The sequence below is a fragment of the Achromobacter sp. SD115 genome, from assembly GCF_017355315.1.
Lineage (GTDB): Bacteria > Pseudomonadota > Gammaproteobacteria > Burkholderiales > Burkholderiaceae_B > Achromobacter > Achromobacter xylosoxidans_B.
The window spans coordinates 331,882-388,091 of sequence record NZ_JADIJM010000003.1; the positions used below are offsets into that span (position 1 = coordinate 331,882).

Consider the following 56,210-nt stretch of genomic DNA (forward strand, 5'->3'; position numbering starts at 1 on the left):
GCAATGCGCCGGTCCAGATCGGCTTCGGGGATAGCATTATTTTCCATATAAGAGAATTTCTCTCAAATACGGAAAATCGTCAAGCCCCAGGCGAGACAGCGGCCGGAACCAGGGCGTCCCGCGATTTCGGCACAATACGGGTCATGTACCTGGCCAAACCCCTGATGATGACCGCACTCTGCCTGAGCCTGTTGAGCGGCTGCGGCTTGCCGCCGCTGGATAACCGCAGCGAATCCCGCGCCCTGACACCCGAGGCGGCGCAGGATACCGCCCTGGGCCGGGCGATCGCGCCGCTGGCCGCCGCACATCCCGGCAAATCCGGCATCCACCCCCTGCCCGACGCCTACGACGCCTTCGCCGCCCGCATGCTGCTGGCGCGCGCCGCCGAGCGCAGCCTGGACGTGCAGTACTACATCTGGCACAAGGACATGACCGGCACCATGCTGTTGGAGGCCCTGCATGAAGCCGCCGACCGCGGCGTGCGCGTGCGGCTGCTGCTGGACGACAACGGCACCTCCGGACTGGACCAGGAGCTGTCGGCGCTGGATGCGCACCCGAATATCGAAGTGCGGCTGTACAACCCCTTCGTGCTGCGCTGGCCCAAGCCCCTGGGCTACCTGACGGACTTCAGCCGCCTGAACCGCCGCATGCACAACAAGTCCTTCACCGCCGACAACCAGGCCACCATCATCGGCGGCCGCAACATCGGCGACGAGTACTTCGGCGCGGCCAGCGGCGTGCTGTTCACCGACCTGGACGTGCTGTCCATCGGCGCCGCGGTCAATGACGTGTCGGTGGATTTCGACCGCTACTGGGCCAGCGACTCGGCCTATCCGGTAGACCGCATCCTGAAGAAAACAGCCCCCGGCGAGCTGGACGAGTTGGAGCAGGCCGCCGCCCGGGTCGAGCGCTCTCCCGAAGCCGCCGCCTACGCCGAGGCCATGCGCAAGCTGCCTTTCATCCAGCAGCTGCTACGCGGCGACCTGACGCTGGAATGGGCCGACACCCGCATGGTCAGCGACGATCCGCGCAAAACGCTGGGCACCGCCCCGCCGGAGGCGATGCTGCCGCATCAGCTGCATGAAATCCTGGGCACGCCCGGCACCGACCTGGAACTGGTATCACCCTACTTCGTGCCGACCGCGGTCGGCACCCAGTCCTTCGCGCAGATGGCGAAAAGCGGCGTCAAGGTCAAGGTGCTGACCAATGCGCTCGAAGCCACCGACGTGGCGGTGGTGCATTCCGGCTATGCCAAGCGCCGCAAGGACCTGCTGGCCGCCGGCGTCGAGCTCTTCGAGATGAAGCGCCAGGGCGGCGAGGTCGAGCGCAACAAGAGCATGGGTCCGTTCGGCAGCTCAGGCTCCAGCCTGCACGCCAAGACCTTCGCCGTCGACGGCAAGCGCATCTTCGTCGGCTCCTTCAACTTCGACCCGCGCTCGGCCAAGCTCAACACCGAATTGGGCTTCGTCATAGACAGCCCCACGCTGGCGCGGCACATTGCCGACGCCTTCGAGAAAGACATACCCAAGTCCGCCTACCGCGTCTGCCTGGATGACAAGGGCCAGCTCTACTGGCTGGAACAGCGCAACGGCGAAACCATACGGCATGACACCGAACCCGGCACCACGGTGTGGCAGCGCCTGTCGGTATGGTTCGTGTCGTTGCTGCCGCTGGAACCGCTGCTGTAGGCTGACATGGCGACCAACCTGGACCTGTTTGGCGACGATGGCGCGGCGCAAGGCGGACGCGTCGCGCTCGGCCCGCAAGCCGTGGTGCTGCGCGGTTTTGCCCTGCCGGTGATGGAGGCCCTGCTCGCCGGGGTCGACGCCGTGGCTGCGCAAGCGCCCTTCCGCCACATGGACACGCCCGGCGGCTACACCATGTCGGTGGCGCTGACCAATTGCGGACAGCTGGGCTGGACCAGCGACGCGCGCGGCTATCGCTATGCGCGCATCGACCCGCTCTCCGGCCAGCCCTGGCCCGCCATGCCCGAGGCCTTTTTGCGTTTGGCGCAGGCGGCTGCGGCCGAAGCCGGCTTTCCCGGTTTCGAGCCGGACGCCTGCCTGGTCAACCGCTACGAACCCGGCTCGCGCCTGTCGCTGCATCAGGACAAGAACGAGCGGGACTACGGCGCGCCCATCGTCTCGGTGTCCCTGGGCATGCCCGCCATGTTCCTCTTCGGCGGCGACCAGCGCACCGACAAGGCCAGCCGCACGCCGCTGTTCCATGGCGACGTCGTCGTGTGGGGCGGCGTCGACCGGCTGCGCTACCACGGCATCATGCCCATCAAGGAGCTGCCGCACCCGCGGCTGGGCAGCCAGCGCATCAACTTCACCATCCGCCGCGCCGGCTGAGCAGCCGCTCCGGCATGAGGGTTCCCCGCGTCTGGCCGGCCGGACGCGGCGGCTCTACTATTGCGCACCCTCATGCTCCGCCACCCGGAATCCCATGCGCACACGCACCGTCCTGGTTTTGCTCTGCACCCTGATATCGGCGCCTTCCTGGGCGGCTGAACCGCCCGCCGTGATCGAAAATTCGCTAGGCATGACCTTTGTCCGGGTGCCCGCCGGCACCTTCCAGATGGGCAGCGACGAAAGCCCCGAAGCGCTGGCGCGCGCCTATCCACTGTATCCACAGGACCGCTACGCCCAACTGTCGGACGAAGCGCCCGTCCATGCCGTGCGCATCACCCGCGCGTTCTACATGGAGCGCACCGAGGTCACCGTGGGCCAGTTCCGCCGCTTCATCGAAGCGTCCGGCTACGTGCCCGAATCGGAAGCCGACGGCACCGGCGGCTATGGCTACAACCCGCAGTACGACGCCGACAAGTCCGAACGCGGCGATGCCTTCGAAGGGCGCGACCGCCGCTATTCCTGGCGCAATCCCGGCTTCGCGCAGGGCGACGACCACCCCGTGGTCAACATCAGCTGGAACGACGCCACGGCGCTGGCGCGCTGGCTGACCCAGACCGAAGGCAAGGTCTACCGCCTGCCCACCGAAGCCGAATGGGAATACGCCTGCCGCGCCGGCACGCGCACCCGCTACCAGAACGGCGACGATCCCGCCGCCATGCCCGACATCGGCAACGGCTTCGACGCGGACGCCGCGCCGCTGTGGCCCAAATGGCAGGCGCACGCCTCCGCCCGCGCCGACGGCCATGCCTTCACCGCGCCCGTCGCCAGCTACGCGCCCAACGCTTTCGGCCTGTACGACATGCACGGCAACGCCTGGGAATGGGTCTCGGACTGGTATGGCGAGGACTACTACGCGCACTCGCCGGTGGACGACCCGCAAGGCCCCGCCAGCGGCAACGTGCGCGTGCGCCGCGGCGGCTCCTGGCATACCTGGGCGCTGTACACGCGCGCTTCCTACCGCAACTGGAACACGCAGGAAACGCGCTATCCGCTGGTGGGCCTGCGGCTGCTGCGGGAGGCGGATTGAGGCCGGGCCTGCGGCTAGAATAGACCGCAGCCCGTATTCAAAAAGAGTTGCCCATGCCGCCCGCCACGCCCAAACAGGACTGGATACTGCGCGCCGCGCCCTCGGGCCAGCTGGAGCGCATCGAGGCCTACTTCGGCGGCCATGGCTACGGCATGCACCGCCACGACACCTATGCCATCGGCCGCACCCTGTCCGGCGTGCAGAGTTTCCATTACCGCCGCGGGCTGCGGCACAGCCTGCCCGGCGGCACCATCGTGCTGCATCCGGACGAAGTCCACGACGGCCAGGCCGGCACCGAGGCCGGTTTCCATTACCGCATGATCTACGTGGAGCCGGCACTCATCCAGCAAATCCTGGGCGGACGGCCGCTGCCGTTCATTCCGGGCGGCATCTCGGCGGATCCGCGGCTGTACGCGGCCAGCGCCAGCCTGCTGCAGGACACGCATGAGCCCATCGACCCGCTGCAGGAAGACGATGCGCTGTACGAGTTGAGCCATGCCTTGTGCGCCGCGGCCGGCGCCAAGCCGGGACGCCGCAGCGCCGACTACGCCGCCGCCGAGCGCGCGCGCCAGTACATCCACGCCTCGCTCCAACAGTCCATCACCCTGGAACAGTTGGCCAGCGCCGCGGCCACGGACCGCTGGCGCCTGTCGCGCGACTTCCGCGCGCTGTTCGGCACCAGCCCGTACCGCTACGTGATGCTGCGCCGCCTAGCTCAGGCCCGGCGCCTGATCGCCGTGGGCATGCCGCTGGCGCAAGCCGCCGCCGCGTCAGGCTTCACCGACCAGAGCCATCTGACGCGCCGCCACGTCCAGACCTACGGCATGGCTCCCGACCGCTGGCGCCGCATGCTGAGCCGCTAGGCCTCCGGCTCCGCAAAGCTGCTCGATCGTACAAGACGCCGCCCGCGCGGCCTTCTATCCTGGGGTTTGTTCAACCCTCCATAAAGGCCGCGCCATGTCCGATATCCGCCCCGTCAACTTCGCCGACAAACTGGCGCGGTTCTCCGAACACTGGATGCCCAAGGTCGTCGCCGAGATGAACGACTACCAGTTCAAGCTGGTGAAGATCCAGGGCGAGTTCGTGTGGCACAGCCATGCCGACACCGACGAGACCTTCATCGTCATCGAAGGCCGCCTGCGCATCGAGCTGCGCGACGGCCATATCGACCTGGGCCCCGGCGAAATGGCCGTGGTCCCCAAGGGCGTGGAGCACAAGCCCTGTGCCCCCGAAGAAGTCAAAATGCTGCTGATCGAGCCGCGCGGCGTGCGCAATACCGGCGACCAGGGCGGCGAGCGCAGCGCCCCCAACGACGTCTGGATCTGAGCCGGCCGCCATCTGCTAAGGTGAAAGCCCACAAGGAGTAAGCCATGTCCAGAATCATGCTCGTCACCGGCGGTGGCCGCGGCATCGGCGCCGCTGTCGCCAAGCTGGCCGCCCGCCGCGGCTACGCGGTAGGCGTCAACTACCACGCCAACGCCGATGCCGCGCAAGCGGTGGTCGAGGAAATCGTGCAAGGCGGCGGCCGCGCCGTCACCCTGCAGGCCGATGTCTCGCAAGAGGACCAGGTGCTGCGCATGTACGACGAACTGGATCGGAAGCTGGGCCGCATCGACGCGCTGGTCAACAACGCCGGCATCCTGGAACAGCAGATGCGCGTCGACCAGATGAGCGCCGAGCGCCTGCTGCGCGTGCTGTCCACCAATGTGATCGGCGCCTTCCTGTGCGCCCGCGAGGCAGTGCGCCGCATGTCGACGCGCCACGGCGGCCCGGGCGGCGCCATCGTCAATGTCTCGTCCGCGGCTGCCCGCCTGGGTTCGCCCAATGAATACGTGGACTATGCCGCGTCCAAGGGCGCCATGGACACCATGACCATAGGCCTGTCCAAGGAAGTCGCGCCCGAAGGCATCCGCGTCAATAGCGTGCGTCCCGGCACCATCTACACCGACATGCACGCCAGCGGCGGCGAACCCGACCGCGTGGACCGCCTGAAGAGCGCGATCCCGCTGCGCCGCGGCGGCACCGTGGAAGAAGTGGCGGGCGCCGTCATGTGGTTGTTCTCGGACGAGGCCGGCTACACCAGCGGCTCCTTCATCGAGGTGTCCGGCGGCAGCTGAGGCGCCAGCTCCGACGCTACTTGGCGTCGGTGGAAATGACGCCGTGCTCCTGCCGGGCGGCAATGCGCGCCTCGACCCGGCGCAGCACTGCCAACACGAACAAGGCCATTAGCGTGCTGACCACGGCGGTGGCCTCGCGCCCCATGCCCGCCGCCGCGCCGATCGCGGCCGTCATCCAGATGCCGGCCGCGGTGGTCAGCCCGCGGATCTCGCGCTCGCCGCTGAGCTTGATGATGGCGCCGGCCCCCAGGAAGCCGATGCCGGCGATCACGCCTTGCAGCACCCGGCTCAGGTCGCCGACCTGCATGCCGCCCTGCAACGGCACCAGCACGAAGATCGCCGCCCCCAGCGCCACCAGCATATGGGTGCGCAGGCCCGCGTCCTTGCCGCTGCGCTCGCGCTCATAGCCCAGCAGGCCGCCCAGCAGCATCGCCACGCTCAGGCGCAGCACGATGCGGGTTGCCTCACCCACATCGGGGATGTCGGCGAACTCGCTGCGCACGGTGGACCAGATTTCCAGCCAGATTTCCGTCATCGCCGCCCCCTCGTGGGAAATGGTCGGACCAGCATAGCAGGCGCCACCCGACGGCCGCCATGCACCGCACGCACTGGCACATGTGGGCACAACTGGTTTACAACCGACCAGACGCCGCGCTGGGTCGCGGACGGAACTGACCGGAGGGTTACATGGATTTGCAGCTAGACGGTAAACGCGTGCTCATCACGGGCGCATCCAAGGGTATAGGCCTGGCTTGCGCGCTGGCCTTCGCCCGCGAAGGCGCCGAACCGGTACTGGTGGCGCGCGACGACGCAGCCCTGCGCACGGCGGTCGAGGCCATACGCGAGCAGACCGGCAAGCAGGCTCGCGCCGTCACGCTGGACCTGGCCCTACCCGGCGCGGCGCAACGCCTGAGCCAGGAAGCAGGCGATATCGACATCCTGGTGAACAATGCCGGCGCGGTGCCGGGCGGCGCTCTCGACCAGGTGCAGGACGAACGCTGGCGCGCCGGCTGGGAACTGAAAGTCCACGGCTATATCGATCTGGCCCGCCACTACTACCCACGCATGCGCGAAGCCGGCGCGGGCGTCATCGCCAACATCATCGGCATGGCGGGCTCGGCGCCGCGCGCCGACTACATCTGCGGTGCGGCGGGCAATGCCTCGCTCATCGCCTTCACCCGCGCCCTGGGCGGGGACGCGCCGCGCCACGGCGTGCGCGTGTTCGGCGTGAATCCCTCGCGCACCCGCACCGACCGGGTGCTGACGCTGGCCAAGCAACGCGCCCAGGCGCGCTGGAGCGATGAAAGCCGCTGGCAGGAAACCTTGTCGGACCTGCCCTTCGGACGTCTGATGGAACCCGGCGAAGTGGCCGACATGATCGTGTTCGGCGCCTCGCCGCGCGCGGGCTACCTGAGCGGCACGGTGATAGACCTGGACGGCGGCGAACAGTACGCGCGCTGAAGCCCGTCCGGCGCGCGCGCAGGCCCGACTAGGCGGCCTGGCGCCAAGCCGCCAGCAGCCCGGGCAGTGCGGCCATGTCGGTGAACACGTGGGCCACGCCCACATCGCGCAAGGCCTCGGCGCCGCTATGGCCGTTGGCGTCCGGGCTGTAGCCGAACACGGTGGCGCCGGCGGCCACTCCGGCGGTGGCGCCAGTCACCGTGTCTTCCACGATGGCGCAGCGCCTGGGGTCCACGCCCAGCGCCTGCGCCGCCGCCAGGTACACGTCCGGATAGGGCTTGCTGCGCGGCATTTCGTGGCCGCTGAAGACGCGTTCACGGAAGCAATCGGCAATGCCGACCTTGGCCAGCTGCAGCTCCACCTTGCGGCGGTCCGCGCCCGAAGCCACGGCGATGCGGCCGTCCAAGGCCGCGTGCAGCGCCCGCACCGCGTCCGGCGCGCCGGGGATCTCGAGCAGGTCCCGGTCCAGCGCGGCGTTGCGGCGCAGGCGGAACTGGTCGAACCAGTCGGGGGTGATGGTGGCGCCCGTGCGGGCCTCGATCAGCGGCAGCTCGTCCCTGACGGCTTTGCCCGTGAAGATCTGCATGGTTTCCGCATGCGTGATGCTCCAGCCCAATTCATTGAGCATCTCGGTCAGCACGCGGCTGGTGATGGGTTCGGAATCGACCAGAACGCCATCGCAGTCGAACAGCACGGCATCGAAGGGGAAATCAGTCATTGCGGCAAGGTCGGAAAGGTCCATGAAGCGGGTAAGCATACTGCAAGCCTCCCCGCGTCCAGGTCGAAGCGCCGCCGCGCTCACCCCGCCGGCGACAGGAACGGCAGCAAGTGCTCCAGGAAGGCTTCGTGGCATTCCTCGGTGACGAAGTGGCCGCAATCCGCAATGATCGCCCCCTGCAAGTTCCTGGCGTTCCCGCGCATGGTGACCAACGGCGCGTCGCGGGTCGCATGCTCGGCGCCGATGGCCAGCGTAGGCATTTCCAGCATGCGCTTGGCGCGCAGCGTGTTCTGCCGGATGGTCTCCGGGATGGCGCGGTAATAGGCGAATCCGCCGCGCAGCCCGCCGGGCGCCGCATAGGCATCGATGTAGACCTCGGCCGCGACCCGATCGCGGCGATGCGACCACTTGTCGAACATGAAGGTGAGGTAGGCCTTCTCCCTGCCTGCGATCAGCGTCTCGGGCAAATCTTGCAACTGATTGAACATGAAGTGCCACAGGAAGACGTTCTCCTGCGGCGGCGCGAAGATGGTGGGTGCCGGCGCCAGTCCCGGGATGACGGCCTCGGTCAAAGCCAAGCGGCTCACCGCCTGCGGAAAATCGCTGGCCAGCGCGTAAGCCACCCACATGCCGATATCGTGGCCCACCACCTGGTAGCGCGCATGCCCCAGCTGCGCCATCAACTGGTGCAGCGTGGCGGCGATCGCACCGGTGTCATAGCCGGATGCAGGGCGGTCGGAATCGCCAGTCCCGGGCGGATCCACCGCGATTGCCTGATAGCCGGCCTGCGCCAGCGCCGCCATGATGTGGCGCCACGTGTACCAGGTCTGGGGCCAGCCCGGAATCAGCAGCACCGGCGTACCCGCGCCCGCCGTGGCACAGTGGATGCGGTGCCCGTTGACCAGGACGTACTGGTGCGCGAAGGCGTCGAAAGAAGAATTCTGGTGTGTCATTGTTGCTGTCCGATGCGGCGCAAGGCCGCTCATGCGATGCCCAGCAGGGCGTTGATCTGTTGCTTGTCGATGGCGGCGCCAGCGAAATCGTCGAACACCTTGGACGTGACCGGGATGATGTGGCGGTTGATGAACTCCACCCCTTCGCGCGCGCCGGTCTCCTGGTCCTTCAGGCAGCACTCCCATTCCAGCGTGGCCCAGCCCTGGTAGTCGTATTGCGCCAGCTTCGAGAAGATCGCCTTGAAGTCCACCTGCCCGTCGCCCAGTGAGCGGAAGCGGCCGGCCCGATTTATCCAGGACTGGTATCCGCCATAAATGCCCTGCCGGCCGGTCGGATTGAATTCGGCATCCTTCACATGGAACATGCGGATGTGATCCTTGTAGATGTCCAGGTACTCCAGGTAGTTCAGCTGCTGCAGCACGAAGTGGCTGGGGTCGAACAGGATGGCGCAACGCGCATGGCCGCCCACGCGCTCACGGAACATCTCGAACGAAATGCCGTCGTGCAGGTCTTCGCTGGGATGGATCTCGAAGCACAGGTTCACGCCCTGCTCTTCGCACTCGTCCAGGACCGGGAGCCAGCGCTTGGCGAGTTCATCGAAGGCCGCTTCGATCAAGCCTTCGGGACGCTGCGGAAACGGGAACAGATAGGGCCAGGCCAGCGAGCCCGAGAACGTGCCCATCTCGGTCAGCCCCAACCTGCGCGATGCGCGCGCCGTGTCCAGCAGGCCTTGCCGCGCCCAAGCCGTCCGGGCTTGCGGATTGCCGCGAGCCTCGGGCGGCGCGAAGTTGTCAACCATGGCATCGTAGGCGGGATGCACCGCCAGCGACTGGCCGTAGATGTGGCTGGTCAGTTCGCTGATCACCAGGCCATGCTCGGCCAGCGTGCCCTTGATGTCATCGCAATAGTCCTGGCTGGCGGCCGCCGTCGCGGCGTCGAAGAAGCGCTGGTCCCAGGCTGGAATCTGCAGGGCCTTGAAACCCACGCCCGCCGCCCATTCGGCGATGGCGGGCAGGCTGTTGAAGGGAGCGACGGCGTCGCTGAACTGGGCCAGGTGCAGGCTGGGGCCTTTGATCGTTTGCATGATTTTTTAAACCTAATTGTTTGTCGAACGACAAAGAATAGACGATGAACGGGTGCGACTGCAAGCGCCGGCTCCGTGCACATAGCCGCGCAGGCGCGGCGTTACACTGCGCCTCAGTTCATTTCAACGAGACCGTCATGGCAGGCAGACCCAGAGAATTCGACCGCGACCTGGCGCTTCAGCAAGCAATGCTTGCGTTCTGGAAGCAAGGCTACGAGGGCACGTCGATGGCGGACCTGGTGGCGGCGACGGGACTGGCTTCGGCACGCCTCTACGCCGCCTTCGGCTCCAAGCAGGACTTGTTCCGCGAAGCCGTGGCGCGCTACGAGGCGGGCGACGGCGCCTTCGCCGAGAAGGCGCTGGAAGACACCGAAGGCGTGCGCGACGCCATCGCCAAACTGCTGGCCGACGCGGTAGCCACCTACACCCGACGCGGCCGTCCGCAAGGCTGCATGGTGGTGTCGGCCGCCACCAATTACGCCGCGGAAAACGAAGCCGTCATGGCATGGCTCACCAGCCATCGCAAGGCGCGCACGCAGTGCATCATCGACCGCCTCGAGGCCGCATTGCAGGCGGGTGAACTCAAACCCGGCACCGATGTGCAGGCCTTGGGCGACTACTACGCCGTGGTGCTGCACGGCCTCTCGGTGCAAGCGCGGGACGGCGTCGGCCGGGCCCGTCTCCTGGCCATGATCCCGCCTGCCCTGAGCGCGCTGGACGCCGTCATGCGCTAGCCCTGGCCCTGGGGCGCGAGCCTCTCCGGGGACATCGGGTCAAATCGTCCCCCATTCTCTTTAATTGCATTTTGACAATTCAATATGCAAAATGGCGGCTATGGACACCATCACCGCCACGCCCCGCCATGCCCGCTTCACCCTGAACGGCGCCCGCCATACCTGCCTGGACTTGCCCGGCATGTACGGCGCCGAGTACTTCCGCCTGCCCGTGGTGCTGCGGCTGCTGCTGGAGAATGCGCTGCGCAACATGCAAGGCACGGAACGTGACGCCGCTACCGCGGCGCTGTTCGAATGGCTGGAGCACGGCACCAGCGAAGCCGAGATCGCCTTCCAGCCCGGGCGCGTGCTGATGCACGACACCACCAGCACCCCGGCGCTGGTCGACATCGCCGCCATGCGGGATGCCCTGGCCGAAGCCGGCGTGGATCCTTCCACGCTGAATCCCGTGCTGCCCGTGGACGTGTCGGTCGATCATTCGCTGGCGGTGCAGTCCTATGCGCGCGCCGATGCGGCGTCGTTGAACCTGGACCTGGAACTGCGCCGCAACGCCGAGCGCTACCGCTTCCTGCGCTGGGCCTCCAAGGCCCTGTCCAACGTGCGCATCCATCCGCCAGGCACGGGCATCATGCACACCATCAACCTGGAGCAACTGGCCACCGTGGTCTGTGCACGGGAAGACGGCGACGCCATCGCTCTGCATCCGGACATGATGATAGGCACCGACAGCCACACGCCCATGGTCAACGGCATCGGCGTGCTAGGTTGGGGCGTGGGCGGCCTGGAAGCGCAGACCGTGATGTTCGGCCTGCCCACCCTGCTGCGCATTCCCGATGTCATCGGCGTGCGCCTGAGCGGCGCGCTGGCGCCGGGAGTCAGCGCCACCGACCTGGCGCTGACCGTAACCCAACGCCTGCGCGCGATCGGAGTGTCGGGAGAATTCGTGGAGTTCTACGGGCCGGGCGTGGCCACGCTGCCGGCCGGCAGCCGCTGCGTGGTCGCCAATATGGCGCCCGAGTACGGCGCCACCACGGGCTACTTCCCGATAGACGCGCAAACGCTGGCCTACCTGCGCCAGACAGGCCGGCCCGAAGCGCTGATCGCGCGGGTAGAAGCCTACGCCGAACACGCCGGCATCGGCTACGACCCCGCCGCCGAGCCGCGCTACACCCGCGTCGTCGACATCGCGCTGGACCGCGTGCAGATGCATGTGGCGGGCCCCAGGCGGCCGCAAGACCTGCATCCCTACGGCCACACCAGGGCGATCCTGGCGGAACTGGCCTTCACGCCCACGGCCGCCGCTGGCGGCCTGCCCCGCCACGCCATCGCGATCGCCGCCATCACCAGCTGCACCAACACCTCTGATCCACGCCTGTTGACCGCCGCCGGCCTGCTGGCCCGCAAGGCGCGCCAAGCCGGCCTGCGCGTGCCCGCCTGGGTGAAGACCTCGCTCGCGCCCGGTTCGCCCGCCGCGTCCGCATACCTGGCGCGCGCCGGACTGCTGGACGATCTGGCCGCCGTGGGCTTCGACATCGTGGGCTACGGCTGTACTACCTGCATCGGCAATTCCGGGCCCCTGCCTGAAACCGTGCGCGTTGCCATGGCGGCCGGCTCGGTCCATCCCGTGGCGGTGCTGTCCGGCAACCGCAACTTCGCCGGCCGCATCCATCCGGACCTGGACCTGGGCTTCCTGATGTCGCCGGCGCTGGTGATCGCCTACGCGCTGACGGGCGATGCCGAACGCGACCTGAGCCGCGAACCCGTGCAGACCGGTCCCGATGGCCGCCCCATCCACCTGCGCGAGCTCTGGCCTGCCGATGCCGACGTCGACGCCGCGCTGGCCGCCGGGCAGCAACCGGCCGATTACCGCCACGCCTTCCAGATCGCCAGCGCCAACCCGGCATGGCAGGCCCTGCAATCGCCGGACTCGGCGCGTTTTCCCTGGGACCCGGCCTCCACCGCCCTACGCCGCCCGCCCTTCGCCAGCGTCGACGAGGCCGGCCAGCTGGGCCGCTACACGGCGCATCCGCTGCTGGTGCTGGGCGACGATGTGACCACCGATCATCTGTCGCCCGCCAGCGCCATACCGCCAGACAGCCCGATCGCCGACTTCCTGGTCGAACGCGGCGACGACCGCAACGACCTGAACGTGTTCGCCTCGCGGCGCGGCAACTGGCAGGTGATGCTGCGCGCGGCCTTCTACAGCAGGAGCCTGGTCAATCTGCTTTGCCCCGGCGCGCCGGTAGGCCATACGCTGCACGCGCCCAGCGGCCGGGTGGAGCCGATCTGGGAGGCCGCCGGCCGCTACGCCCGGGCTGGCCAGCCCGTGGTCCTGGTGGCGGGCGAACGCTACGGCACGGGCTCCTCGCGCGACTGGGCCGCCAAGGGCCAGCGCCTGTTGGGCATTCGCGCGGTGCTGGCGGTCAGCTTCGAACGCATCCACCGCTCCAACCTGATCGGCATGGGCGTCCTGCCCCTGCGCCTGCCCGCGGGCGTCACGCCGGCCACGCTGCGGATCCGGCCCGGCGACCGGATCGAGATCGACGCCCAGGCCGTCGCGCTGGCGCCGCGCATGGCCGTGGCGGTGCGCATCCTGCGCGCAGGCGGCGCCGTCGAGACGCTACAGGCCACGGCAGCGGTCGAGACCCGGCTGGAAGTCAGGCTGCTGCGCATGGGCGGCGTCATTCCCGCTATCCTCTCGGACACCATTCATTCCGCCGCCCGCCACGCATGAGCGCCCAAACCAATACCGCCGCGAAAATCCTGGCCCTGATCCAGGAAGACCGCCTGCCCGCGGGTGCGCACCTGACCGCGCAGAAGCTCGCCGACCGGCTGCGACTGTCGCGCTCGCCCGTCAACGACGCGCTGGACGTCCTGGAGCAACGCGGCGTCGTTTCGCGCAAGCCCAACCGCGGCTATTTCCTGGCGCAGGATCACGCGACGCTGGCGCAAGCGCATGAGGATCTGGCGCCGCCCTCCGTCGACGACGTCGTCACGCACAGCTACTTCAAGCTGGCCGACGAACTGCTGCGTGGCGCGCTGCCCATGCAGTGCAGCGAGGCGCTGCTGCGCGCGCGCTATGGCCTGACGGCGGCGCAGACGCAGGCCCTGCTGGGCCGCATCGCGCAGGAAGGCTGGGCCGAGCGCAGACCGGGCTATGGCTGGGAGTTTTCATCCATGATGACCACGCCCGACAGCCTGCTGCAGTCCTATCGATTGCGGCTGGCGCTGGAGCCGGCGGCGCTGCTGGAACCGGGCTTCCGCATCGATAAACAAGTGCTGGCGCGCTGCCGCGCCGCCGAGCAACACCTGCTGGACGGCGGCATCGCCACCGACACCGCGGACCAGCTGCATGAACGCGGCGTGCGCTTTCACGAATCGCTGGTGGAAGCCTCGGGCAACCCCTTCTTCATCGACGCCATCAAGCGCGTCAACCGCGTGCGCCGGCTGCTGTCCTACCGCTCCATGCAGGACCGCGGCCGCTACCGGCAGCATTGCGACCAGCACCTGGCCATCCTGGATCTGCTGGAACGCGAACGCAATGAAGAGGCCGCAGCGGAACTGGCCAACCATCTGCGCAGCACGCTGGACAACCTGGCCCGCATCAGCGGCATCCTGGCATCCTAGGCCGGCAAGTTCCGCTCAAAAGTCCATCGACGCGGACAGCATCAGCGTGCGCGGCACGCCTTGGGAAATCGTGCCGTACGACGCCACGCCCGACCAATAGGCCCGGTTGAAGACGTTGACCACATTCGCCCGCAGCGTGATGTCCTTGCCGTAGACTTTGGCGGCGTAACGCGCGCCCAGATCGAACGTGGTCCACGAAGGCACCGACTGCGTATTGGCCTGATTGATGTACTCGCTGCCGGTGTGCATCATGCTGCCGGTCAAGGTCAGGCCCGCGACCCATGGCGTATCCCATTCCGCGCCCAGGTTGACCGACACCTTGGGTACGCCCACGGGCCGGTTGCCCACCACGGCGCTATTGCCGGCGCGCGTCAGTTCCGCGTCCAGCAAGGTCACCCCCCCCAGCAGGCGCAGGCCGCGCCATGGTTCGCCGGCCAGGTTCAGCTCCAGGCCGCGGTTGCGCTGCTCGCTGTCGGCGCCGTAGACGCCGTTGGTCAACTGGCCGCTGGGCTTCGTGATTTCGAAGGCGCTCAGGGTCAGCATGGCGCCGTCCAGGTCCACCTTCACTCCCACCTCCTTTTGCCTGGCCTTGTAGGGCTTGAACACCTGGCCGGCGTTGGACGCGGTGGCCGGCGCCACATCGCCCTTGCTCAGGCCTTCGATGTAGTTGGCGTACAGCGAGACATTGCTCCAGGGCTTGACCACGATGCCCGCCAGCGGCGTGGTCGCGCTCTCGTCATAGCTGACGGTGCGCGCGCCGGTCGTGGCGTTGAAGTTGCGCGATTCGATGCGCTGCTGGCGCACGCCCAAGGTCAGCTGCGCGCGCTCGTCCAGGATGCTGAGCGTATCGGCCAGCGCCAGGCCGGAAAGGTCCGATGACGAAATCTTTGGCACATAGGCCGGAGCGGGAATGTATTGCTCAGGGCGCGTGATCGGATGATAGATGTTGGACGTGAGCGGCGTGCCCATCACGCTGGCCTGCTTGTTCCGGTCGCTGTACAGGCTGCCCATGAAGCTGATGGCGTGGCGCACCGGCCCCGTGTCCAGCTTGGCGCGCAGCCCCGCGTTGTAGGTGCTGCGGTTGACCTCGAACCGGAAGTTGTTTGGCGTGACGACCGTATCGCCGGCCGCGTTGACGATGGTGGGCGTCTGGTCCGACAGGCGCGAGACATCGGTGTCCGAGCCGCCAGCGTCGGCAAAAACCGTCAAGCGGTCGCTGATGTCGTACTCGACCCGCAGCAGCGCCGATTGGCCATCGGACTTCCACCAGCCCCAGGGCTGGGTGGCATTGCGCCGTCCGTCCGCCGCATGCGGCACGTCTATGCCGGTGGCCACCAGGAAAGGCCGCGTGGGCGCGTCGATCTTCTCATTCTGCGTCAGCAGGTCCAGCGAGGCGCGCAGCCGCTCGCCCTGGTAATCCAGCGACAAGGCGCCGATGTCGGTGCGCGAATACAGATTGTCCAGCGGCGTATCGCCCTGGCGGTGCATGCCGTTGATGCGCACGCCCCATTCGCCATCCTTGCCGAAGCGGCGGCTCAGGTCCGCGCGCGCGCCGAATTGCGAATCGCCCACATAGTCTGCGGACACGCGGCTCAGGTCCTCCGGCAGCGCCCGCTTGGGCACCATGTTGATCACGCCGCCCACGCCGCTATTGGGCGACATGCCGTACAGCAGCGCCGCCGGCCCTTTCAGCACTTCGACCCGTTCGATGTAATCGGTAAAGACGTGATAGTTGGGCGCTACGCCATAAACCCCGTCAAACGCGATCTCGCCCAGATTGCCTTCGCCGATGGGAAAGCCGCGGATGTAGAACGAATCGGTCACGCCGCCGATCTGCCCCGTGAAGCGCACCGAAGGTTCAACGTTCAGCGCGTCGGCCAAGGTTACCGCCTGGCGGTTCGCCAGCAGCTCCGAGGTGTAGCTGGTGACGTTGAACGGCGTATCCATCACGTCGCGATTGCCCAGCAAGCCCAGGCGTCCGCCCCTGGCTACCTGGCCGCCCTCGTACTCGGCCGGCAAGGCGAACGGGGCCGCGCTCGCGCCGGCGACGGTGACCGTCGGCAGCACGGTTGCCGATTCATCCTGCCCCGAAGGCAGCTTGCGCAGGGAATAGGCGCCGCCGCCCTGCTCCGACAAGGCATAGCCCGACCCTGACAGCAAACGGGAGAAGCCTTCCTTCACCGTATAGGCGCCGTCCAGCCCGTTGCTGCGCAGCCCCGACACCAGCGCCGGATCGAACGACAGCGGCACCCCCGCGGCGGCGGCGAACTGGGCCAGCGCGTCGCCCAGGGGGCCCGCCGGAATCGCGTAGGATTTACGCGCCGCGACGCTGACGGCTTCGGCGGCCGTGGCCGGCGCCGCCGCCCCCGCCGCGGCCAACAGCGCCAGTCCCATGCCGACGGCCCGGGCCACCGCCGCCAGAGGCGGCAAAACGCTTGTTCCACGAGCCGGACGTGGCGAACGGGAGTTGCGGGAAACCATGAAGCTATCCTTCGTAAGGGTCGGGGTGGCGCGCGGTTCGCGGCGGTTCACCCGGTACACCGGACGAAGCAGAAAAAAGTATCAGCTCAATCGCGATTAATTTGTAACGGCGGCGCGGGGCACAACCGTCGTCCAGTACGGCGTGATCCGGCTCACCCTCACGGGCAGGGTTTTTTCCAGCAACCGCAAGCTGGCATCGATGTCGTTCAAGGGAAAAGCCCCCGACACCCGCAGCCCCGCCACCGCCCGGTCGCAGCGCAGCACGCCCCGGCGATACCGCCCCAGTTCATCCACCAGGTCCGCCAGCCGCCAGTTGCGCGCGGCCAGCATGCCTTGCTCCCAGGATGCCGCCGTCGCGTCCACCGCCGCCAGGGGCTGCACCTCGCGCCGATTGAAGACGGTCTGCTGTCCAGCCGGCAGCACCGTGGCGCTGCCTCCTGCCGACCTGGGCCGGATCTCCACTGCTCCCTCGAACACCGCCACGCGCACAACGCTCCCTTCATCGCGCACCATGAAGCGCGTGCCCAGCGCGCGGATTGCTCCCTGCGCGGTCTGGACCACAAAGGGCCGCTGCAGCTGCGGCGTATCGCGGCCCGTGGTCAGCAGGATTTCGCCTGCCCGCAGCCACAGCGTGCGCTGTTGCGCGGTGTAGTCGATGTCCACCGCGCTGGCGGTGTTGAGCACCAGCTGCGTGCCGTCGGCCAGTTCCATGCGGCGCTGCTCGCCGGTCGCGGTGCGCGCATCCGCGCTCCATTCCCGCCAGGGCAGCTCGCGTCCGCCCAGCCAGGCCGCAGGCCCCAGCACCAGCAGGCCGGCCAGCGCCCGCAGCGCCTGCCGGCGTCCCGGACGATCCAGCCGCCGCAAGGTATCTCCGGCGATCCTCGGCGGGACCAGCCCGAAGCCGCGCAACATGTCCTCGGCCCGCTGCCAGGCGGCGGCATGCGCAGCGCTGCGTGCGCGCCAGCGGTCGAACGCCTCGCGGTCCGACGGCGACAAGGTCTCGGATTGAAAGCGCACCAGCCAGCCGGCCGCTTCCTTCAGGATGGCGGGATCGATCACAGGTCGGTCTGACTGGCGATCAGGCAAGCGGTCAGCGCTGCCTGCATATGGCGCTTGACGGTGGATAGCGACACGCCCAGGCCCTGCGCGATCGCGTCATAGCCCATGCCCTCGAATTGCGACAGCAGGAAGATCTCGCGGGTTTTGGCGGACAGCTTGCGCAGCGCGGCGTCGATGGCGCCCAGGGTCTCCAGGATCAAGGCGCGGGCCTCCGGCGAAGGCGCTTCCTGCTCGGGCAGTTGCGCGACGGCGGCCAGATAAGCCTCTTCCAGCGCGCGGCGGCGCCAGTGGTCCACCACCAAGCCCTTCGCGATATGGGTCAGCAGCGCGCGCGGTTCGGCGCCGGCTTCCGTCCGGCGCCGCCCGGCCATCAAGCGCACGAAGGTATCGTGGGCCAGATCCGCCGCGTCGAAGGAATTGCCCAGCTTCTTGCGCAGCCAGATCGACAGCCAGCCGTGATGGTCACGATAGAGCTTCGCGACGGGATCGGCGGGCGGGGAATCGGACGTAGGCAAGGCGCACCTGGCAATAGAATGCAAATAGGAACCATTCATATTCTATCGTATGTACGCGCCCCGCCCCGGGCGCCATGGCCGCCTACAGCTTGGGCGCGTAGCGCAGCGTCAGCATCACGTTGCGGGGCTCGCCGTAATAATTGTTGCTGCTGAGCGTGTTGTACGAAGGCACGTAGTACTTCTTGTCGAACACATTGTTGAGGTTCAGCCCGATGCTCAGTTCCGGCGTGGCCTGGTAGCCCAGCCGCGCGTTCCAGATCGAGAATCCGGCCATGGTGAACTTGCGGTCCGAACTGATCGTATGCGTCTGCGTGTTGACGCCGGCGCCCACGCTCAGGCGGTTTAACGAGCCCGGCAGCCTGTAGTTGGCCCACAGGCGCAGCATGTGCTTGGGCGTCCAGGTATTGAAGACCTTGCCCTGGTTGTCGGGGTCGTCCAGATACTTGGTGGTGTTGTAGGTATAGCCGGCATACAGCTCCAGGCCCTTGACGACTTCGCCCGAGACCTCGGCCTCCAGGCCCTGACTGCGCACCTTGCCCGCCGCGCGCGAGCAATACCAGCCATCGCACGCAAAGCCGGCGTCGTAGTCGTTGACCGCGCGGTTCTTGTGGTCGTAGCGGAACAGCGCCAGCAGCGTATTGACGCGGCCGTCCGCGAGTTCGCCCTTGACGCCGATTTCGTAGTTGTTGCCCTCGATGGGCTTGAGCAGGCTGCCCGCTACGCTGCGCTCGGTCTGCGGTTCGAACACCGTCGTGTAGCTGGCGTAGGCCGACCAGTTGTCGCTCAGCGAGTACACCAGGCCGGCGTAAGGAATGAAACGTCCCGAGGTGCTGGACGTGGTGGCGCTGCCGCCGCCGCTATAGGTGTAGTCGTACCAGCCGACGCGTCCGCCGCCGATCAACGCCAGGGATTCGACGGGCTTGACGCGCCAGGTGCCGTAAATGCCCTTCTGGCGGATGTCGTAGGCGCTGCGCGAGTCATAACCGCTGGCCTGGGCGATGGTGTCGATGTCCTGCCAGGGACGATGATGGTCGATATCGAAGATATTGCCGCCGTCCTGCCAGACCCGCGTGAACCGGTCCTGCGTGGTCAGCTTGGAATAGTTGGCGCCGACCACGACCTCTTGCTTCATCCCCAGGGCGGTAAAGTCGCCGCTGACCGACATGTCGAGCCCGCGCTGCTTGCTATGGAAGTCCACGCCGAAATCGCCATAGGACAGCCCGCTGCCGTCCGCCTGCACAGAATCCGCGACGCGCTGATGCACGGTCGTGTTCTTTTCATTCATGGCTACGCCGGCCAGCTTGAAGCGCCATGCGTCGTTGAAGCGGTGCGCGAGGTCGGCGTAAAAAATGGTCTGGTCGTTCTTGGCGCGATTCCAGGTCGAACCCGTGAAGGTCGAACGCGGCAGGTCGATATCGCCCCCGTCCGCGTAGCGGGGATAGCCCACGAACATCGGTCGCGAGCGGCTGTACCGGTTGCTGATCCCGATGCCTACCGTGGTGTCATCGGTGATGTCATAGTCCAGCGCGGCGTACAGGTTGCGCGTCTTTTCCCACACATAGTCGATGTAGGAATGGCTCTGGTCTTCATCCAGCACCACGCGGCCGCGCAAGGTGCCCGATTCGTTCAAGGGACTGCCCGCGTCCAACTGCAGGCCGTAGTGATCCCAGGAGCCGGCCTTGGCCGTTACCACCACCGCAGGCTCCGCCCCGCCGCGCTTGCGCACCAGGTTGATCGCACCGCCCGGGCTGCCCGCCCCCTGCAACAGGCCGGCGGCGCCGCGCAGGATTTCCACGCGGTCATAGAACACCAGCGAGTCCTGCTCCCAGTTGCCCAGGCTGTAGCTGTTGCGCAGCAAGGACACGCCATCGTATTGCAGCAGGTCCACGGGGAATCCGCGGGCGTTGATCGCCACACCGGATCCCACGCCCTGCACGCCCACCATGCCGGTGGTGTTGTTCACCGCGTCCGGCAGGCTGACCATGTCCTGGTCATCCATGCGCTGGCGGGTCAGCACGGTGATGGATTGCGGAATGTCTTTCAAGGCCTGCGCCGTCTTGCCAATGGTGACGGCCGGCGAAGTGTAGGAACCCGTGCCATCCGTGGTGGTGGCATAGCTGCCCGTCACCGTGACCGGCGCCAAGGTCGCGGCCGCCCCCGCCGCCGCCGCTTGTCGCAGGCGGTAGCCGCCCTCGGGGCGGGCGACGGCTTCCAGCCCGGTGCCGGCCAGCAGGCGCTGCAGCGCCGTGTCGACGGCATAGGAACCCGTCACGCCCCCCGTCGCGGCGCCTGCCGTCAACGCAGGATCGGACGCCACCATGACGCCGGCCTGCATACCGAACGCGCCCAGCGCCGCGCCTAGCGGGCCTGCTTCGATGCTGAAGGCAACGACGCGCTGCCCGGACGCTGGCGCCTGGGCAAGCGCGGCGGCCGGCCACAAGGCCGCAACCATGACGCCAGGCAAGGCGCAGCGCAGCGCGGCGCTCAAGGCCGTGCGCGGCAAGGGAAGGCGGGCGAGGACCGCGGCGCGGACTAGACGAGAAGACATGAATGGGTTCCCTGGCTCATGAAGAATCGGCGCAGCCTGAAGACCGGCTGCATTCTCTACATGAAGCGCGAGATCGGGATATCCGCCGCCGCTGTTACAAAATAACCTGGCCACGCACGATTCACGCCAATCCCACGGTGACCCAGTAGCGGGTATAGCGGCGCACGCGCACCGGCAGGACTTCCTGCAACATGGCCAGCACCTGGTCGCTGTCCGCCAGCGGAAACGCTCCCACCACGCGCAGGCCGGCCGCCTCGCCCGAACAACTCAAGCGGCCCGGACGATAACGTCCCAGTTCGTGCAGAAAGTCAGATAGCGGCATCTCATCGGCGATCAGCATTCCATCCAGCCACGCCGAGCTAGCCGCTTCCAGAGGCCCGGCGGCAAAGCCGCCAGCGGCCGAGAACTCCGCCTGCCCGCCGGCCGGCACCCGCCGCGGCGCATCGTTCGGATCCAGGCCGCGCACGTCCACCGCGCCTTCCAGCACCGCTATCCGCATGCGGCCGTCTTCCAGGCCCCGCACCAGGAAGCGCGTGCCCACCGGCGTCAGCACGCCGGCGCGCGTGCGCACCGTGAAAGGCCGGCCCAGCGGATCGCGCCCGGTGGTCACCTGGATCTCGCCTTCCAGCAGGACAAGTTCGCGCCGGCTCGCCGTGTAGCGCAGGTCCACCGCGCTGGCAGTGTTCAGTTCCAGCAGCGTGCCGTCCGGCAGCGTCACGGCGCGCCGCTCGCCGGTGCCGGTCCGCATATCTGCCGACAGCGCACGCACGGCGCCGCTTTGGCTCACGCCCCAGCCGCCCAGGCCCAGGCCAGCCGCCGACACCATCCAACGGATGGCGTTGCGGCGCGACTGGATCAACGGCGCTTGCCGCAGCGTGCGCGCGGCCACCTCGCCGCCGGCTCCAGCAACGCCCGCCGCCACATCGCGCGTCAATGCGTTCAGCCGTTGCCAGGCCAGCTCGTGCGCGGGCTGCGCCCGGCGCCAGTTTTCAAAACGCCTGCGGTCTTCGTCGGTCGCGTCCTCGCGCAGCCGCGACCACCAATCGGCGGCCTGGCGGACGATCTTGGGATCGACGGTTCCCGCTTCCGGCGCATGCGGCCGCAGCAGCTTGGCGTTTTCCATCCGGCCCGGTCTCAACCGTAGACGGCCGTGTAGCAATGCACCAGCGCGCGGGCCAGGGACTTCTGCACGGCGTTGGGCGTCAGGCCCAGCCGCTCGCCGATTTCGGCATAGGACATGCCGTCCACCTGCGCCATCAGGAAGATCCGGCGGCTGTTCATGGGCAGGCTGTCGAGCAGTTCGCAAACCTGTTCCAGGGCTTCCAGGATCAGGGCGCGCGCCTCGACCGAGGGCTCCACCGCCACCGGCTGCAACGCCACCGATTCGGCATAGGCCGCTTCCAGCGCGGCCCGCCTGGCCCGGCCGATCAGCAAGCGCGTGGCGATGGTGCGCAGATAGGCGCGCGGTTCGTTCAGCGGTTCGCGAAGGTCGGCGCGGATCAGCCGTTCAAACGTGTCGTGCGCCACGTCGGCCGCGTCGGACACATTGCCCAGCTTGCGTTGCAGCACGCTGCGCAACCATTGATGGTGAGCCTGATAGACCGATTGCACCTCGGCGCGAGGAGCGAAGGTAGAGGATGGCATGACGGTGCGCCCGGGCGTCGCGGCCAGACGTTCCCACTTAATGAAAATGATTCGCAATTATAATTATCTTCGGCCTCTTTACAAGAACCATGACGGGAAGCCCGCGGCGGCATGCCGCAAGCCGCGCCGGGCCCGCCCCGGCGCGCGCTGCGCAATCAGAACTTGGCGGTCAGGTTGACGAACACACTTCTGGGCTCGCCGTAATAGACCTGGTTGCCCACGCCGCCCAGGTAGTACTTCTTGTCGAACAGGTTGTTCAGGTTCATCTGCGCGGACAGGCGTGAATTGAAGTCGTAGCGCGCCATCAGGTTGTAGATCGCGTAGGCCTTCTGCTTGACCGTGACCATGCTGTCGCCAGCGCTGACTTCGGAATAGCTCGACAGCTGCCAGTTGACGCCTCCGCCCACCGTCAGACGGCTCCATTCCCCCGGCAGTCGGTAAGTGGTGAACAACCTGGCCACGGCGCGCGGACGCTCGGGGTTGACCGACACGCCCTGCGCGTCGCGGCTGGTGTAGTAGGTGCCACCGGCATAGGCGTTCCAGCCCTGCGCCAGTTGTCCGCTCACTTCCAGCTCGATGCCCTTGGTGGTGACGCCATCGGCGGTCGTGTAGGCTTGATCCGGCGTGCCCGGCACCAGCTTGTCGCCGTCCAGCACCGCCACCTTGCTTTGCTTGACCTTGAACAGCGCAACGGACGCATTCAACCTGCCGTCCAGGTATTCGCCCTTCAGGCCCACCTCGTAGTTCTGGCCCTGCACCGGGTCCAGATAGTTGCCGCTGCTGTCGCGGTTGTCCTGCGGCTGGAAGATGTCGGTATAGCTGGCGTAGGCAGAGTAGGTGTCGTTCAGGTCGACCACCAGGCCAGCATATGGAATGAACTGGGAGTCCTTTTGATCGCGCGTGGGCGACCTCGATTCCCAGGTCGCGTAGCGGCCGCCGGTTATGGCGGTCAGGTTGTCGGTCAACGACCACCGCGCCGCGGCATAGACGCCGCGCTGGTGCGTGACCGTATCGCGCAGGCTGGCCTCGGTCCAGGTCGGCTGCGCGTACGATCCATCCCACTCGTAGAAGTTGCCGGTGTCCGCCAGCGAAGCGCGGTCGAAACCATAACGGTAGAAGTCCTCGCCGTAGCGGCTGCGCATGGCGCCCACCACCAGTTCATGCTTGCGGCCAAGCAGGCTGAACGGCCCCGTGGCCTGCAAGTCCAGCGAGGTTTGCTGCGCGTAGGAATTCCAGTACCCCGGCAGTGCCGCCAGGCCCGTTCCCGTTGCCTGATCCAGATCGCCGTACAGGTACAGGAGCTTGGCGTCGTACTTGCTTTTACGCTGCGACCAGTCGGCCTTGACTTCCCAATCGTTGGCGAAGCGATGCTCCAGCGTGGCGAATACCGTCTGGTTGGTCGTGTGCCAGTAGGTCCAATCCGCCGCCGTGGTCTTGGAACGCCGCCAGTCGGTCGGCGTGCCGTCGCTGAACACCACGGGCAGGCTGCCCCAGGTGGATCCGCGCGGACGCTTGTCCTGATAATCCGCCCCCACGCTCAGCCGGGTCGATGGCGTCAGATCGGCATCAATGACGCCGTAGAACACCTTCTTGTTCGCATGATAAAGGTCGATATAGGAATCGCGCCCCTGATACAGCGCCACCATGCGCGCACGCACGGTGCCTTCCTGGTTCAAGGGCGTGGACATGTCCACCGTGCCCCGGTATTGATTCCACGAACCCGCGCCAGCGCTGACCATTCCGGTGAATTCGCGGCTGTTGGCATGTTTGCGCACCAGGTTGATGGAAGCGCCCGGGTTGCCCGCTCCGGTCATCAGCCCGGTGGCGCCGCGCACGACTTCGATGCGGTCGTAGATGAACGAATCATTGTCGGATTCGCCATACATCGACAGGCCGATGGTGGTGGGCACGCCGTCGTACTGCAGGCTGTCGATGTAGAAGCCGCGCGACCAGAAATCGGTGCGATCGGTATCTTCGCTGACCACCTGCACGCCGACCACATTGCCCATCACCTCGTCCAGCGAGCGCAGGTTCTGGTCATCGATGCGCTGACGCGTCACGACGCTGACGGACTGCGGGGTTTCGCGCAGCGACAGCGTCAGCCCCGTGGCCGCGGCCGAGGCCGGCGTCGTATAGGAACCGGTGCCTTCGGTCACCGCCGGATTCATGCTGCCCAGCACCGTGACCGGCGCCAGGCTGGCCACGCCGCCATCGCGCGACAGGATGATGCTGTCGCCCTGCCAGCGGTAGGTCACGCCCGTACCCTGCAGCAGGCTGCGCAACGCCTCCTCCGGATCCAGCCTGCCGCGCAGGCCCTTGCTGCTGACTCCGGCCACCACCTCGGGCGCGTAGAAGACACGCACCTTGGTTTGCGCCGCCCATTGCATCAAGGCATCTCCCAGCGGCTGTGCCGCGATATCGATCGACACGGCAGGCGCCTGGGCCCATGCGCTCGCGGGCGCACCCGCCGTCGCCAGGCTCAAGGCCAACACCAAGGAAGAAAGCATGAAACGGGGAGACGCGCACGCGAAACGCGTGGCCACGGGGAAATGCCGGGCTGCTGGAATAGTCACAAGTACCTGCTGTTCTGTTCGACGATGCGGGGAACGTTGCCCCGAAATGGAAACGCGGCGGCTGCCGCCTTCCTTCGTAGAACGAATCAGCCCAAGATAAACCTGAATCCCATTCTCATTTATTTTGTAACTGTAGCGCAGGACCTACCTGGCGCTGATGTCGAGGGCGCCATCCGGGCCCGGCGTCAGCTTTACAGGCGCCACCGCCGGCAAGGCGTCGACCAGGGCTTCAGGGCGATCCAGGCTGAACGACGCCGACACCCGCAGGCGCCCCACCTTGTCGTCCGCCAGCCGCAATGGCGTGGACAAGTAGCGGTTCATGTCCCGCACCACCTCGGCCAGCGGCGCGTTCTTGTACACCACCCGCCCTTCGCGCCAGGCGATCGCGCTCTGGACGTCGGTGGGCGCAGGCACGCCGATCGCGCCGCTGCCCGGCACGCGGATGCCGTCCCCCCCGCGCAGCACGGCATGGCCCATATTCCACCAGCGGCCGCCCGACACCTCCACCGTGCCGGACGCCACCAGCACCGCCACCTGCTCTTCATCGCGCCGCACATCGAAGACCGTGCCGGTCACGCGGACCACGCCGCTGCCGGCCCGCACGATAAATGGACGGGCCGCATCGGCACTGACGGTGAACAGGATCTCGCCACGGTCCAGCGCCACTTCCCGGCGTCCGGCGTAAAGCCTTACGTCGGCGCGCGTGGCGCCATTGATCTCCAGCATGGAACCGTCGGGCAGTGTCACCTGGCGGCGTTCGCCGCGTTCCGCGCTGAGCGTTGCGGTGTACGCCGGCACCTCTGCCGGCAGGCTCCACCAAGCCACCAGCGCGGCTGCGCCCAAGGCCGCACAGCCCGCGGCAAAGCGCAGCGCAAGACGGCCCTGGCGCTGCGGCCTGGGTCGCGGCGGGACCTCCCCTCCGAGCAGCGTCCGGACTTGATCGCGGGACAGTCCGGCAGCCGCCCGCCCCAACTGCTGCATGCGGTCGAATTCGCGCGCGGCCTCGGGATGGTCGCGCCGCCACCGGGCAAAGTCGCGCCGCTGGCGGCGCGTCAGTTCGCCCGAATGCCAGCGCGCAAACCACTGCGCCGCAGTATCCGCCTCGCGCTGCTCGCCGGGGTCATGGGGGGAAGGCATCGTCATGGATTGTGTTCACGCATGCGGTCGCGCACGAATTCGATCGCCCGCATGACGTAGCGTTCGATCATGTTCTTGGACAGGCCCATATGCTGAGCCACCTCGGCCTGCGTCCAGCCTTCGATGCGATTCAGGACGAAGGCTTCACGGCACTTGGGCGGCAATTCTGCCAGGACTTGGGCCAGGTCATCGGCCAGGCGCGACGCGCGTACCGGGGATTCCGGGTCGGTCCAGGCAGGCTGGTCGGCTTCGTCCAGCTGGTCCAGCGGCACATGTTCGGTCCGTTCCTGCCGGCGCCAGCGGTCGATCAAGCGATGCCCGGCAGCCTGGAACAAGTAGCTGCGCGCCTTCAACGCGACGCTGGCGTCCGCCTTCAGCAGGCGTTCGATGGCATCGTGCGCCGCGTCCTCCGCGTCATGCCTGTTGCCGACCCGCCGGCTCCATACCCCAACCAGCTCGTCATAGTAGGCGAGCCAGCCGGTGCGGGGCGGAGGAGAGCGGGACATGAACCGATCGGACAGCGAAGATGGCGACGCCGCGAATTTTACAAATAATTCTCATTATCGCAACTACGTGCCAAGACTCTTGCGAGCTTCCCCCGCTCGCCCCGCTAGTAATCCATCGGGATGTGGCTCTGCGCCTCCCGCAGTTCCTGTATGTGGCGTTCGGCCTCTTGCTTCTCGACGGCGGGCGGCAAGGGCCGCCAGCTGACCATGTTGCCCGGCGTCTTCACTGGCATCCAGCCCAGCACGCTGTACAGCGTGATGGCGGTGCATCCGGTGTCGTACCGCGTTTCGTAGTATCCCTGCCGGTCCGGCTTGGTATCGCCGGACGTCCAATCCAACTGAGACATCCATGTCTCCTCAATCTGAAGCTTGTTGTCCCGCGCACCGGGCGAGCCCCTTGATCGTATAGCGGCCCTTCGCGCCCGTGCTGCCACCTTGCGCCCGCTTTGCAATTCTTGATAGAGGGGAATCCCTGACATTCTGATAGGTGCCGATTGCTAAACATGGAAAGCCGGGGCTAGGATGTAGCAAAATATTCTTACAAACACGGGAGCGGCGATCTTCGCTTGCACGGACTCTGGGGCGAACCGCCATGCCGAAACTGGCCCTGATGCGTTATCCAAAAGATCGGCTGGCCGCGCTGGCGGGCGCCAGCGGCTTGCGCGCCATACGCGAAGGCCTGCTCTGGACCCTGCCCTGCCTGCTGATCACGGCGCTGTTCCTGGTGCTGTCGGTCGTCGCCCGCCAACTGGGCCTGCCCGCCTCCGTGGTGGACCTGCTGACCGGCGTCCACGACAAGCTCTCGGGCATCATGCCGATCCTGGCCGGCACCTCCATCGGCTACATGCTGTCGTTCCGCCACCGCGTGCCGCATCTGCCAACCGCGTTCCTGTGCCTGTCCTACGTGATGATCGCCGAGGGCCTGATGGCGCCCTATCCCCAGGCGGCCGCTACCCTGGTGCTCTTCATCGCCATTGTTTCGCCCCTGCTGACCGTGCCATTGATGGCCTGGCTGCACCGCCGCCGCTGGACCCAACTGGCACCGGACGGACTGATCACTGAAAACGTCCGCGACACGCTGAACATGGTCGTGCCCGGCCTGCTGACGGCCAGCCTGGTCGTGCTGGCATTGTCCGCCGCGCTGCAGATCCCCGCCGTGGCGCAATTCAACATCCCCTTGAGCCTGGCATCGCTGGACAGCCCGTTCACCTCGGGCGCGTTGATGGCGGGATTGAACTCTCTGCTGTGGTTCTTCGGCATACACGGCTACCACGCCCTCGCCCCCCTGATGAGCGTGATGGACCAGGCGGCCATGCTGAACTCCGCCAGCCAGTCCGCCGGCTACGAAGGCATGTATGCCCTGAACAGCACGCTGCTGGGCGCTTTCGTCTTCATCGGCGGCGCGGGCGCGACGCTGTCGCTGGTGGTGGCCATGCTGCTGTTCGCGCGCAGCGAATCCCTGCGCGTGCTGGCGCTGGCCAGCCTGCCGGTGGCGCTCCTGAACGTGAACGAAATCCTGCTGTTCGGGCTACCCCTGATCCTGAATCCGCGCCTGCTGGTGCCGTTCATCCTGGCGCCGGTGACCAACGTCATCCTCGCGCTGGCCGTGGTGCAACTGGGCTGGCTGCCCTCCGCGACGACCACCCTGCCCCTGACCTCGCCGGTGCTGTTCAACGCCTATGTCGCCGCTGGCGGCCATCTGGGCGGGGTGGCGCTGCAGCTCGCGCTGGTAGCGATAGGCGTGTGCCTGTATGCGCCCTATGTGGTCGCGCTGGAACGTCAGCGCCAGGAAAGCGCCACCGTCTACTTCAAATCGCTGGATACCACCTTCACCCGGCTGCAAGAAGAATCGCTGCTGTACGCGCACGATCCTGTGGTGCAGACCTACGCCGACCGCGCGCGCCGCAACGCCGAGAACAGCCGTATTCGCACCATCAGCCAATACGATTTCCATCTGGAATTCCAGCCGCAGGTGTCATTGCGCAGCGGCCTGTGCACCGGCTGCGAAGCCCTGTTGCGCGCCACCGGCCCCGACGGCGCGCGGCAGACGCCGGTGGAGTTCCTGCGCTGGCTCGCGCAGGCGGACCTGATGCGGGAAGTGGATTTGTGGGTGGCCAGGCAGGCCGTGCAGCAATGCCTGCGATGGCGCAAGCGCGACTTCGCCTTGCCGATGACCATCAACGTCACGGCCGGCACGCTGACGTCCGGCGACTACCTGGAAAAACTGATCAGGGTGCTGGCGCAGGCCGGCGGACAGATCTCGGTGGAGCTGACCGAAGACGCGCTGGTGGAGGATACCCAGGCGCTGCACACCGCCTTCGACCGCCTGCACGCGATAGGCGCGCGGGTCTACATCGACGACTTCGGCACCGGCTATTCGGCCTTGGGCTATCTGCACCAGTTCGAGATCGACGCGGTCAAGATCGACCGCAGCTTCGTCGTGGCGCAAGACAGCGACAGGGGCGCGCTGGTCCTGAACGGCCTGCTGCGCTTTTGCGAAGCGCTGAACCTGCAGATCGTGGTGGAAGGCGTGGAAACGGACCAGCAGCTGAAGGCGCTGGCATCCCCCGCCGAAATCATCGTGCAGGGGTGGTACTACAGCAAGGCTTTGTCGGGCGACAGCCTCATGGACTACGCGCGCCGGCGGCAGGCTGCGCCGCCGGAGCCTGCGCAGCCCTCGCCCGCCGCGCCTACTTGATGCCGATGAACGGCAGCGCCGAGCCCGGAACCTGCGTGGCCGGCAGCACGCCGTCCCACTTTTCCACCGCGTTCAAGCTCACCAGATTGGTGTTGGCGGCCAGGGCCTCGGCCTTGGCGCGGATCGCGGCCGCCTCGGCGTCGCCGCGCATGCGGATGCCGTCGGCCTCAGCCGTGAACTGCTGGCGACGCGCGTCGGCTTCCGCCTTGGCCTTGACCACCTGGATCTCGGCCGTGATCATCGCCGTTTCCTTTTGTTGGCGGGTCGTCTCGATCTGCACTTGCGCCAGCATGCGCTGTTCGATCGAGTGTTCATAGGCCTGCGAAAAGCCGACTTCCTCGATCTGCACGCCCACCACCTGTACCGGCGCGCCTTCCATCGTCTTGAGCACGGCCGAGTTCACGTCCTGGCCCAGCTTCTGGCGTTCCTGGATGGCGCGCACCGCGGTGTACTGGCCGAACACGTTCTTCACCGAATCCGGCGTCTTGCGTTCCAGTACGCGCATCTGCAGATTGCTGATGGTGCCGTACTCCGAATACAGCTCGGCCACGTGCTCGGGCGGCACACGGTAGGTCACCGACACGCGCAGCGTGGCCGGCTGCTGGTCATAGCTGTAGGCTTCCAGCTTTTCAAACACGAACGTGTGGTCGCGCACCGATACCGTCATCACGTTGTCGATGAACGGGGTCTTGAAATCCAGGCCCGGCTCCGACACGCGCACCAGCTTGCCGTTGCGCAGCACCACGCCGCGCTCGCCCTGATCGACCTGGAACCAGGAATCGAACGCCAGGAACAGGATCAGCATAAACAACACCGCCGTAATCACCGCGATCTTGATACCGCGCGGCTTTACAGCACCAATCGTCTTGACCATCTGGATATCTGTCGGCTTCACTTCGAATCCCTTTCTGATTTTGAACGTTTACGGTCCGAGAGCACGGCGGCGATGCCGCGCGCCAGCAGATAGGCGACCACGGCCGCCCCAACCAAGATCAGGAAATACCTCATCGTGCGTTCCCCCCCGGAAAATAAGCAGGGGATTCTATCGCGAGTGGAAGATCAAATGAATTGTGGCGATTGTTGCGATTGAATCCGCCGGCGAAAGTAGCGCTTGCCCAATGACGGCGCTACGCTAGGCTCCTCTACATAGCAGGAGCCGAAACCATGCCCCGCAAACGTTCGATGATCGTGGCCATCTTTGCCTGTGCCGTCGCGCTCGGTGCGCCGGCGCATGCCGCGCCGCCCGAAGGCAAGGGCAAGCCGGACCATGCCGGCCAGGGCAACGGCAATGGCAAGAACAAGGGCCAACAGAGCCAGGACAACGGCGTCAGCGTCACGCTCAGCACCGCCGGCATCACCGTTTCCACCGCGCGCGGCTACGCAGTGCAGGCTGGCGCAACCGGCTACAGTTCGCTGCCGCCGGGCATACGCAAGAACCTGGCACGCGGCAAGCCCCTGCCTCCGGGCATCGCCAAGAAGATGGTGCCCGGCCCGATGCTGACGCGCCTGCCGGTCCATCCCGGATACGAATGGCGCGTCGCGGGCAGCGACTTGATCCTCGTCGCCATCGCCACCGCCGTCGTGGCGGACGTACTCACGGGCGTGTTCAACTAGGCGCGAATGCGCGCCGGACGCCGCGCCGCGGCGTCCATAGTTCCTAGCATCAGGCCGCACACTGTTACGTCCCTGCGCCAGACCTATCTGCTACCGTTGAATGGCCTCGCGCCGCGGCCCTGGCCCGGCGTCCACGACGGAGACCGCGCATGCCACGTCCTTCCGAATCCGCGCCCTTGATCGGTGTGATCCCCCCCTACATGCTCGATCGACTGGCGCAGCACGCCGACTCGCGGGTCAGCATGCCCGCGGTCAAGACGCTGATCATCGACCAGCAGCAGCGCAGCCTGCGCGAAATGGCGGTGCAGCCGCCACGCGCCAAGCCCGCCCGCCCGAAAAAGGCGGCGCCTGCCGGCACGCCGCAGCGCGCCGTGCACGATGCGGCCAACACCACCACTTTGCCCGGCAAGCTGGTGCGCGCTGAAGGCGCCCGCGCCAGCGGGGACGCGGCCGTGGACGAAGCCTATGAACACCTGGGATCGACCTACAAGCTGTTCTGGGACATCTACCAGCGCCACTCCATCGACGGCCAGGGACTGCCCCTGGTCGGCACCGTGCATTACGGCGAAGACTACGACAACGCCTTCTGGAATGGCGCGCAAATGGTGTTCGGCGATGGCGATGGCGAAGTGTTCAACCGCTTCACGGTCGCAGTGGACATCATCGGCCACGAGCTCACGCATGGCGTGATCGATGCCGAGGCCGCCCTGCTGTACCAGAGCCAGTCCGGCGCGCTGAACGAATCCCTGTGCGACGTGTTCGGCGCGCTGGTCAAGCAATACACCTTGGGACAGGATGCGCGCCAGGCCGATTGGCTGGTGGGCGCCGGTCTGTTCATGCCCAAGATCCGCGCCCGTGCACTGCGTTCCATGGCCGAGCCTGGCAGCGCCTATGACGATCCCCTGCTGGGCAAGGACCCGCAGCCCGCCCATATGCGCGATTACGTGGACACGCCCAACGACAACGGCGGCGTGCACATCAACTCCGGCATTCCCAACCGCGCCTTCTACCTGGCGGCCACCGCGCTGGAAGGCCCCGCCTGGGCCGGCGCGGGCCGCGTCTGGTACGACGCGCTGTGCGACAAGCGTCTGCGGCACGATGCCGACTTCACGCAATTCGCGAAACTGACGCTGGCGGTGGCAGCGGAACGCCATGGCGCGACAGTGCGCGATGCCGTCGCCCGGGCCTGGGCCGGCGTGGGAGTCCAGACATGATCGAACTGCCCTCCCTGGACCTTGCGATGCTGGTGCGCCTGACCCGCGAAGGCGGACTAGCTTATATGCCCGCGCTGGCACAACCACGCAGCATCGACCTCGTCACCTGCCCGCCGGACCTGCGGCAGGAAGTCTGCGACGCCCTGCAACGCTCTGCTCCAGTCGCCGTCCCGCGCTGTGCTGAAACCGGCGGCGACCAGCGCTATTTCCACGTGGAGGTCATCTACGAAGGCGACGACGTGGCGGACATCAGCTTCGACGTGCCGGAGACCGACGCGCCCGAGCCGCTGGTGCGCTTGTGGAAAAGCCGGGCCGGACAGGCTTGAGCGCAGCGTCGCGGTATTGGCCGATCTGGATGGCGCGGCCCGCATAGAGGCCGACAGCCGCCATCGCCAGGCATAAGGCCGCGCACAGGCCCAGCGCCACGCCCCAGTCACCTTGCGCGTCGTGCAGCGTGCCCACCAGCGCCGGTCCGCTGGCGGCGAACAGGTAGCCGACGCATTGCGCCATGCCCGACAGCGCCGCCGCCTGCTGCGCATGGCTGGCGCGCAAGCCCACGAATGCCAGGCCCAGGATAATGCCGCCGCCCGTGCCCAGGCCCATCAGGACGATCCACAGCGTCGCCCAGCCGGGCGCGGCGATCAGGCCAGCAAACGCGACGAACGAGGCTGCGGCAGAGAAGAAGGCGGCGCCGCGCTGATCCTTCAGGCGCCGCACCACGGGGGCCAGGAACAGCGCGGGGACGGCCGACATGAGCTGCAGCAGGCCATGCAGCGCACCAGCGCGTTCCGCCGTATAGCCAACGTCGCGCAGGATGGCCGGCAGCCAGCTCACACCCACATAGAACACGAATGAATTGATGCCCAGGAACAGCGTCACCTGCCACGCCAGCGCAGAGCGCCACAGGCGGGGTCCATGCGGCGCATGCGGCGTGGATGCCGCGGGCGCGGTGCGATTGGCCAGCTGCGGCAGCCACAGCAGGGCGCTGGCCAACGGCAACAGCAGCAGGCAGCCGGTGGAAAAGCGCCACGTCGCGTCGGACAAGTTGGCCAGCGGTATGGCGACGGCGGACGCCAGGCCCGCCGCCAGGCTCATGGTCAGCACGTAGGCCGAGGTCAGGCTTGCGAGCTGCTGCGGAAAATCGCGCTTCAGCAGGCTGGGCAGCAGCACATTGCCGATGGCGATGCCGGATCCGATGACAGCGGTGCCCAGGAACAGGCTCCAGACCGGTCCCAGCGTGCGTACCAGGATGCCCCCCGCGATCAGCAGCATGGCGGCAAACAAGCTGCGCTCCAGGCCGTGGCGGCGCGCCAGGCCCGCGGCGAACAGCGACACCACGGCAAAAGCCAGCAGGGGCAAGGTGATCAGCATGCCCGCGGCCGTGGAGCTCAGCCCCAACTGCTCACGCAGCATGCCTGTCAGCGGCGGCACGCCGGTAATGGGCGCGCGCAGCGCCATGGACATGCAGAGTATGCCCGCGATCAGCAACACGGGATTGCCGGCGGGGTGTTTGGAAGTAAGGGGATGCGAATTCATGCCTACAGCTTAAGCATCGCCGCCATCGCCGAATTTCGAGATAATGACAAATTATCCCTAAATTCGGTCAAAGCACATTCGATGCACCGCCTGGACGACCCTGCCCCCTTCTTCAATCCCGATACCGGCTCGCAATGGACCTATGCCATGCGCGTGCATGCGGACGAGAACGACCAGGAGTCTCCACCGCACCGGCACGCCATGGGCCAGCTGGTGCTGTCCCTGCAAGGCGGCGTGACCTGCTCGGTGCCGCAGGGCCTGTGGATGGTGCCGCCGCAATGCGGCGTCTGGATCCCTGGCGGCGTGCCGCACAGCAACCGGGTCACGCAGAACGGCCGCGTCTGCTTCCTGTTCGTGCCGCCCGACGCGCCGGGCCTGCCGGAGCAGTGCTGCACGCTGGCCATCTCGTCGCTGGTGCGCGAGCTGGTGGCCTATCTGGCCGACCTGCCCCCGGAGGAAACGGCAACGGCCCCCAACCGCAAGCTGGCCGAGGTGCTGGTCGATCAATTGGCGCGCATGCCGGCCGAGCAACTGCACCTGCCCATTTCCGAACACCCGCGCCTGCGCGAGATCGCCGACGCCTTGCACGCCGATCCCGCCGACCGCAGCACGGTGGCGCAATGGGGCAGCCGCGTCGCCATGAGCGAGCGCACGCTGGCGCGGCTGATCCGGCAGGAGCTCGGCATGAGCTTTGGCCGCTGGCGCCAGCAGATGCACATCATCCAGGCCTTGCAGCGCCTGTCCGCCGGCGTGTCGGTGCAGCGCACGGCGGAAGACCTGGGCTACGAGTCCGTCAGCGCCTTCATCACCATGTTCCGCAAGACCTTGGGCAAGACGCCTGCCCGCTACTTCGCGGACAAGGCGGAAGGAATCAATTGACGACGGGCGGGTAGTCCAGTTCGCCCGATTTCATCAGGCCGCGCGCGTGCGCCTCGCGCAGTTCCGCGACCGTCTGATCACGGGTCTGGTCGGATTGCGACGGCAGCGCGGGCGGATAGTCCTGTTCGCCATACGTGACCAAGCCCGCCGCGCGCGCGGCGTCGAGTTCTTCACGCACCTGCTGGCGGGTCTTGGTGCTGACACGGGGCAGATCCACCGGGTATTGCTGTTCGCCGTAAGTCACCAGGCCAGCGGCCTTGGCTTCCATCAATTCGGCGCGCACCTGTTCGCGGGTCTTGCCTTCGGCATGCGCGGCGGCGCCAACGAAAGCCATGATCAGCGCCAGTGCTGAAAGTCGGAATGTATGCATGAAATCCTCTGCGGTTAACGAGTGCTGCATTATTCGTTCGCCGGCCCGCCGGGATAAATCCCGCGCGGTGCAATCCAAGGTTGCGCCTCACGCAAGCCTTTCGGCATGCCGACGCCGCGCCACGCGCACCCTTGCGTCCCATGCAAGGGTGGGTTGATCCAGGAATGGTTTTTCCGCCCCCCACATCTACCTAGACTGAATAGCTCCTGTTATCCAAGGACGCTATTCCATGTTTTCTTCCTCATCCCCGGGCAGGAGCGGCCCACGATCATGACGGCCGCCGCTCCCCCCGCCCCGCCCGCCGCGGCGGCCTTCGGCTGGCGCATCCTGACCGGATTGCTAGGCGTGCTGCTGGCGGTGATCCTCGCCGGGCTCAACGAAAACGTGACCAAGATGGCGCTGCCGGACATCCGCGGCGCGCTGGGCATCGGCTACGACCAGGGAACCTGGCTCGTGGCCGTCTACGCCGCGGCCTCGGTATGCGCCATGGCGTTCGCGCCCTGGTGCTCGGTCACGTTTTCATTGCGCCGCTTCACGGTCGCGGCGCTGGCCGCCTTCGCCCTGTTCGGCGCGCTCTGCCCGTTTGCGCCCAACCTGCCCGTGCTGCTGCTCCTGCGCACCCTGCAAGGCCTCGCGGGCGGCGCGCTGCCGCCCATGCTCATGACGGTGGCGCTGCGTTTCCTGCCCCCGGGCATCAAGCTCTACGGACTGGGCGGCTATGCCCTCACCGCCACTTTCGCGCCCAGCCTGGGCATACCGCTGGCCGCCTTCTGCACCGAGGTGCTGGGCTGGCGCTGGGCCTTCTGGCTGATCGTCGGCCCCGCGGCGCTCGCCGCCTGGGCCGTCTGGCGCGGCCTGCCCCAGGATCCGCTCAAGCTCGAACGGCTACGCCTGTTCGACTGGCGCGGCCTGCTGCTGGGCGCACCGGCGCTCTCCATGCTGGTCATCGGCCTGTTGCAGGGCGACCGGCTGGACTGGCTGAACTCGCCGCTGATCTGCGTGCTGCTGGGCGGCGGCAGCGCGCTGATGGTGCTGTTCATGATCAACGAATGGTCCCACCCCTTGCCGTTCTTCAAGATCCAGCTACTGCGCCACCGCAATCTGAGCCATGCCTTGCTGACGCTGGGCGGCGTGCTGATCGTGCTGTTGGGCGTGATCCTGATTCCGTCGACGTTCCTGGCGCAACTGCGCGGCTATCGCCCGCTGGAAACGGCGCCGGTGTTGTTGACCATGGGCCTGCCGCAGCTGATTGCGCTGCCCCTGGTCGCCGCGCTGTGCAACCTGCGCCAGGTGGATTGCCGCTGGGTGCTGGCTGCAGGGCTCGGACTGCTCGCGCTGTCCTGCCTGCTCGGGTCGCAACTGACGCCGGTCTGGTCGCGCGAGCAGTTCTACCTGCTCGAAGCCGTGCAGATCTTCGCCCAGCCCATGGCCGTGATCCCGTTGCTGATGCTGGCCACCGGCGGCCTGACGCCGCAGGACGGCCCCTGGGCGTCGTCCTGGTTCAACACCATCAAGGGCTTTGCCGCAGTGGCCGCCACCGGCCTGCTGGACGCGCTGACCACATCGCGCCGCAATTACCACTCCAGCATGCTGGCCGACCAACTGGGCAACTTCCCGCTGAGCACGGCAGGCGAAAGCGCAGCGGCGCTGTCCCGCCGCATCCAGGAGCAGGCCACCGTGCTGACCTCCGCCGATCTCTACCTGTGTATGGCCGGCGTGGCCGTGCTCCTCATCCTGCTGATCCCCTTCGTCGCGACCCGGATCTACCCTCCGCGCGCCGCGGCCTGAAATCGAGCCCATATCATGTCTATCTCTCTCTTGACTTCTCCCCTTCCCCGCGCCGGCGCCCTCGGCGCCCTGGTCCTGCTGGCCTATGCAGGCTGGTCATGGTCCGCCACCGGCGCCGCCGAATCCACCGACGACGCCACCGTCGTCGCCGATCACACCATCGTTGCGCCGCAGGTATCCGGCTTCATCGACGCCGTGCTGGTCGAAGACAACCAGGCCGTCCAGCAGGGTCAACTGCTCGCGCGCATTGACGACCGCGACCATCGGGCCGCGCTGGCGGCCGCAAGCGCCGAACTCGCGGTCGCGAGCGCGCGCCTGTCGGATGCGGCCGCTACGCTGGAACGCCAGCAGGCCGTGATCGACCAGGCCATCGCCGTCACGCGTGCCGACCTGGCCGATATCCGCTATGCCGAAAGCGAAGCCCAACGCCACCGCAGGCTGGCCAGCGAGGGCGCCGGCACGCAGCAGGCCTATGAACAGGCGCGCAGCCGTCTGGACATGGCACAGGCGCGCCAGGCCGAACACACGGCCACCTTGCAGGCCGCCCGCAAGCAGCGCGACGTGCTGGAAGCCAACCGCGAAGCTGCGCAAGCCGGCCTGCTGCGCGCGCAGGCGCTGAAGGACCGCGCGCAACTGAATCTGTCGCATACCCAGGTCGTCTCCCCGATCGATGGCATTGTCGGCAGGCGCTCGCTGCGCGTGGGCGCCTACGTCAGCCCCGGCACGCCCATCCTCGCGGTGGTGCCGCTGCAGCAGGCCTATGTGGTGGCGAACTTCCGCGAAAAGCAGTTGACCCGCATGCGCCCGGGCCAACCCGCCCTCATCACGGTCGACGCCTATCCGGATACGCCGCTGCGCGGCCGCGTGCAGAGCATCGCGCCGGCCACGGGCCTGAGCTTTTCGCCGGTGGTCCCCAGCAATGCCACCGGCAACTTCACCAAGGTGGCGCAGCGCCTGCCCGTCAAGATCGTGCTGGATGCGCCGGCCGCCGGCGCGCCGCCGCTGCGCGCCGGCATGTCCGTCGAAGCCATGGTCGATACGGCGGCGGCAGAGGAGTCCACACAATGACGCCCCGCCTCTTGGTCCATGCCGCATTTACCTGCGCCCTTTCCGCGTTGGCGGGCTGCGCCGTGGGTCCCGACTATCAAGCTCCCCGACCACAGCTGCCCGCGCAATGGCGTATGTCCAACGAGTCCGCCGCAGGCAGCGTCCCAGTCCCGCAAGACGTGAACACATCCTGGTGGGACAGCTTCGGCGATCCCACCCTGAGCGCCCTGATCGCCGAAGCGACCGAGGCCAACCTGGACATACGCATCGCCCACGAACGCCTGCTGCAAAGCCGCGCCGCCTTGCGCGTGACGCAAGCCGACGGCCTGCCTGGAATCGGCGCGGGCGCAAGCTACAAGCGCGGCCAGAACAGCGAGGTCGGACTGGCGGACCCTTCGGGGCGCGGCGGCAAGTCCTCGTTCAATCTGTGGCAGGCCGGCGTGGACGCCAGCTGGGAACTGGACCTGTGGGGCCGCGTGCGGCGCGAAGTGGAGCAGGCCGGCGCTCAGTCGCAGGCGGCGCTGGAGGCGCAGCGCGGCGTGGTGCTGGTCATCCGCGCCGAAACGGCACGCAACTACATCCTGTTGCGCGGCGCGCAGAACCAGTTGGACGTGCTGCGCAAGACGCTCGCCAACGCCGAGCGCAACCTCGCGCTGACCCGCTTGCGCCAACGCGAAGGCGTGGCCACCGAACTGGACGTGTCGCAAGCCGATGCGCAGACCGCCGCCATCGAGGCCCGGGTGCCGCCGCTGGCGCTGCGCATCGACCAGTTGATGAATGCGCTGGCGCTGCTGTTGGAGCTGCCGCCCGGCGCGTTGCAGGAACGCCTCGCGAATATCGGGCCGATACCCGGCGGCCCGCTGCAGGTTCCCGTCGGACTGCCCAGCGAACTGGCCGAGCGCAGGCCAGACATCCGCCGCGCGCAAGCCGATCTGCATGCGGCTGTCGCAGCAATTGGCGTGGCGGAGGGCGATTTCTATCCGCGCATCACGCTGTCCGGCAACCTCGGCTTGCAGGCGTTGCAGCTGCGGGATCTCGACCCGGATCATGCCGGCATCTTCGGTGTGGGGCCCGCGCTGCAGATCCCCATCTTCCAGGGCGGCCGGCTGCGAGGCCGCCTGCGGCTGCGCGAGTCGCAGGCTCAGGAGGCAGCACTGCTGTATCAAAAAGCCGTGCTGAATGCCTGGCACGAGGTCGACAACGCCATGATCGCCTACCAGGCGCAGCAGCGCACCCGCGTCAGTCTGGAGCGCGCCTCCGGGAGCGCCCGCCAGGCGCTGCTCAACGCGCAACGCCAATATGCCGCAGGCGCGTCGGACTTCGTGAACGTGCTCAGCGCGCAGAACGCGGTGCTGGCCAGCGACCAGGACCGCGTGTCGACCCAGGCCGCCGTGTCGCTGGTGCTGGTGGACCTGTACCGGTCATTGGGCGGCGGCTGGGAACCGCCTGGCACGGCTATTAACCCTGCTTCGGTCCCGCCACAATGAACAGCCGCGGGAACGGCAGCAGCACCGTGCCGTCAGCCAGCGCCGGATAGGCCTCTTCGATCAGCGACTGGTAGCGGGCCAGGAAACTGGCCTGCCCGGCCGCGTCCAGCCGGTCCAGGTAGGGCCGCAACGCCGTGCCCTTGAACCACTCAACGACAGCTGCCGCGCCCGCCAGCGGATGATGATAAGTCGTGCGCCACACGTCCAGCAGGCCGCAATGCGGCTTGAGCAGTTCGTAGTACCAGGCGGCGCTGTGCCGCGGCGGATGCTTGAAACCGCCGATGGCAGCGGCCCACGGCGCTTCGCCGGCCACCTGGCGCGCCAGGCGGTGGGCCGGCTCTTCCAGATTGTCGGGCGTCTGCACTGCCAGGCTGCCGCCCGCGGCCAGCTTGCCGACCAGGCGCGGATACAGCGTCGCGTGGTCCGGCACCCATTGCAACGCGGCGTTCGCCAGGATCACGTCGTAGGTTCCGGGCGGATTCCACGTAGCGATGTCGGCCAGTTCGAATTGCATCCCAGGCAGGCGCTTTCTCGCCGACTGGAGCATGTCCTCCGAGCTGTCCATGCCGCTAACCTCGGCGTCCGGATAGCGGCTGGCCAGCACCTCGGTGGAATTGCCCGGGCCGCAGCCCAGGTCGACCGCGCGCCTCACGTCCTGGTTGGGCAAGGCGGCGACCAGGTCCCGCACCGGGCGGGTGCGTTCGTTTTCAAAGGCGGAATACTGTTTGGCGGACCAGCTGGTCATGACGGCTCCTTGCGGCATTTGGACTGTCCAGCACTCTACGCCCGCCGCACTGGCGCGACAAATCCCAAAAAATGCGCCCGCCATATCCATCGGATATGGCGGGCGTCTTGCGTCAAACCGCGAGGCTTATTCCGCCGCGAGTTCCTGCTTGGACGCGTCCGAGCGGGTTTTCCACAGCGAGAACAGCACGCCGCCAGCGATCAGGCCGAAGGTCACCGACAGCGACACAACCGCCGGCACCTTGCCGATGAAGCCCACCAGGAAGATCTTGGTGCCGATGAAAACCAGGACCAGGGCCAGCGCGTACTTCAGGTAGTGGAAGCGGTGGATCATCGCAGCCAGCGCAAAGTACAGCGCGCGCAGGCCCAGGATGGCGAAGATGTTGCTGGTGTAGACGATGAACGGATCGGTGGTGATGGCGAAGATCGCCGGCACCGAGTCCACCGCGAACAACAGGTCCACGAACTCGATCAGCACCAGCGCCAGCAGCAGCGGCGTGGCCCAGCGCACCTTCTTCGACGTGGCGGGATCCGTCTCCATCACCCAGAACGCATTGCCGCGCAGCCCTTCCGTGACGCGCATGCGGCGCTTCAGGAACTTCAGGATCGGGTTGGAGGCGATATCGGGCGTCTGGTCCGCGATCATCCACATCTTGATGCCGGTGAACACCAGGAAGGCGCCGAACAGATACAGCAGCCAGCCAAAGTTGCTGACCAGGGCCGCGCCCAGGCCTATCATGATGGCGCGCAGCACGATCACGCCGAGGATGCCCCAGAACAGCACCCGGTGCTGGTACTGGCGCGGAATCGCGAAGAAACTGAAGATCAGCGCGATCACGAAGACGTTGTCCATCGACAGCGACTTCTCGATCATGAAGCCCGTGTAGTAGGCCATGCCGCTGGCGGAACCCATCTGCCACCAGACCCAGGCGCCAAACAACAACGCCGCGCTGATGTAGCCGGCGGACAGCAGCAGGCTCTCGCGCACGCCGATCTCGCGGTCTTCCTTGTGCAGCACGCCCAGGTCAAAGGCCAGCAAGGCGACCACGATGCCGATGAATAGCAGCCAGCTCCAGGCCGGTGTGCCGAAGAAATCGGCGGAGAGAAAGGTGAGCAAGGTGTCCATGATGTTCCCGCTTGTGTTCGAAGGGGCTCATGATCCGGATCCCGGGCAAATGGAGAAATCAGCCTGAAAGTGAGTTAAGGTTCGAAAAAACCGAAGTGATTCCTGCCATGCTCAATTACCGACACCTGTATTACTTCTGGATGGTCGCCAAGGAAGGCGGGTTTTCCCGCGCCGCCGAAAGGCTGGACATGGCCATCCAGACCATCAGCGCGCAAGTGCGCGAACTGGAAAAGAACCTGGGCCACCAACTGCTCAAGCCGGCCGGACGCGGGGTGGCGCTGACCGACGCCGGCGAAGCCGCCTTCGCCCGCGCCGAAGAGATCTTCCAGATCGGCCAGGTACTGCCCCAGGAGGTCCGCGCGGCGGCCACCAAGCCCGTCATGCGCCTGTCCGTGGGCCTGTCGGACGGCATTTCCAAGTTGGCCGCGCAGGCTTTGCTGGGGCCGGTGCTGCACACCCCGGACCTGCGCCTGACCTGCCACGAGGGCGAGGTCGAGGAACTGCTGGGCGAACTGGCTCAGCACCACCTGGACCTGGTGCTGGCCGGCCAGGGCGCGCCCGCCAACCCCAACCTGCGCCTCACCAGCGACCGCTTGGTGTCCTCGCCAGTGGACTGGTACGGCCCCGCCAAGCTGGTGCGCAAGGCCGACACGCAGAATTTCCCGCGCTGCCTCGAGCGCCTGCCGGTGCTGCTGCCCACCGGCCATTCGGTGCTGCGCCAGACGCTGGACCGCTGGTTCGGCGAACAAGGCATTTATCCCAATGTGGTGGGAGAATTCGAAGACAGCGCCCTGATGTCAGTGTTCGCGGCCCGCGGCCTGGGCGTGTTTCCGCTCAGCCGCCTGGGCGGCGGCGACATCGGCGTGCTGCGGGGCTTGCGCCCGCTGGCCCGCTGCGACGACGTGCACGAGGAAATCCACGCCATCCGCAACCGGCGGGGACAGCACCATCCGCTGGTCCAGATCGTGCTCGCCAAGGCAAAAACTTCGGTTTTTTCTTAATGTTTGTCACAACCACGCTGGTTTTTCAGAAATAGAATCCGCCTTATCGTGGCCCCTCTTTAGAAACATCGGAGTACCACCTCAATGAAAAAGATCATCTGGCTCGCCTTCGCCGTGCTTGCCGCACTCTGGACCGGGCTGGTTGCGCTGACGCTGCAGCTGACCAACTGGGTCCTGTCGACCATCGCCACGACCCAGGTGCCCGGCACGGCGCTGGACACGTCGCAATGGGTCCCGCCCGCCTGGGCCGCGGCCTGGGTCGACCCCGCCTGGCTGCAGACGCTGCAAGGCGGGCTGGTGTGGGCCGCGCAGGGCCTGAACCAGATGCTGCCCTTCGCCGGCAGCCTCGGCACGCTGATCTCGGTGCTGGCCTGGATCTTCTGGGGCTTCATCATCGTGGGCTTGCTGGTGCTGGCGCTGATCCTGCACTGGCTCGCCGGCAAGCGCGAGCAAGCCGCGGCGCCCGGCCGTCAAGTGGTGTAATAAGGCAGGCAACGCGGCAACCCGGCGCGCTGCCTCCTTATAGGAGCGTGCCGTGTCCATCGTTCATTCCCCTGTCCCCAAGCTGTTCCTGGCGGCCCTGCTGGCCACGGCCGCCATGGCAGCGCAGGCGCATCCCGTGCGCGCCGCCTACGGCGTCGAGGTCTGCACGGTCACGGGGACTTCCGGGGAATACAGCGTGCGCGTGCGCAACATCGGCACCTCCCCCCTGGCCCGCGCCGAAATCAACGGCGTCAGCCTGGATTCCAAAGGGAACGCGGCCGGACCGCTCACGGTCAACCTGACCGACATCCCTCCCGGCAAATACAAGACCGCGGTGCTGGGCCGCCCCGGCAATGGCGCGGCGCTGGTCAGCATCGCCACCTATATCAGCGCCAACGGCGCCGAAACGCATCAGCAGGACCTGTTTGCCGGCAAGGTCGCGCACGTCTCGCCCGGTTCGGCCTTGCGGTACACGCTGGCCCCCCTGGCCGTGCGCGGCTGGACCGTGGCCTACGGCACCAAGCAGGATCCCAAGCTGGAAGCCGGCAGCGCGGTGCTGCTGATCTACCCGGTCACCCTGGGCAAGAAGCGGGATGCGACGCGCCCGGACGCCGGACGCGCGCCTGCCGACGTGGTGCCGCTGGCGCCCTGCGGCGCGGCCGCTGGGGCGAAGAAGTCCTGAATCCGTTCAGGTGTCGCTGAGCAGGTCGCGCTCGTTCAAGAGCGCATAGACGATCTCGGGACGGTTGTCGAAGCCGCGGCGGATGGCGGCGGGGATCGCCGTGCGCGTCTTGCGGCACAAGCCGAGCTGGTCCTCCAGCTGGATCGCAATGCCGCGCGAAGTGCGCACCTCGTTTTCGCTGGGCGTGATGAGGATCACGATGCCCAATTGCGCCTGGATGCGTCCCTGCATGGCGCGCAGGTCCTCCAGGCTGGAAATGTTCTCCAGCCGCGCCACCAGGCGCTTCTCCTCTTCCTTGGTCAGCCGCAGCACGCGGATGTCCGCGGCCGGATCGGCCAGCAGCCGCTCACGGTCGCACACGCATGCGCCCGGCGGACATTCTTGACGGATGGGAAACGGAAAATTCATGGCGGGCGGAGCGCGTCACGGCGATCTTGCGTATCTTGGAATTCTACCCAGGATCCACCGCCCGACGCGGGGCGAGGGATCCTGGTTTCCCCGCAAGCCGCTGCGGCATAATGCCTCACCGAGTCGACGGCGCGGAGGGCGCCCCATGAGAGCATTCTTGTCCGTGGCGGCGCTGGCTGCGCTGTCAGCGCTAAGCCAAAATGCCGCCGCGCGCGATTACCCCTATTCGATCCGCCCCGGCCTGTCCGCCGTGGTAACGGTTTCCGAACTGCCTGAGCAGCGCCTGAGCGTGCGCGTAGGCGACGGCACTGCGCAGGAAATCCCCCGCCTCGACGGCGACGAAGACATCGACCAGTTCCAGGACCTGGACGTGGACCATGATGGCTACCGGGACTTCGTCATCGGCCAGACCGGCGGGAGCACACAGGCCATTTCGCGCATATTCCTGTACCGCCCGCAGGAGGGACGCTTTCTCGAAATGCCGCATCCCGATGCCGCGGCCAGTCCCTGCCGCGGCTTCGTCAACCCCGTGTTCGACGCAAGCAAACCCGTCTTTTCCGTGGCGTGCCGCTACAGCGCCGACACCTATGGCTTCGAGGAATACCGGGTATGCCCGGACGGCACGGCGCAGGCCATTTCCTGGACACGGCGCGAGGGCGAGTCCGAGCGGCGCATTCCGCACCCGGGGTCCCAGGCCGGAAAATGCGTCGCGCGGCCTGGCCCTTAGGCGCGCACACGCCGGGAAGCACCCGCCGCAACCCGCGCCGTCGCACGCCAGCCGTGGCGCCGCAAGCATCGCGGCCGCTATAGTTGCGCTTCCGCCTTCCTGGCTCTACGTCCGAGGACATCCCCGCCGTGCTGATCTTCCACAACCCTGTCCATGACAAACATGCTGGCCGGCAGGAAATGTTCCGCGGCAAGCTGGTGCCCTGCCACGAAACCCCGGCGCGCCTGGAGTTCGTGCTGCAGGCGCTGCGCCAGCGCGGTATTGGAGAATTGCGCACGCCGTCTACTGCGGACCTGGATCTGGTCAAGCGCGTGCACACCCCGCGCTACGTGGATTTCCTGGCCAGCGCCTGGCACGACTGGGTCGCGCTGGATCCGGCCAACGCCGAACTGGACGTCCTGCCCTCGATCTGGCCCGTGCGCGGCTTCCGCCACGATATAGAACCCACCAACTTCGCCGCGCGCGTCGGCCTGTTCTCGTTCGACAGCGGCTGCCCGCTGACCGCCGGCACCTGGGATGCCGCCACTGCGGGCGCCGCCTGCGCCATCGACGCCGCGCGCGCCGTAGCCGCGGCGGGCGGCCCGCGCGCCGCCATGGCGCTCACGCGCCCGCCCGGCCACCATGCCGGTCCCGATTTCTTCGGCGGCTATTGCTTCCTGAACAATGCGGCGCTGGCCGCGCAGGCGCTACGCGAAGCCGGCGCCGAACGCGTCGCCATCGTGGACGTGGACTACCACCACGGCAACGGCACGCAAAGCATCTTCTACGAACGCGGCGACGTGCTGACCGTGTCGGTTCACGGCGACCCGACCACCGAGTACCCCTTCTACCTGGGCTACGCCGATGAGCGCGGCGCGGGCGCCGGCCTGGACTCCAACCTGAACCTGCCGCTGCCCGCCGGCACGGGCTTTGCCGCCTGGACCCAGGCGCTAGAACAGGGACTGGCGGCCGTGCGCGCCTTCAAGGCGGACGCGGTCGTGATCGCCTTGGGCGTGGACACCTACGAAGGCGACCCCATCTCCAAGTTCCAGCTCAAGAGCGCCGACTATCTGCACGTGGGCCGCCTGCTGGCCGGCCTGGGCCTGCCGGCTGTGTTCACGATGGAAGGCGGCTATGCCGTGGCGGACGTGGGCATCAACGTCGCCAACGTGCTGGAAGGCTACGCCGGCTGAGTGGTCGCGCGCATCCGCTGCCACATCGCCTCCACTGCGGGGCGCGAGTCGGCGCGGTCCTTGAACGCCAGGATGGACACCTCGATGTCCCATAGCCGGCTGGCCAGCGGCGCCAGGTCCGCGGACGCCAGCCGTTGCAGCGCGCTATCCGCGAGCCAGGCGACGCCCAGTTCCTGGGCGGCCATGTCGCCCAGCACGTCAGACATCTCGGCCTCGAATACGCGCATGCCGTGCAGCGGCTCGGCCGCGCCTTCGATCGCGGCGTCGATCAGGCGCCCGAAATAGACGTTGGACGAGTACATCAACAAAGGCACCGGCAGGGCCGCCGTGCCCGGCAGGTCCAGCCCGGTGCGCTCGATCAACGTGCGCGCCGCGTACGGCTTGATCAGTTCGCGGCCTAGCGTCAGGCAATCGTAGCGCGCGGGATCCAGCGGCAAAGGCTGGGCGACCTGATGGAAACAGATCAGGAAATCCGCCGCGCCCGAGGTGAAGGCCGACACCGTATCGTGCACATTGCCCGTCTGCAGGCTGCAACTCAGCAGCTTTCCCTCGCTCCAGGTTCGCCACCATTTCGGCAGGTGCGCTGTCGCCAGCGCGTAGGAAGTGGCCAGGCGCAACTGATTCTGCGCCGGCACGCCCGCGATACCGGCGCGCGCTTCGGCCAACTGGTTGATCAGTTCCATCGCGGCACCGCGGAAGCGCTCGCCCGCCTCGGTGAGCTGGGTGGGAAATGCCGTGCGGTCGATCAAGCGCGCGCCTGCCCAGTTCTCCAGGCTCTGGATGCGGCGGCTGAACGCGGCCTGCGACAGATTGCGCGCCTCGGCGGCGCGCGTGAAATTGCGCACTTCCGACAGCGTGATGAAGTCCTGCAACCACCGGGTATCCATAGTGCTCCTTGCATCATGCGTAATCCGCATCGGCCATGCGCGCGATGCATCGCCGCGCATGCTCAGTTCGCATTGGACGGCGTCGGCGCCCTGCCGGACACTGCCGCCATCGGTTCCGCATTGGAGCCCACACGCCACGGAGTGTAAACATGGATGAAACCCTGCGCGCCGCCGCCCGCGAATATCTCGTACGCTACGGCGGCGATACCTTTCCCAACCTGTTCACGTCCGCCAAGGGCGCCATCGTGCGCGACGACACCGGGCGCGAGATCCTGGATTTCACCTCGGGCCAGATGTGCGCCACCATCGGCCACAACCATCCGGCCATCGTCGAGGCGGTGCACAAAGCCGGCGAAACCGCCTTCCACTTCTTCAGCGGCATGATTCCGGAAGCCGTGGCCCAGTTGGCGGCCACCGTCGCGCGCGACTGGATGCCCGCCGGCCTGAGCAAGTCGATCTTCGTCAACACCGGCTCGGAAAGCAACGAAATCGCCCTGCGCATGGCCAAGATGAACAAGAGCGGCTTCGAAATCCTCGCCATCGGCGGCTCCTGGCACGGCGTGACCAGCGGAGCCGGTTCGGTTTCCTATGCCAGCGACCGCAAGGGCTATGGCGTGCCGCCCGCCGGCGTGTTCGTCATGCCCGAACCCAATGCCTACCGTCCTTACATCGCCGGCATGGACGCCGAGCAATCCGCGCTGGCCTGCCTGGAGATTGGCCTGAAGATGTTCGACATGGCTTCCGCCGGCAGGCCGGCCGCCATCATCGTCGAGCCCGTCATCAGCGCGGGCGGCGTGCTGGTGCCGCCCAAGTCCTACATGCAGGCGCTGCGGCAGGCGGCCGACGCGCGCGGCATGCTGCTGATCTTCGATGAGGCACAGACGGCATTCGGCCGCATTGGCTACCGCAGCGGCTCCGAGTACTTCGGCGTCACGCCCGACATCATGAGCGTGTCCAAGACGCTGGGCGGAGGCCTGCCGCTGGCCGCCGCCGTCACCACGCCTGCCATCGAGCAGGACGTGCATGAGAAGGGCTTCACCTTCTACACCAGCCACGTATCGGACCCGCTGCCCGCCACGGTGGGCCTGGCCGTGCTGGATACCATCCAGCGCGAAGGCTTGATCGAGCGCGCCCGGACCCAGGGGGACTACCTGCGCTGCGGCTTGCTGGAACTGCAGCAGCGCCACGAAGCCATCGGCGACGTGCGCGGCCTGGGCTTGCTGCTGGGCGTGGAGCTGGTGCGCGATCGCAACACCCGCGAACCCTATCACCAGCTCGGCGCCCTGACCACCCAGCGCTGCTTCGAACTGGGCCTGTCCATGAACATCCGCCGCCGTCCCGAACGCGGTTCGGTGTGGCGCATCGCGCCGCCCTTGACCGTGAGCAACGCCGAGATCGACCGCGCCATTGCGATCCTGGATCAGGCCCTGACTGAGAGCCTCGACAAGATCGCAAAGCCGGCCGCGCGCGCCGCCTGAAGCCCCTTTCCGCAACCATCCGGCGCCGGCCCGCCCGGCAGGAGAACGACATGCACCGACGCACATACGCCATCTGCGCCCTGGCGCTGGCCGCCGTATCCAGCCAGGCGTTCGCCGGCCCCACGCTCGACACGGTACGCAAGCGGGGCTATCTGCAATGCGGCGTATCGACCGGCATACAAGGCTTTTCCGCGCCCGACAGCAAGGGGACCTGGCACGGCCTGGACGTGGACATGTGCCGCGCCATCGCCGCGACAGTTTTCAATGACGCGACGAAGTACCGCCTGACGCCGCTCACCACCCAGGCGCGCTTCACCGCGTTGCAGTCCGGCGAGGTCGACGTGTTGACCCGCAACGTGACGCCCACCATGGCGCGCGACACCACGCTCGGCCTGCTGAGCGTGGCGGTCAACTACTACGACAGCCAGGGCGTGATGGTGTCGGAAAAGCTGGGCGTGAAGAAGCTGCGCGAACTGGACGGCGCCACGGTCTGCGTGCAGCCCGGCACCGTGACCGAACTCGATCTGGCCGACTGGTTCCGCTCGCAGTCATTACGCTTCAAGCCGGTCGTCATCGAGAAATACGACGAGATCGTGCGCGCTTTCTCGGCCGGGCGCTGCGACGCCTTCACCTCCGACAAGTCGCAACTGGCCGCTTCCCGCATGACGCTGGAAAACCCCGACAGCTATGTGATCCTGGACGAGAACATCTCCAAGAGTCCGCTCGGCCCCATGGTGCGCCAGGGCGACGACAACTGGATCAACATCGTGCGCTGGTCGCTGAACGCGATGCTGGAGGCCGAGGAATTCGGCATTACCTCATCCAACGTCGATGCGCAGCTCAAGGCCAACAGCCCCAACGTGCAGCGCATCCTGGGCGTTACGCCCGGCATGGGGCGCAACATGGGCGTGGACGACAAATGGGCCTACAACATCGTCAAGCAAGTGGGCAATTACGGCGAAAGCTATGAGCGCAACCTGGGCATGAGCAGCCCGATGAAGCTGCCGCGCGCGCTGAACGCGCAATGGCGCGACGGTGGCCTGATGTACGGCTGGCCGGTGCGCTAGCCCCGCCATTACACAAGAAAAAAGGCCGCGCCCGCGGAAATTCCGCAGGCGCGGCCTTGGTTTCATCCCTTCAATCCCGCGTTTCCAGCACCTTGTTGATGCGCAGCGCCAACAGCGTGCAGGCCGCACCGGACAGCAGATAGACGCTGACCGCCACCAGCCCGAAGCGCGCCGACAAGCCCAGAGCGACCAGCGGCGCGAACGCGGCGCCGATCAGCCAGGCCATGTCGGAAGTCAGCGCCGCGCCCGTGTAGCGGAAGCGGCGCGTGAAGTTCGCGGTAACGGTGCCCGAGGCCTGGCCGTAGGACAGTCCCAGCAGCGCGAAGCCCACCAGAATGAATGCGTCCTGCGCTTTCGGGCCGCCGCCCAGCAGCCAGGGCGTAAACAGCGCAAACACGGCGATCAGCAAGGCCAGCAGGCCCAGCGTGGTGCGCCGGCCGATGCGGTCGGCCAGCCAGCCCGAGGCGATGGTGCCCAGGATGCCCAACACCGCGCCTATGATCTGCACGACCAGCACGTCCTGGATCTGCTGGGTGGCGCTGACCGCGATCCACGACAGCGGAAACACCGTGACCAGGTGGAACAAGGCATAGCTGGCCAACGCCGCGAATGCCCCAATGAACAGGTTGTAGCCTTGCTCGCGCACCATCTGCGTGGTGCTGATGGGCTCGAGCTCGCCCTCTTCCAGCAGTTGCGTGTATTCCTCGGTCACCACCAGCCGCAGCCGCGCGAACAGCGCCACCACGTTGATCGCGAACGCCACGAAGAAGGGATAGCGCCAGCCCCATTCCAGGAAATCGGCTTCGGTCAGCGTCACGTGCAGGAACAGGAACAACGCGCTGGCCACCATGAAGCCCACGGGCGCGCCCAGTTGGCCCAGCATCGAATACCAACCGCGGCGATTCGGCGGCGCATTCAAAGCCAGCAGCGACGGCAGCCCATCCCATGAGCCGCCCAGCGCCAGGCCCTGCAGGCAGCGGAACAGCGCCAGCAGCGTGATCGCGTGCGCGCCGATGACGTTGTAGCCGGGCAGGAAGGCCATGCCCACGGTGGCGGTTCCCAGCAGGAACAAGGCGATGGTGAGTTTGGTCGCGCGCCCCCAGCGCCGCTGCGCCGCCATCGACAGCGCCGTGCCGATGGGCCGCATGATGAACGCGAACGAAAAGATGACGAAGGACCAGAGCGTGCCTTCCAGGCGCGGTTCGAAGGGGAAGAAGACCTGCGGAAACACCAGCACGCAGGCGATGCCGAAGACGAAGAAATCGAAGTATTCGGAAGCGCGCCCCACCACCACGCCCACCGCGATTTCACCCGGCGCCACCTTGGCGTGGCCGCCGCCGCCGGCCGCGGGGACTGAAGGGGCATGACCGGGGTATTGCGTGGTGGTCGCCATGTGAATGCTCGCTGAAAGGAGGTTCGGAACAGCCTGGCCTACGATCCTGAAACACACCCGCGCGCCTGCGGTCCATATCGCGCAGAGCCGCTCCGTTATTGGGATGCAGCCCTGGTCCGCGCGCGCCGCCCTGCACATTTTTGTTCTTTTTACCCTAGATTTTTCGCGGCTTCCAGCGTAGTGTTGCGTTTACTTCCCACGGTTACGTTTCGGGGTATGGTCATGCCGTCCTTCCCAAGGTTCCGCGGATTGGTCCTGATTGCCGCTCTGCCATTGCTCGCCGGATGCAATGCGGTCCTGCTCTCGCCGTCGGGCGACATCGCCTTGCAGCAGCGCAATCTGATCATCATTTCCACCGGCTTGATGCTGCTGATCATCGTGCCGGTGATCTTCCTGACGTTCCTGTTCGCGTGGCGCTATCGCGCAAGCAACAAGGAAGCGCACTACGACCCCGACTGGAACCACTCCACCATGCTGGAGCTCCTGATCTGGGCGGCGCCGCTGCTTATCATCATTGCGTTGGGCGCGGTTACCTGGGTCAGCACGCACCAGTTGGACCCCTACCGCCCGCTCGCGCGCCTGTCCGAAGGCCGCGAAGTGCCGGCCGGCACCAAGCCGCTGGTGGTCGAAGTCGTGGCGCTGGACTGGAAATGGCTGTTCATCTATCCCGAACAGGGCATCGCGGCGGTGAACGAGATGGCAGCCCCCGTGGACCGTCCCATCCAGTTCAGGATCACCTCGTCCACGGTGATGAACTCCTTCTTCGTACCCGCGTTGGCGGGCCAGATCTACGCCATGCCCGGCATGCAGACCACCTTGCACGCCGTGATCAACCACCCCGGCGAATATGAAGGCATTTCCGCCAACTACAGCGGCTCGGGCTTCTCGGGCATGCGCTTCAAGTTCCACGGGGTAGACCAGCAGGGCTTCGACCAGTGGGTGGCGAACGCGCGCGCCTCCAACGCCGCGCTCAGCCGCGACGCCTACCTGAAACTTGAACAGCCGAGCGAACGCAATCCGGTGCAGCTCTATGCCTCCAGCGCGCCCGGCCTGTTCGAAGCGATCGTCAACCGCTGCGTGGAGCCCAACCGCATGTGCATGCGCGACGCAATGGCGATCGACGCGCAGGGCGGCATGGGCATACCCGGCGCGCTCAACGTCACCACCCTGGACGCGGAAACGCGGGAGCGCCTGGGACTGACCGGCACGCCGCCGCGCAAGTACGTGGGCGCGATGTGCACGGCCACCGAAGGATTGGTCCTGTAGCGGATCGCTGGCGCACGGCGATCCGGATGATGCAAGGGCTTCGTGAAATTGCGGTCTTTTTGCTGGAATCGAGATGCCTGACCAACCAGACCTCACCAAGCTGATCTTCGGTAAGTTGACCTGGGAAGCCATTCCCTACCATGAACCGATCCTGCTCTTCACCTTCATCGCGGTCGCCATAGGCGGCATCGCGGTAGTGGGCGCCATCACCTACTACGGCAAGTGGGGCTATCTGTGGCGCGAGTGGTTCACCAGCATCGACCACAAGAAGATCGGCATCATGTACGTCATCCTGGGCATCGTGATGCTGCTGCGCGGCTTTGCCGACGCCATCATGATGCGCTTGCAGCAGGCGGTGGCTTTCGGCGATTCGGCGGGCTACCTGCCGCCGCACCACTACGACCAGATCTTCACCGCGCATGGCGTGATCATGATCTTCTTCGTGGCCATGCCGCTGGTCACGGGGCTGATGAACTACATCGTGCCCTTGCAGATCGGCGCGCGCGACGTGGCCTTTCCCTTCCTGAACAACTTCAGTTTCTGGATGACCACGGGCGGCGTGATCCTGGTCATGATGTCGCTGTTCGTGGGCGAATTCGCGCGCACCGGCTGGCTGGCCTATCCGCCTTTATCGGGAATCATGCAGAGTCCCGACGTAGGCGTCGATTACTACATATGGGCCTTGCAGATAGCGGGGGTAGGCACGCTGCTGTCCGGCGTCAACCTGCTGGTCACCATCGTCAAGATGCGCGCGCCGGGCATGACGATGATGCGCATGCCCATCTTCACCTGGACCGCGCTGTGCACCAACGTGCTGATCGTGGCTGCCTTCCCGGTGCTGACGGCGGTGCTGGCGCTGCTGTCCATGGACCGCTACGTAGGCACCAACTTCTTCACCGCGGACTTCGGCGGCAACGCCATGATGTACGTGAACCTGATCTGGATCTGGGGCCACCCCGAGGTCTACATCCTGATCCTGCCGGCCTTCGGCATCTTCTCCGAAGTGGTCTCCACCTTCTGCCGCAAGCGCCTCTTCGGCTACGCGTCCATGGTGTATGCCACGGTCGTGATCACGGTGCTGTCGTACCTGGTGTGGCTGCACCACTTCTTCACCATGGGGTCGGGCGCCAGCGTGAATTCTTTCTTCGGGATCACCACCATGATCATCTCGATCCCGACAGGCGCCAAGATCTTCAACTGGCTGTTCACCATGTACCACGGCCGCATCCGCTTCGAGGTCCCCATGCTATGGACGCTGGGCTTCATGGTTACCTTCGTGATCGGCGGCATGACGGGCGTGCTGCTGGCCGTGCCGCCGGCCGACTTCGTCCTGCACAACAGCCTGTTCCTGATCGCGCACTTCCATAACGTGATCATCGGCGGCGTGCTGTTCGGGCTGATGGCCGGCATCACGTACTGGTTTCCCAAGGCCTTCGGCTACAAGCTCGATCCGTTCTGGGGCAAGTGCTCGTTCTGGTTCTGGCTGGTGGGCTTCTATGTCGCCTTCATGCCGCTGTACGTGCTGGGGCTGATGGGCGTGACACGGCGCGTGAACCACTTCGAGGACATGTCGCTGCAGATCTGGTTCCAGGCGGCGGCCTTCGGCGCGCTGCTGATCGCCTGCGGTATCGCCAGCTTCCTGATCCAGCTGGTGGTCAGCTACCGCCGCCGCGACTCGCTGCGCGACACCACCGGCGACCCCTGGGACGGACGCACGCTGGAATGGTCGACCTCGTCGCCGCCGCCCAACTACAACTTCGCCTTCACGCCGCGCGTACACGACCAGGACGCGTGGTGGCAGATGAAGCAGCACGGCTACCTGCGCCCGCAACAGGGCTTCATTCCCATCCACATGCCCAAGAATACCTGGGCCGGCATCGTGCTGGCGGGGATCAGCGTCGTCATGGGTTTCGCGCTGATCTGGCATATGTGGCCGCTGGCCGTGCTGTCGTTCGCGGCACTGATCCTGGTGTCCATCGTTCATACCTTCAACTACAAGCGCGACTACTACGTGCCGGCCGACGAGGTCGTGCGCGCCGAAGACGCCCGCACAAGGTTGCTAGCGAAAAATGTCTGATACCCTGGCCCCCCACCTGCCCGGCGGCACCGCGCCCCCCGCGGAGCCCATGTTCCACGTCGCCGGCGAACATCATCCCAAGAACGGCACCCTGCTGGGGTTCTGGGTCTACCTGATGAGCGACTGCCTCATCTTCGCCTGCCTGTTCGCCACCTACGGCGTGCTGGGCCGCAACTACGCGGCCGGCCCGTCCGGCGCCGACCTGTTCGACCTGCCGCTGGTGGCGGTGAATACGGCGCTGCTGCTGCTGTCGTCCATCACCTACGGTTTCGCCATGCTGGAGATGCGGCGCAACCGCGTCGGCGCCACCCAGTTGTGGCTGGCCGTTACCGGCATCCTGGGGCTGGGCTTCCTGTCGCTGGAACTGTATGAATTCACGCACCTGATCCACCAGGGCGCCGGCCCGCAGCGCAGCGCCTTCCTGTCGTCCTTCTTCACGCTGGTCGGCACCCACGGGCTGCACGTCACCTTCGGCATCGTGTGGCTGGTGACGATGATGATTCAGGTGCAGATGCACGGGCTGATTCCCGAAAACCGCCGCCGCCTGATGTGCCTGTCCATGTTCTGGCACTTCCTGGACCTGATCTGGGTGGGCGTCTTCACCTTCGTGTACCTGATGGGAGTGCTGCCATGACCGCGCACCTGGAGCACCCGGCCGATCATGGCCATGGCGGCCATGACCACCACGACGACGATGACGGCGCCGCCCACGGCACTTTCAAGAGCTACATGACCGGCTTCGTGCTGGCCGCCGTCCTGACCGCCATCCCGTTCTGGCTGGTCATGGACCGCGTCTTCGCCGAATCGCGCACCACCGCGCTGGTGATCCTGGCGTTCGCCGTGGTGCAGATCGTGGTCCACATCATCTACTTCCTGCACATGGACACCAAGTCCGAAAGCGGCTGGAACATGTTGGCGTTAATATTCACGCTGGTGCTGGTCGTAATCACGCTCAGCGGATCCATCTGGATCATGTATCACCTCGACTCCAATATGATGCCCATGTCTACCCACGACATGCGGAAAATGCCCTGATGGCCGCAGTAAACGACTCTACTTCCCGCGACACCTCCTCCCGCAATCCGCGCAGCAAGATCACTCTGGTCATCCTGGGGGTGCTTGCTGTCGCCATTTTCGCGGGCCTCTGCGCCCTGGGCACCTGGCAGGTGCATCGGCTGGCCTGGAAACGCACCCTGATCGCGCAGGTTGAACAGCGCGCCCATGCGGCGCCCGCGCCGGCTCCAGCCCAGGCCGAATGGCCCGCGCTGACCTCCGACAACGCCGAGTACCGCCGCGTCACGGCCACGGGCACCTACCTGTACGACCGCCAGACCCTGGTGCAAGCCGCAACCGAGCTGGGCAGCGGCTACTGGGTCATGACCCCGCTGCAGTTGCCCGAAGGCGGCACGGTGCTGGTCAACCGCGGCTTCGTGCTGCCTGAATGGCGCAAGAGCAAGTCCGCCATCCAGTCCGCGCCCGAACAGGCCAGCGTCACCGGCCTGCTGCGCATGGGCGAACCCGGCCATGGCTTCCTGCGCAACAACGATCCGGCGACCAACCTCTGGTACTCGCGCGACCTGCCCGCCATCGCCGCGGCGCGCGGCCTGACCGACGTGGCGCCCTACTTCATCGACGCCGACGCGACGGGCAAGGACGGCAGCGGGCGCACTGCGCCGGTCGGCGGCCTGACCGTGCTGAACTTCCCCAACAACCACCTGGGTTACGCCATCACCTGGTACGCCCTGGCGGCCATGGTGCTGGTCGGCGCATTCATCTTCGTGCGCGAGGAAAAGCGCGCGCGGCGCAAGGGCTGAGCCTGCCGGCCGCGGCCGGTGTCCTACAATGAGGGCAGGGAACAGCGCTGGGCTAATTGCTCGCGTGCTGTTCCCTTTTGCTTTTTCCACCCCTCTACAGGAGTCCCCAAGGATGAAAAAGACGCTGCTCGCAGCCGCAATGTTCACTACTTTTGCAGGCGTCGCTCAGGCAGAATCGTCGGTAACTCTCTATGGTGTCATCGACACCGGCATCGGCTACAACAAGATCAAAGGCGATGGATACGACGGTAGCAAGATAGGCATGATCAACGGCATCCAGGCCGGCTCGCGCTGGGGCCTGCGCGGCGCCGAGGACCTGGGCGACGGCCTGCGCGCCGTGTTCAAGCTGGAAAGCGGCTTCGACTCGGCCAACGGCCAGCGCGGACAATCCGGCCGCCTGTTCGGCCGCCAAGCCACCATCGGACTGGCCAACGACGCCTGGGGCACGCTGGAGTTCGGCCGCCAGGCCACGGTGGGCTCGAACTACCTCGCCGACATCGACCCCTTCTACACCAGCTACACCCAGTCCAACATGGGCCTGGGGTTCAGCGCCGCCAACACCATGCGCTGGGACAACATGGTCATGTACAAGTCGCCGTCCATGAGCGGCTTCGAGTTCGGCGTCGGCTACTCGTTCAATGCGGACGACACGG

Annotated in this window: 54 protein-coding genes (2 of these 54 only partly in view); 31 read left to right on the forward strand and 23 right to left on the reverse strand. The window is 66.7% G+C overall.

Annotated features, from left to right (window positions below; translation table 11 throughout):
* Positions 1-47, reverse strand: the 5' end (the start) of a protein-coding gene (locus IPU70_RS06275; RefSeq protein ID WP_207465817.1) for a helix-turn-helix domain-containing protein. Its footprint begins 526 nt before the window's first position; the window shows 47 of its 573 coding nt (coding positions 1-47); it begins with the start codon at positions 45-47; the stop codon falls past the left edge of the window.
* Positions 48-143: 96 nt separating this feature from the next.
* On the opposite strand from IPU70_RS06275, the gene IPU70_RS06280 reads away from it, so the two are divergent.
* The 6 genes from IPU70_RS06280 to IPU70_RS06305 all read left to right on the forward strand — a co-directional run bounded on the left by IPU70_RS06280 (position 144) and on the right by IPU70_RS06305 (position 5,558).
* Positions 144-1,688, forward strand: coding sequence for a phospholipase D family protein (locus IPU70_RS06280; protein ID WP_242702336.1), 1,545 nt, complete (start codon positions 144-146; stop codon positions 1,686-1,688).
* Between the two features lie 6 nt (positions 1,689-1,694).
* Positions 1,695-2,354 (forward strand): DNA oxidative demethylase AlkB, encoded by a 660-nt coding sequence (alkB, locus tag IPU70_RS06285; RefSeq protein WP_207465818.1) that lies wholly within the window; start codon positions 1,695-1,697, stop codon positions 2,352-2,354.
* A 94-nt stretch (positions 2,355-2,448) separates the two neighbouring features.
* Positions 2,449-3,441, forward strand: coding sequence for a formylglycine-generating enzyme family protein (locus IPU70_RS06290; protein WP_207465819.1), 993 nt, complete (start codon positions 2,449-2,451; stop codon positions 3,439-3,441).
* Positions 3,442-3,494: 53 nt separating this feature from the next.
* The gene (locus tag IPU70_RS06295) at positions 3,495-4,304 is read left to right on the forward strand and encodes an AraC family transcriptional regulator (protein WP_207465820.1); all 810 of its coding nucleotides are present in this window, start codon (positions 3,495-3,497) and stop codon (positions 4,302-4,304) included.
* Positions 4,305-4,398: 94 nt separating this feature from the next.
* Positions 4,399-4,767 (forward strand): cupin domain-containing protein, encoded by a 369-nt coding sequence (locus IPU70_RS06300; RefSeq protein ID WP_207465821.1) that lies wholly within the window; start codon positions 4,399-4,401, stop codon positions 4,765-4,767.
* Between the two features lie 44 nt (positions 4,768-4,811).
* Positions 4,812-5,558 (forward strand): SDR family oxidoreductase, encoded by a 747-nt coding sequence (locus tag IPU70_RS06305; RefSeq protein ID WP_207465822.1) that lies wholly within the window; start codon positions 4,812-4,814, stop codon positions 5,556-5,558.
* A 16-nt stretch (positions 5,559-5,574) separates the two neighbouring features.
* Here the strand turns inward: IPU70_RS06305 and IPU70_RS06310 are convergent, their stop codons facing one another.
* The gene (locus IPU70_RS06310; RefSeq protein ID WP_013395922.1) at positions 5,575-6,093 is read right to left on the reverse strand and encodes an MgtC/SapB family protein; all 519 of its coding nucleotides are present in this window, start codon (positions 6,091-6,093) and stop codon (positions 5,575-5,577) included.
* Positions 6,094-6,245: 152 nt separating this feature from the next.
* Between IPU70_RS06310 and IPU70_RS06315 the strand changes: the two genes are divergently transcribed.
* Positions 6,246-7,019, forward strand: coding sequence for an SDR family oxidoreductase (locus tag IPU70_RS06315; RefSeq protein ID WP_207465823.1), 774 nt, complete (start codon positions 6,246-6,248; stop codon positions 7,017-7,019).
* 28 nt (positions 7,020-7,047) lie between these two features.
* Here IPU70_RS06315 and IPU70_RS06320 read toward each other — a convergent pair whose 3' ends face one another.
* The 3 genes from IPU70_RS06320 to IPU70_RS06330 all read right to left on the reverse strand — a co-directional run bounded on the left by IPU70_RS06320 (position 7,048) and on the right by IPU70_RS06330 (position 9,775).
* Positions 7,048-7,737 (reverse strand): HAD family phosphatase, encoded by a 690-nt coding sequence (locus IPU70_RS06320; RefSeq protein WP_207466008.1) that lies wholly within the window; start codon positions 7,735-7,737, stop codon positions 7,048-7,050.
* Between the two features lie 80 nt (positions 7,738-7,817).
* A complete protein-coding gene (locus IPU70_RS06325; protein ID WP_207465825.1) occupies positions 7,818-8,690 on the reverse strand; it encodes an alpha/beta fold hydrolase in 873 nt (290 codons plus the stop codon).
* Positions 8,691-8,719: 29 nt separating this feature from the next.
* Positions 8,720-9,775 (reverse strand): sugar phosphate isomerase/epimerase, encoded by a 1,056-nt coding sequence (locus tag IPU70_RS06330; protein WP_207465827.1) that lies wholly within the window; start codon positions 9,773-9,775, stop codon positions 8,720-8,722.
* A 137-nt stretch (positions 9,776-9,912) separates the two neighbouring features.
* Here IPU70_RS06330 and IPU70_RS06335 point away from each other — a divergent pair, with 137 nt between their 5' ends.
* The 3 genes from IPU70_RS06335 (at position 9,913) to IPU70_RS06345 (ending at position 14,136) form a co-directional block, all read left to right on the forward strand.
* Entirely contained in the window at positions 9,913-10,509 is a 597-nt protein-coding gene (locus IPU70_RS06335; RefSeq protein ID WP_207465829.1) for a TetR/AcrR family transcriptional regulator, read from the forward strand.
* A 100-nt stretch (positions 10,510-10,609) separates the two neighbouring features.
* Complete coding sequence (gene acnA / locus IPU70_RS06340) at positions 10,610-13,243, forward strand: aconitate hydratase AcnA (RefSeq protein WP_207465831.1); 2,634 nt, start codon at positions 10,610-10,612, stop codon at positions 13,241-13,243.
* Positions 13,240-14,136, forward strand: a complete 897-nt coding sequence (locus tag IPU70_RS06345; RefSeq protein WP_207465833.1) for a GntR family transcriptional regulator — start codon at positions 13,240-13,242, stop codon at positions 14,134-14,136. Before acnA ends, IPU70_RS06345 begins: the two co-directional genes overlap by 4 nt.
* A 15-nt stretch (positions 14,137-14,151) precedes the next feature.
* Here the strand turns inward: IPU70_RS06345 and IPU70_RS06350 are convergent, their stop codons facing one another.
* From IPU70_RS06350 to IPU70_RS06395, 10 genes are all read right to left on the reverse strand, one after another.
* The gene (locus IPU70_RS06350; protein WP_207465834.1) at positions 14,152-16,617 is read right to left on the reverse strand and encodes a TonB-dependent receptor; all 2,466 of its coding nucleotides are present in this window, start codon (positions 16,615-16,617) and stop codon (positions 14,152-14,154) included.
* A gap of 96 nt (positions 16,618-16,713) precedes the next feature.
* A complete protein-coding gene (locus IPU70_RS06355) occupies positions 16,714-17,676 on the reverse strand; it encodes a FecR domain-containing protein (RefSeq protein ID WP_207465836.1) in 963 nt (320 codons plus the stop codon).
* On the reverse strand, positions 17,673-18,191 hold the full coding sequence (locus tag IPU70_RS06360; protein ID WP_207465838.1) for a sigma-70 family RNA polymerase sigma factor: 519 nt from the start codon (positions 18,189-18,191) through the stop codon (positions 17,673-17,675). The genes IPU70_RS06355 and IPU70_RS06360 overlap by 4 nt, the downstream gene beginning before the upstream one ends.
* Positions 18,192-18,273: 82 nt before the next feature.
* Positions 18,274-20,739 (reverse strand): TonB-dependent siderophore receptor, encoded by a 2,466-nt coding sequence (locus tag IPU70_RS06365; protein ID WP_207465840.1) that lies wholly within the window; start codon positions 20,737-20,739, stop codon positions 18,274-18,276.
* 121 nt (positions 20,740-20,860) lie between these two features.
* Positions 20,861-21,862 (reverse strand): FecR domain-containing protein, encoded by a 1,002-nt coding sequence (locus IPU70_RS06370; RefSeq protein WP_207465842.1) that lies wholly within the window; start codon positions 21,860-21,862, stop codon positions 20,861-20,863.
* A gap of 11 nt (positions 21,863-21,873) precedes the next feature.
* Positions 21,874-22,383 (reverse strand): sigma-70 family RNA polymerase sigma factor, encoded by a 510-nt coding sequence (locus tag IPU70_RS06375; protein WP_013395935.1) that lies wholly within the window; start codon positions 22,381-22,383, stop codon positions 21,874-21,876.
* Positions 22,384-22,538: 155 nt separating this feature from the next.
* The gene (gene fhuE / locus IPU70_RS06380; RefSeq protein WP_207465844.1) at positions 22,539-24,890 is read right to left on the reverse strand and encodes a ferric-rhodotorulic acid/ferric-coprogen receptor FhuE; all 2,352 of its coding nucleotides are present in this window, start codon (positions 24,888-24,890) and stop codon (positions 22,539-22,541) included.
* Between the two features lie 210 nt (positions 24,891-25,100).
* Entirely contained in the window at positions 25,101-26,099 is a 999-nt protein-coding gene (locus IPU70_RS06385; protein ID WP_207465846.1) for a FecR domain-containing protein, read from the reverse strand.
* Positions 26,096-26,599, reverse strand: coding sequence for an RNA polymerase sigma factor (locus tag IPU70_RS06390; protein ID WP_207465848.1), 504 nt, complete (start codon positions 26,597-26,599; stop codon positions 26,096-26,098). Before IPU70_RS06390 ends, IPU70_RS06385 begins: the two co-directional genes overlap by 4 nt.
* A gap of 104 nt (positions 26,600-26,703) precedes the next feature.
* The gene (locus IPU70_RS06395) at positions 26,704-26,946 is read right to left on the reverse strand and encodes a hypothetical protein (RefSeq protein WP_013395939.1); all 243 of its coding nucleotides are present in this window, start codon (positions 26,944-26,946) and stop codon (positions 26,704-26,706) included.
* Between the two features lie 245 nt (positions 26,947-27,191).
* Between IPU70_RS06395 and IPU70_RS06400 the strand changes: the two genes are divergently transcribed.
* Positions 27,192-29,297, forward strand: a complete 2,106-nt coding sequence (locus IPU70_RS06400; protein WP_207465850.1) for a PTS sugar transporter subunit IIC/EAL domain-containing protein — start codon at positions 27,192-27,194, stop codon at positions 29,295-29,297.
* On the opposite strand, the gene IPU70_RS06405 is transcribed toward IPU70_RS06400, so the two are convergent.
* Positions 29,290-30,171 (reverse strand): prohibitin family protein, encoded by an 882-nt coding sequence (locus IPU70_RS06405; RefSeq protein ID WP_207466010.1) that lies wholly within the window; start codon positions 30,169-30,171, stop codon positions 29,290-29,292. The genes IPU70_RS06400 and IPU70_RS06405 overlap by 8 nt on opposite strands.
* Positions 30,172-30,461: 290 nt before the next feature.
* On the opposite strand from IPU70_RS06405, the gene IPU70_RS06410 reads away from it, so the two are divergent.
* The 3 genes from IPU70_RS06410 (at position 30,462) to IPU70_RS06420 (ending at position 32,451) form a co-directional block, all read left to right on the forward strand.
* Positions 30,462-30,911, forward strand: coding sequence for an anti-virulence regulator CigR family protein (locus IPU70_RS06410; protein ID WP_207465851.1), 450 nt, complete (start codon positions 30,462-30,464; stop codon positions 30,909-30,911).
* Positions 30,912-31,060: 149 nt separating this feature from the next.
* Complete coding sequence (locus IPU70_RS06415; RefSeq protein ID WP_207465853.1) at positions 31,061-32,125, forward strand: M4 family metallopeptidase; 1,065 nt, start codon at positions 31,061-31,063, stop codon at positions 32,123-32,125.
* On the forward strand, positions 32,122-32,451 hold the full coding sequence (locus IPU70_RS06420) for a protealysin inhibitor emfourin (RefSeq protein ID WP_207465855.1): 330 nt from the start codon (positions 32,122-32,124) through the stop codon (positions 32,449-32,451). The genes IPU70_RS06415 and IPU70_RS06420 overlap by 4 nt, the downstream gene beginning before the upstream one ends.
* On the opposite strand, the gene IPU70_RS06425 is transcribed toward IPU70_RS06420, so the two are convergent.
* Entirely contained in the window at positions 32,375-33,661 is a 1,287-nt protein-coding gene (locus tag IPU70_RS06425; RefSeq protein ID WP_207465857.1) for an MFS transporter, read from the reverse strand. The genes IPU70_RS06420 and IPU70_RS06425 overlap by 77 nt on opposite strands.
* 81 nt (positions 33,662-33,742) lie before the next feature.
* On the opposite strand from IPU70_RS06425, the gene IPU70_RS06430 reads away from it, so the two are divergent.
* On the forward strand, positions 33,743-34,540 hold the full coding sequence (locus IPU70_RS06430) for a helix-turn-helix domain-containing protein (RefSeq protein WP_207465859.1): 798 nt from the start codon (positions 33,743-33,745) through the stop codon (positions 34,538-34,540).
* Here the strand turns inward: IPU70_RS06430 and IPU70_RS06435 are convergent.
* Entirely contained in the window at positions 34,533-34,910 is a 378-nt protein-coding gene (locus tag IPU70_RS06435; RefSeq protein WP_207465860.1) for a DUF4148 domain-containing protein, read from the reverse strand. The two genes, IPU70_RS06430 and IPU70_RS06435, sit on opposite strands and share 8 nt — an antisense overlap.
* A gap of 270 nt (positions 34,911-35,180) precedes the next feature.
* Between IPU70_RS06435 and IPU70_RS06440 the strand changes: the two genes are divergently transcribed.
* The 3 genes from IPU70_RS06440 to IPU70_RS06450 are packed head-to-tail and all read left to right on the forward strand — an operon-like array spanning position 35,181 to position 39,232.
* Complete coding sequence (locus tag IPU70_RS06440) at positions 35,181-36,698, forward strand: MFS transporter (protein ID WP_207465861.1); 1,518 nt, start codon at positions 35,181-35,183, stop codon at positions 36,696-36,698.
* A 15-nt stretch (positions 36,699-36,713) separates the two neighbouring features.
* Positions 36,714-37,766 (forward strand): HlyD family secretion protein, encoded by a 1,053-nt coding sequence (locus tag IPU70_RS06445; RefSeq protein WP_207465862.1) that lies wholly within the window; start codon positions 36,714-36,716, stop codon positions 37,764-37,766.
* Positions 37,763-39,232 (forward strand): efflux transporter outer membrane subunit, encoded by a 1,470-nt coding sequence (locus IPU70_RS06450; protein WP_207465863.1) that lies wholly within the window; start codon positions 37,763-37,765, stop codon positions 39,230-39,232. The genes IPU70_RS06445 and IPU70_RS06450 overlap by 4 nt, the downstream gene beginning before the upstream one ends.
* On the opposite strand, the gene tam is transcribed toward IPU70_RS06450, so the two are convergent.
* The gene (gene tam / locus IPU70_RS06455) at positions 39,204-39,977 is read right to left on the reverse strand and encodes a trans-aconitate 2-methyltransferase (protein ID WP_207465864.1); all 774 of its coding nucleotides are present in this window, start codon (positions 39,975-39,977) and stop codon (positions 39,204-39,206) included. The genes IPU70_RS06450 and tam overlap by 29 nt on opposite strands.
* 126 nt (positions 39,978-40,103) lie before the next feature.
* Complete coding sequence (locus tag IPU70_RS06460) at positions 40,104-41,102, reverse strand: TerC family protein (protein WP_207465866.1); 999 nt, start codon at positions 41,100-41,102, stop codon at positions 40,104-40,106.
* Between the two features lie 107 nt (positions 41,103-41,209).
* Here IPU70_RS06460 and IPU70_RS06465 point away from each other — a divergent pair, with 107 nt between their 5' ends.
* The 3 genes from IPU70_RS06465 to IPU70_RS06475 all read left to right on the forward strand — a co-directional run bounded on the left by IPU70_RS06465 (position 41,210) and on the right by IPU70_RS06475 (position 43,268).
* The gene (locus tag IPU70_RS06465; RefSeq protein ID WP_207465868.1) at positions 41,210-42,103 is read left to right on the forward strand and encodes a LysR family transcriptional regulator; all 894 of its coding nucleotides are present in this window, start codon (positions 41,210-41,212) and stop codon (positions 42,101-42,103) included.
* An 84-nt stretch (positions 42,104-42,187) separates the two neighbouring features.
* On the forward strand, positions 42,188-42,586 hold the full coding sequence (locus tag IPU70_RS06470) for a hypothetical protein (protein ID WP_054451706.1): 399 nt from the start codon (positions 42,188-42,190) through the stop codon (positions 42,584-42,586).
* Positions 42,587-42,638: 52 nt separating this feature from the next.
* On the forward strand, positions 42,639-43,268 hold the full coding sequence (locus tag IPU70_RS06475; RefSeq protein WP_207465871.1) for a hypothetical protein: 630 nt from the start codon (positions 42,639-42,641) through the stop codon (positions 43,266-43,268).
* A gap of 6 nt (positions 43,269-43,274) precedes the next feature.
* On the opposite strand, the gene IPU70_RS06480 is transcribed toward IPU70_RS06475, so the two are convergent.
* Entirely contained in the window at positions 43,275-43,676 is a 402-nt protein-coding gene (locus IPU70_RS06480) for a hypothetical protein (protein WP_207465874.1), read from the reverse strand.
* 145 nt (positions 43,677-43,821) lie between these two features.
* Here IPU70_RS06480 and IPU70_RS06485 point away from each other — a divergent pair, with 145 nt between their 5' ends.
* Both IPU70_RS06485 and IPU70_RS06490 read left to right on the forward strand, forming a co-directional pair.
* The gene (locus IPU70_RS06485; RefSeq protein WP_207465877.1) at positions 43,822-44,403 is read left to right on the forward strand and encodes a hypothetical protein; all 582 of its coding nucleotides are present in this window, start codon (positions 43,822-43,824) and stop codon (positions 44,401-44,403) included.
* A gap of 128 nt (positions 44,404-44,531) precedes the next feature.
* Positions 44,532-45,575, forward strand: coding sequence for a histone deacetylase family protein (locus IPU70_RS06490; protein ID WP_207465879.1), 1,044 nt, complete (start codon positions 44,532-44,534; stop codon positions 45,573-45,575).
* Here the strand turns inward: IPU70_RS06490 and IPU70_RS06495 are convergent.
* Positions 45,563-46,462, reverse strand: a complete 900-nt coding sequence (locus IPU70_RS06495) for a LysR family transcriptional regulator (RefSeq protein ID WP_207465882.1) — start codon at positions 46,460-46,462, stop codon at positions 45,563-45,565. The two genes, IPU70_RS06490 and IPU70_RS06495, sit on opposite strands and share 13 nt — an antisense overlap.
* A 149-nt stretch (positions 46,463-46,611) precedes the next feature.
* On the opposite strand from IPU70_RS06495, the gene IPU70_RS06500 reads away from it, so the two are divergent.
* Positions 46,612-47,940: an aspartate aminotransferase family protein gene (locus tag IPU70_RS06500; RefSeq protein ID WP_207465885.1), complete on the forward strand. Its 1,329-nt coding sequence runs from the start codon at positions 46,612-46,614 to the stop codon at positions 47,938-47,940.
* A gap of 50 nt (positions 47,941-47,990) precedes the next feature.
* Complete coding sequence (locus tag IPU70_RS06505; protein WP_207465888.1) at positions 47,991-49,007, forward strand: amino acid ABC transporter substrate-binding protein; 1,017 nt, start codon at positions 47,991-47,993, stop codon at positions 49,005-49,007.
* Between the two features lie 70 nt (positions 49,008-49,077).
* On the opposite strand, the gene IPU70_RS06510 is transcribed toward IPU70_RS06505, so the two are convergent.
* A complete protein-coding gene (locus tag IPU70_RS06510; protein ID WP_207465891.1) occupies positions 49,078-50,400 on the reverse strand; it encodes an MFS transporter in 1,323 nt (440 codons plus the stop codon).
* A 222-nt stretch (positions 50,401-50,622) separates the two neighbouring features.
* Between IPU70_RS06510 and cyoA the strand changes: the two genes are divergently transcribed.
* The 6 genes from cyoA to IPU70_RS06540 all read left to right on the forward strand — a co-directional run.
* Entirely contained in the window at positions 50,623-51,666 is a 1,044-nt protein-coding gene (gene cyoA / locus IPU70_RS06515; RefSeq protein WP_207465893.1) for a ubiquinol oxidase subunit II, read from the forward strand.
* A gap of 73 nt (positions 51,667-51,739) precedes the next feature.
* Positions 51,740-53,743 (forward strand): cytochrome o ubiquinol oxidase subunit I, encoded by a 2,004-nt coding sequence (cyoB, locus tag IPU70_RS06520; RefSeq protein WP_207465894.1) that lies wholly within the window; start codon positions 51,740-51,742, stop codon positions 53,741-53,743.
* Positions 53,736-54,377 (forward strand): cytochrome o ubiquinol oxidase subunit III, encoded by a 642-nt coding sequence (cyoC, locus tag IPU70_RS06525; RefSeq protein ID WP_207465895.1) that lies wholly within the window; start codon positions 53,736-53,738, stop codon positions 54,375-54,377. The genes cyoB and cyoC overlap by 8 nt, the downstream gene beginning before the upstream one ends.
* Positions 54,374-54,778 (forward strand): cytochrome o ubiquinol oxidase subunit IV, encoded by a 405-nt coding sequence (gene cyoD, locus IPU70_RS06530; protein WP_207465896.1) that lies wholly within the window; start codon positions 54,374-54,376, stop codon positions 54,776-54,778. The genes cyoC and cyoD overlap by 4 nt, the downstream gene beginning before the upstream one ends.
* Entirely contained in the window at positions 54,778-55,557 is a 780-nt protein-coding gene (locus IPU70_RS06535; RefSeq protein ID WP_207465897.1) for an SURF1 family protein, read from the forward strand. Before cyoD ends, IPU70_RS06535 begins: the two co-directional genes overlap by 1 nt.
* Before the next feature lie 112 nt (positions 55,558-55,669).
* Positions 55,670-56,210, forward strand: the 5' end (the start) of a protein-coding gene (locus IPU70_RS06540; RefSeq protein ID WP_207465899.1) for a porin. Its footprint extends 566 nt past the window's final position; the window shows 541 of its 1,107 coding nt (coding positions 1-541); the start codon lies at positions 55,670-55,672; the stop codon falls past the right edge of the window.

Coding starts and splice junctions, on each gene's coding strand:
- IPU70_RS06280 (WP_242702336.1), top strand. CDS start 144: ATGTACCTGGCCAAACCCCTGATGATGACCGCACTCTGCCTGAGCCTG.
- alkB (WP_207465818.1), top strand. CDS start 1,695: ATGGCGACCAACCTGGACCTGTTTGGCGACGATGGCGCGGCGCAAGGC.
- IPU70_RS06290 (WP_207465819.1), top strand. CDS start 2,449: ATGCGCACACGCACCGTCCTGGTTTTGCTCTGCACCCTGATATCGGCG.
- IPU70_RS06295 (WP_207465820.1), top strand. CDS start 3,495: ATGCCGCCCGCCACGCCCAAACAGGACTGGATACTGCGCGCCGCGCCC.
- IPU70_RS06300 (WP_207465821.1), top strand. CDS start 4,399: ATGTCCGATATCCGCCCCGTCAACTTCGCCGACAAACTGGCGCGGTTC.
- IPU70_RS06305 (WP_207465822.1), top strand. CDS start 4,812: ATGTCCAGAATCATGCTCGTCACCGGCGGTGGCCGCGGCATCGGCGCC.
- IPU70_RS06310 (WP_013395922.1), bottom strand. CDS start 6,093: ATGACGGAAATCTGGCTGGAAATCTGGTCCACCGTGCGCAGCGAGTTC.
- IPU70_RS06315 (WP_207465823.1), top strand. CDS start 6,246: ATGGATTTGCAGCTAGACGGTAAACGCGTGCTCATCACGGGCGCATCC.
- IPU70_RS06320 (WP_207466008.1), bottom strand. CDS start 7,737: ATGACTGATTTCCCCTTCGATGCCGTGCTGTTCGACTGCGATGGCGTT.
- IPU70_RS06325 (WP_207465825.1), bottom strand. CDS start 8,690: ATGACACACCAGAATTCTTCTTTCGACGCCTTCGCGCACCAGTACGTC.
- IPU70_RS06330 (WP_207465827.1), bottom strand. CDS start 9,775: ATGCAAACGATCAAAGGCCCCAGCCTGCACCTGGCCCAGTTCAGCGAC.
- IPU70_RS06335 (WP_207465829.1), top strand. CDS start 9,913: ATGGCAGGCAGACCCAGAGAATTCGACCGCGACCTGGCGCTTCAGCAA.
- acnA (WP_207465831.1), top strand. CDS start 10,610: ATGGACACCATCACCGCCACGCCCCGCCATGCCCGCTTCACCCTGAAC.
- IPU70_RS06345 (WP_207465833.1), top strand. CDS start 13,240: ATGAGCGCCCAAACCAATACCGCCGCGAAAATCCTGGCCCTGATCCAG.
- IPU70_RS06350 (WP_207465834.1), bottom strand. CDS start 16,617: ATGGTTTCCCGCAACTCCCGTTCGCCACGTCCGGCTCGTGGAACAAGC.
- IPU70_RS06365 (WP_207465840.1), bottom strand. CDS start 20,739: ATGTCTTCTCGTCTAGTCCGCGCCGCGGTCCTCGCCCGCCTTCCCTTG.
- IPU70_RS06370 (WP_207465842.1), bottom strand. CDS start 21,862: ATGGAAAACGCCAAGCTGCTGCGGCCGCATGCGCCGGAAGCGGGAACC.
- IPU70_RS06375 (WP_013395935.1), bottom strand. CDS start 22,383: ATGCCATCCTCTACCTTCGCTCCTCGCGCCGAGGTGCAATCGGTCTAT.
- fhuE (WP_207465844.1), bottom strand. CDS start 24,890: ATGCTTTCTTCCTTGGTGTTGGCCTTGAGCCTGGCGACGGCGGGTGCG.
- IPU70_RS06385 (WP_207465846.1), bottom strand. CDS start 26,099: ATGACGATGCCTTCCCCCCATGACCCCGGCGAGCAGCGCGAGGCGGAT.
- IPU70_RS06390 (WP_207465848.1), bottom strand. CDS start 26,599: ATGTCCCGCTCTCCTCCGCCCCGCACCGGCTGGCTCGCCTACTATGAC.
- IPU70_RS06395 (WP_013395939.1), bottom strand. CDS start 26,946: ATGTCTCAGTTGGATTGGACGTCCGGCGATACCAAGCCGGACCGGCAG.
- IPU70_RS06400 (WP_207465850.1), top strand. CDS start 27,192: ATGCCGAAACTGGCCCTGATGCGTTATCCAAAAGATCGGCTGGCCGCG.
- IPU70_RS06405 (WP_207466010.1), bottom strand. CDS start 30,171: ATGGTCAAGACGATTGGTGCTGTAAAGCCGCGCGGTATCAAGATCGCG.
- IPU70_RS06410 (WP_207465851.1), top strand. CDS start 30,462: ATGCCCCGCAAACGTTCGATGATCGTGGCCATCTTTGCCTGTGCCGTC.
- IPU70_RS06415 (WP_207465853.1), top strand. CDS start 31,061: ATGCCACGTCCTTCCGAATCCGCGCCCTTGATCGGTGTGATCCCCCCC.
- IPU70_RS06420 (WP_207465855.1), top strand. CDS start 32,122: ATGATCGAACTGCCCTCCCTGGACCTTGCGATGCTGGTGCGCCTGACC.
- IPU70_RS06425 (WP_207465857.1), bottom strand. CDS start 33,661: ATGAATTCGCATCCCCTTACTTCCAAACACCCCGCCGGCAATCCCGTG.
- IPU70_RS06430 (WP_207465859.1), top strand. CDS start 33,743: ATGCACCGCCTGGACGACCCTGCCCCCTTCTTCAATCCCGATACCGGC.
- IPU70_RS06435 (WP_207465860.1), bottom strand. CDS start 34,910: ATGCATACATTCCGACTTTCAGCACTGGCGCTGATCATGGCTTTCGTT.
- IPU70_RS06440 (WP_207465861.1), top strand. CDS start 35,181: ATGACGGCCGCCGCTCCCCCCGCCCCGCCCGCCGCGGCGGCCTTCGGC.
- IPU70_RS06445 (WP_207465862.1), top strand. CDS start 36,714: ATGTCTATCTCTCTCTTGACTTCTCCCCTTCCCCGCGCCGGCGCCCTC.
- IPU70_RS06450 (WP_207465863.1), top strand. CDS start 37,763: ATGACGCCCCGCCTCTTGGTCCATGCCGCATTTACCTGCGCCCTTTCC.
- tam (WP_207465864.1), bottom strand. CDS start 39,977: ATGACCAGCTGGTCCGCCAAACAGTATTCCGCCTTTGAAAACGAACGC.
- IPU70_RS06460 (WP_207465866.1), bottom strand. CDS start 41,102: ATGGACACCTTGCTCACCTTTCTCTCCGCCGATTTCTTCGGCACACCG.
- IPU70_RS06465 (WP_207465868.1), top strand. CDS start 41,210: ATGCTCAATTACCGACACCTGTATTACTTCTGGATGGTCGCCAAGGAA.
- IPU70_RS06470 (WP_054451706.1), top strand. CDS start 42,188: ATGAAAAAGATCATCTGGCTCGCCTTCGCCGTGCTTGCCGCACTCTGG.
- IPU70_RS06480 (WP_207465874.1), bottom strand. CDS start 43,676: ATGAATTTTCCGTTTCCCATCCGTCAAGAATGTCCGCCGGGCGCATGC.
- IPU70_RS06485 (WP_207465877.1), top strand. CDS start 43,822: ATGAGAGCATTCTTGTCCGTGGCGGCGCTGGCTGCGCTGTCAGCGCTA.
- IPU70_RS06495 (WP_207465882.1), bottom strand. CDS start 46,462: ATGGATACCCGGTGGTTGCAGGACTTCATCACGCTGTCGGAAGTGCGC.
- IPU70_RS06500 (WP_207465885.1), top strand. CDS start 46,612: ATGGATGAAACCCTGCGCGCCGCCGCCCGCGAATATCTCGTACGCTAC.
- IPU70_RS06505 (WP_207465888.1), top strand. CDS start 47,991: ATGCACCGACGCACATACGCCATCTGCGCCCTGGCGCTGGCCGCCGTA.
- IPU70_RS06510 (WP_207465891.1), bottom strand. CDS start 50,400: ATGGCGACCACCACGCAATACCCCGGTCATGCCCCTTCAGTCCCCGCG.
- cyoA (WP_207465893.1), top strand. CDS start 50,623: ATGCCGTCCTTCCCAAGGTTCCGCGGATTGGTCCTGATTGCCGCTCTG.
- cyoB (WP_207465894.1), top strand. CDS start 51,740: ATGCCTGACCAACCAGACCTCACCAAGCTGATCTTCGGTAAGTTGACC.
- cyoC (WP_207465895.1), top strand. CDS start 53,736: ATGTCTGATACCCTGGCCCCCCACCTGCCCGGCGGCACCGCGCCCCCC.
- cyoD (WP_207465896.1), top strand. CDS start 54,374: ATGACCGCGCACCTGGAGCACCCGGCCGATCATGGCCATGGCGGCCAT.
- IPU70_RS06535 (WP_207465897.1), top strand. CDS start 54,778: ATGGCCGCAGTAAACGACTCTACTTCCCGCGACACCTCCTCCCGCAAT.